Origin of the sequence: Dyella tabacisoli, from assembly GCF_003350925.1 — a bacterium.
Classification (GTDB): Bacteria; Pseudomonadota; Gammaproteobacteria; order Xanthomonadales; family Rhodanobacteraceae; genus Dyella_C; species Dyella_C tabacisoli.
The window spans coordinates 576,377-633,550 of record NZ_KZ857173.1; the positions used below are offsets into that span (position 1 = coordinate 576,377).

Below are 57,174 nucleotides of genomic sequence, written 5' to 3' on the forward strand. Positions count from 1 at the left end.
GACCTGGGCCAGAACCCGGTCGCGGCGCCGGTTGAGGCGCCTCTGCGGGCGGGATTCCACTACGAACCTGAGATGGCGCCGCTGACTGCGCCTGAGCATATGCGGCCAGCGGCGATGCCAAAGCCAGCGCCAGCAACAACACCGACCGCTGTACCGTGGTCAATCGCGAAGAAGGTAAAGGATTGGATTGCATCATGGGCTCCGAAGTTTGCGAATCGAGACGTGCCAGCAAAGTAGCGACATATCACCACATTCGGTTCATCCATGACAAAGTTTTGTGAAGGCGCTTAATCGCATTTTCATAAACCCGGTATGCCCCAGGGCGCCATGCCCGCATGAATCACCGTCAAGCGTCGATCAAGCCAGGCGGCGGATAACGCCGCCCCTCGCGCAAAGGTTGATAACAAGCCGTCTCACGATGAAACGCTTCGTCATCGTTATTGGCATGCCAACCGGGAATGCCGGCCAAGGGCAGTGGCCGTAGGTCCAGCGGATCGCGCAGCATGCGCCAATCGGTAATCGCCTCGGCGCATAGATCAAGCACCCGCTGCGGGTCTTCGCCGGCGATTGCCACGAATACCAGCGCCTTGCCTACCAGCAGCTTGCTCGGGGTCAACGCATGCTCCAACAGCGCATGGCCGAACAAAGCCAGTTCGATCGAACCGTTGCGCCATGCTTCGCGCCGACGCCAAAACAGGCCGTACCAATCATGCGCATCCCATAAGGGCAACAAGGTTGGATCGCGCAAGGTAACGACCACGCCGGCCTCGTCGAAATGAGTCTGGGCATATTGCGGACGCGAACGAAGCTTTGGCCCCATACGCGCAACTTCGGCGATTTGCCGTGCGTTCAACGCACGCTTGAGCGCCGGGTAGCGCAGCCAGATCAGCGCATTGAACAAGTCATGCCAGTTCGCTTCACGCGTGGCGATCTCGCCGCGCATGGCAATGCGCTGCTCGTAATGCAAACCGTCGGCAAGCAAGGCCGGGCTCTGCACGACAAAACGCTCAGGTGCGTCATCGGGCAACAAGGCATTGAGCGCCTCGATAGATGGCCAATCGGAGCCGCTCAACAAACCAGCGTATTCACTCCATGCCGCCAGCGGCTGTTGCTCGAACACCGCCGGCGCAACGTCTTCACGCGATGGTGCGACATAACGCATCGCGCCACCGTGCCTTTAGCTCACCAGGCGCGCATGCAGATCGTGCTCGTCGGCATCATCGACCACGACATCAACGAACTGACCTGGTTTCAGTGACTGGCCGTTGGCAATGTGCACCACGCCGTCGATTTCCGGCGCATCGGCAGCCGAACGCGCCACCGCACCATCGGCGCTGGCGTGATCGACCAGCACTTTGATAGTGCGACCGATCTTGCGCTGCAATTTGGCCGCGGAGATTTCCGCCTGCACCGCCATGAACTGCTCGAGACGGTCTTCTTTCAGTTCTTCGGAAACCGGGTTCGGCAGCTCGTTGGCCTTGGCGCCATCCACCGGCGAATAGGTGAATGCACCGACGCGATCCAGTTCAGCCTCGCGCAGGAAATCGAGCAGTTCTTCGAACTCCGCATCGGTCTCGCCGGGAAAGCCGACGATAAAGGTGCTGCGGATGGTCAGGTCCGGTACGGCCTTGCGCCAGTTGCGAATGCGCTCCAGCGTCTTGTCGATATTGCCTGGGCGCTTCATCAACTTGAGGATGCGCGGGCTGGCATGCTGAAACGGAATGTCGAGGTAGGGAAGAATTTTCCCCTCCGCCATCAACGGCATCACTTCGTCCACATGCGGATACGGGTAGACGTAATGCAAGCGTGTCCATGCGCCGAGTTCAGACAGGCCCTGGCATAGCTCGGTCATGCGCGTGCGATAGCTCTTCTCGCGCCAGGTGCGCTCGGCATACTTCATGTCTACGCCATAGGCGCTGGTGTCTTGCGAGATCACCAGCAACTCCTTGACCCCACCCTTCACCAGCTTTTCCGCCTCGATCAGCACCTCGTCCACCGGGCGCGATACCAGGTCGCCACGCATCGACGGAATGATGCAGAAGCTGCAGCGATGATTGCAGCCTTCAGAAATTTTCAAGTAAGCGTAGTGCTTGGGGGTGAGCTTGACCCCGGTATCAGGCACCAGATCCAGCAATCGATTGCGCTGCGGCGGTATCGCGGTATGCACAGCGCTCATCACGCTGGCGTAATCCTGCGGGCCGCTGATCGCCAGCACATCCGGGTAGGCCTCGCGAATCAGCTCCGCGCGCTTGCCCAGACAACCGGTGACGATCACCTTGCCGTTCTCGTGCAATGCCTCGCCAATAGCATCCAACGACTCCTGCACGGCCGCATCGATAAAACCGCAGGTGTTCACCACCACCGCATCGGCAGCGTCATAACGGGGCACGATCTCGTAACCCTCGACTTTCAACTGGGTCAGGATGCGCTCGGAATCGACCAACGCCTTGGGGCAGCCGAGGCTGACGAAACCGATCTTGGGTGAAGCCTGCGACATGGCGCGATACCGTGGGGGTGTTAGGGCAAACCCGGGATTATACGTTAGTGGGGGGATTGGGGCCGGAACGGGGAACGGGGAACGGGGAACGGGGAACGGGGAACGGGGAACGGGGAACGGGGAACGGGGAACGGGGAAAAGCCTAAAAAGCAGAGGCTGAAAAGCAAGAGCAAAAACAAAAAAGATCAAAAAAGAACACGGAGCTGCAATGCCCCCTCAAATTTCACGTTCCCCGTTCCCCATTCCCCGTTCCCCACTCCTAAAATCCCCTATCACCGCCAGGAGCAACCCCACGATGAGCCAGACGATCCACCTCAATACCACCCGCATGCAGTGCATCGGGGCCTATCTCGCCCAGCCGGCAGGCAAGCCCAAGGGCGGCATCGTGGTGATTCAGGAGATCTTTGGCGTCAATGCGCATATCCGCGAGGTTGTCGATGGTTTTGCCGCCGCCGGCTATACCGCGATCGCGCCGGCCTTCTTCGATCACCTGGAAACCGGCGTGGAGCTGGATTACAGCGATGCCGGCTACGCCAGCGGCAAGCTGTTGGCCACCGAACTGGGCCTGGAGCTTGCAGTGGAAGATGTCGCCAGCGCAGCCGAAGCCATCGCCTCGGCCGGCAAGATCGGCACCGTCGGTTATTGCTGGGGCGGCACGGTGGCCCTGCTTAGCGCGCTGCGACTCGGCCTGCCTTCGGTGAGCTATTACGGCTCACGCAACCTGCCCTTTCTGGGCGAAACGCCAAAAGCGCCGGTGATGTTCCATTTCGGCGAACGCGATAAGAGCATTTCAGCCGAGATGGTCGCCAGGCATCGCGAACAACTGCCGCAGATGCCGCTTTACACCTACCCGGCCGATCACGCGTTCAATCGCAATATCGATCACCACTACGACGAAGCCAGCGCCAAACTCGCGCTACAACGTACGTTGGCGTTCTTCGAGACAAACTTGTGCGCACCGCACCTTTGAACGATTCGCCGTCATCGCAGCATGTCTCGACCCGCAGGGCTGTTCACCCATGAAACGAGCTGACTTTATCCTCGACCCGCGATTGCAGGCGGATACCCGGCTGATTACCTCGCTGGCGCTGTGCGACATCTTGCTGATGAACGACACGCGCTTTCCCTGGCTGATCCTGGTGCCGCGCCGCGGCGGACTGGTCGAGGTCGATGACCTGGGCACGGATGGACAAGCCTTGCTATGGCACGAAGTTCATCGCGCCGCCGCCGCGCTGCGCAATATCGCGCCTTGCGACAAGCTTAATATCGGTGCGCTGGGCAATATCGTGCGCCAGTTGCACGTGCATGTCGTTGCTCGCCGCGACGGCGATGCCGCCTGGCCGGCCCCGGTATGGGGCAGCGGTGCGGCTACGCCTTATCCAGATGACGTCTTGGCCGAGCGCGTCGAACAACTACGCACCCGCATTCTCAATTGACATGCACAAAAAAGCCCGCGGAATCATCCGCGGGCTCGTATAGGCGAAATCGCTCTTAACGCTGCGAAGGGCTGTAACCGCCACTGCTGGCGTCTTTACCCTTCATTTCGTCGTTGGTCTTGACCGGTGCGTGGTAATCCTCAAGATCGCGTGCCTTGGTATCTACCGCGTTGATCTTCTTCAGCGTGCCGCCGTCGTCGTAGTACACGGTAAAGCCGTAGTCGAGCTGCATGCGTGCCATGAACTCAAGATGCTGCTTGCGGATCTTCGACTCGTCGCTGCGTACCAGCAGCACGGTCTTGGGCAGCTTGTGCTGGTCTTTGAGGTAGGCGAAATGGCTACCGGTATCGAGCGCTGAAAGCACGGCGCCATCGACCATGAACTGGCCGCTCTTATAGGCCTGAATGGTGGTGTCGAACTGCCCCTTCACCTGATCGGTGTTGACGGTATCCTTTTTGGAACCGATGACATGGCAACCACTAAGCACCAGCATGCTGCCCAGCAGCAGCGCAGCAGCGGCGCGGGTCAGTAGCGTGGAAAAACGGATCATGCGGATCTCCTGCAATCAATCAGTACGAATAAATTCGAGGCAACGGAATAAACCATGGAAGTGTAGCGCCGTGCCGGGGGATCGCACGCGGTCCGCACAACCACCGTTCAGCTCAAGGGTTCAGGTACGCGGCAAGGTCACGCCCTGCTGCCCCTGATACTTGCCGCCACGGTCCTTGTAACTGGTTTCGCACTCTTCGTCCGACTCCAGAAACAGCATCTGCGCCACACCCTCGTTGGCGTAAATTTTTGCGGGCAGCGGCGTGGTATTGGAGAACTCCAGCGTCACGTGGCCCTCCCACTCCGGCTCCAGCGGCGTCACGTTGACGATGATGCCGCAGCGCGCGTAGGTACTCTTGCCCAGACAAATCGTCAGCACTTTGCGCGGAATACGAAAGTACTCGACCGTGCGGGCCAGGGCGAAGGAATTGGGCGGAATGATGCATACGTCCGCCTCGACATCGACGAAGCTGTTCGGGTCGAAGGCCTTGGGGTCGACGATGGTCGAGTTGATATTGGTAAAGATCTTGAACTCGCGTGCGCAACGCACGTCGTAGCCGTAGCTGGATGTGCCATAGGACACCAGTTTCTGGCCATCGCGCAGCTTCACCTGGCCGGCCTCATACGGCTCGATCATGCCGTGCTGCTCGGCCATACGGCGGATCCACTTATCGGATTTGATGCTCACACGATCTCCAGAATGGGGCGTTTACAAGGATAGTCAGGCCTGCCTCAGCGCAAGCGCGTGGCAGAAGATGCGGAAAAATAGCGGAAATGGCCGATAACCTGCCAGCTAAACAGCACATCTTCTTCGCGAGCACCCCAGCCTTTGTTGTGAATCACTAGCGGGCGCAGGCCATCGCGGCTGCGTCGCTCGGTCACGATACCAATATGCGGCGCCCCCTGCTCCAGCCGCCAGGAGACGATGTCGCCAGGCTGGTAATCGTCCGCTTGCTTGCTCGCTTTAAGTGCCATGCCGTGCCGGCGGAAGTAGGTTTCGAGGTTGGGCACGCGCCGATGGTCGATATTGGAATCGGGGCCGCGCATGCCCCACATATTCGGATAAGCGGCGAAATGGGCGCCCATATCGCGGTTCAACTGCAATTGCAGGTCAATGCCAGCCCCGCGCAAGGCACGCACGACCACATCGGCGCAAACGCCACGCCATAACGGCAAATCGCCGCCTGGAAACGCCAGTGGTTGATAGCGGGAGTCGTAAATCAGCGTACGGCCGACCTGATGATGCGTCGCCTTCAGTATGCGTGCCGTATCCGCAGCGGGGGTGCTTGCCGCCAGCGGCGCGGCCCAACCCACAGCCCAGACCACTCCCATCAGCCATCCATAGATTTTCATCGCGCTCCAGCGTGGGTCCACTCAATCCGTCCGGGTCATGGTCATCGAGATAGCACCTGCAGCTCGGTGGCCAGGGTATTCAGGATATTTCGCAAAGGCGCAGTCAACGTGGCCTCCGCCGAGATCCGTGCCATATCGCAAGGCCCACCGGGCAACGGGATGCCCACATCCAGCCATATCTGTGCCGACATGGTCGTCAGAATTTCACGCAATGCGGCATGCGCCATGGTGGCCCGCCCGGAGGCATTGATGAGGACCACCGGCTTGCCGGGAAACTCGGTGCTACCGACCAGCCAATCCAGCAAATTCTTGAACGCACCCGGCACACCGTGAGCATATTCCGGGCAGGCGATCAGCAGCGCATCGCTGCCGTCCACGGCCTGGCGCAACGCAAGCACCGGCGCAGGCAGCGGCTCGATCTCGTCATCGGGATTGAATAACGGCAAGCTGGCGAGATCGGCATAAACCGTCAGCTCCAGCGTTGCCGGCGCTAACGACCGAGCGACCTGCAGCAAGGCCGTATTGGAAGACGCGCGGCGCAGGCTGCCGGACAAACACAACACGCGCCGAGGCACTGCGCTCAGTTCGCTCAAGGCGCGCCCTGCACCACGATCTTGCCCAGCCCCAGCGATTTGTTGCGCGGCTGCCGCGACAACCGGCCGGCGGCGTTGCGGGCGATCTCGCGGTAGCGCGCGGCAAGATCGGAATCAGGCATCGCCACCACGGTCGGCGTGCCGCCATCGGCTTGCTCGCGAATGCGGATATCCAGCGGCAACGAACCCAGATAGGCCACGTCGTACTGCGCCGCCATCCGTTCTCCGCCACCTTCGCCGAAGATATGTTCTTCATGGCCGCAGTTGGAGCACACATGCGTGGCCATGTTCTCCACTACGCCAAGCACCGGCACCTCGACCTTCTCAAACATCTTCAAGGCCTTGCGTGCATCGAGCAAGGCGATGTCCTGCGGCGTGGTGACGATCACCGCGCCGGCTACCGGCACTTTCTGCGACAAGGTCAGTTGAATATCGCCGGTGCCCGGCGGCAGATCCACAATCAGATAATCGAGCTGCTCCCAGCGCGAATCGGTGAGCATTTGCATCATGGCCTGGGTCACCATGGGCCCGCGCCAGATCATCGGCGTTTCCTCGTCCACCAGAAAACCGATCGACATGGCCTGCAGGCCGTGCGCCTGCATCGGCACAATGGTCTTGCCGTCCGGCGAATGCGGTTTGCCGCTGATGCCGAGCATGCGTGGCTGGCTGGGGCCGTAGATGTCCGCATCGAGCACGCCCACCTTGGCGCCCTCAGCGACCAGTGCCAGAGCCAAGTTCACCGATACCGTGGATTTGCCCACGCCACCCTTGCCCGACGCGACCACGATGATGTTTTTCACGTTGGGCAACGGCGCCAAGCTACCCTGCACCTTGTGCGCATAAATGCGACTGCCGATCGACACCGCGGCCGAGTCGATCGCCGGATCGGCCTCCAGCACCTGCCGGGCACGCGCCATCAAGGCATCGATGGCGCCGCTAGCTGGATAGCCTAGCTGGATATCTACCGAAACCCTGGCGCCATCCACGCCGATCGCCCGCACGGCCTCAGCCAGTGGCGCGCCAGTGTGGGGGTCGGTCAAATCGCCCAGATGGCGCCGGACCAGGGCTTCACTCGCCTGTGTCATGTTGTGTCGGTATGAAAGGGGGGAGCGCACATTATGCCAGCGCCATGGCATAACCACCGGTTGCGCGTTGCAGCTTGACGCCCTCGCCAGGCCTCGTCAGGCTCGAACCATACTGTTCCGTACAGAGGGAGGGCACCATGAAGTCATTGTTTCGCTTTGCTATCGCTACCGGCCTGCTACTGGGCGCAAGCGCGGTGTATGCCGCCAACAACACGCCCGTCGGCACCTGGAAAACCATCGACGACACCACGCACAAGCCCAAGTCGATCGTGCAGATCACCGAAAGCCATGGCGAACTGCAAGCCAAGGTGCTGCAAGTGCTGCAATCGGACGAAGGCCCGCACCCGATCTGCAAAGAATGCGACGGCGAACGCAAGAACCAGCCCATCGAGGGCATGACCATCATGTGGGGCGTGACCCAAGACGACGACGTCTGGGACGGCGGCAAAATCCTCGACCCGAAGAACGGCAAGGTCTACAAGGTAAAACTGAGCACCGTCGACGGCGGCGCCAAGCTCAACGTGCGCGGCTATATCGGCTTCTCGCTGCTCGGCCGCAGCCAGGTCTGGGAACGGCAGGATTAATCACGGCATTTTTCCTATTCGCTTGCAGGCGCGCGCCACACGCGCGCCTGCGCAAGCATGATTCACGCCGGTGCATCGGCCCGATGCACCGTCACACTCCGCGCAGTAAATGCAGCCCGAGCAGCGCGATCGACATCATGCTCGACGACCAGATGCTGCACATCGGCGATACCGGCCACCCGATGCGTCGCCGTTGCGCCAAGCTTGTCATGGGTGACCGCGATAATCGTCTCGCCGCTGGCCTCGATCATCGCGCGCTTGAGCAGCACCTCTTCACTATCGAAACCCCATAGCCCACTGCCGGCATCGATCGCACAGGCGCCGGGAAAACACAGATCGGCACGCACGCGCTGAATTTCCTGCAACGCCTGGGCGCCGACCGCGGCGCCGATACGCGGATTGATCCGGCCACCGATCAGCAGAATCTCGAAGCCTTCGCGCTCCAATAGAATCTGCGCGATCTCCGGTGCGTTGGTGACCACGGTAAGACCGAAATGCTCGGGTAATGCCGAGGCAATCGCGGCATTGGTCGAGCCCGCATCGATGAGCAGCACCTGACCTTGCCGCACCAGCGTCACCGCCTTACGCGCCAAGGCCAACTTGCGGCCGGCATGCTCATGGCGGCGTTGTTTAAGCGGCGTCGCTATCGCAGGCGGCGGCAAGGCGCCGCCGTAAACGCGTTTGCATAACCCCTGTGCGGCCAGCTCACGCAGATCGCGGCGAATCGAGTCCTCCGATACCTCGAACTCGACCGAGAGCTCGGCCGCCACCACGCGACCATGGCTGCGCAGGCGATCGAGAATCCACTGCTGACGCTCCTGCGGCAACGCTTCAGCGGCATTCACCTTGGCAGGACTCGGTTTAGCCATCACAGCACTCCCTCGGGCACATCCTCATTGAGACCCAACAAACCCAGCCCGACCAGCTCTCGCCGCAGGCTCGTGGCATCGCGAAACCATAACGCGTGCATACCTAGCCGCGCAGCGGCCTCGACATTACGCGGCGCATCGTCGATATAAACCGTACGCGTAGCGTCGACCCGATAGCGCGTCAACAAACGCTGAAAAATCGCCGGGTCCGGCTTCGCCATGCCCTCTTGCCCGGAGACCACAATGCCCTCAAAGGCATGCAGAAACGGGTAAAGCTCCCATGCCACCGGAAAGGTTTCCTGCGACCAGTTGGTCAATGCATACAAGCGCACGCCTCGCGCGCGCAACTCATCGAAGATCGCCACGCTGTCGTGCATCGGGCCACCCAGCATCTCGACCCAACGCGCCCGGTACGCCTCGATCAACGCGGCATGCTGCGGAAACTGCGCACTGAGCTGCGCAATCGCCTCACGCCACGGACGCCCGGCATCTTGCTGCTCGTTCCAGTGCTGATTGCACACCTCGTGCAGAAAACGCTCCATCGCGTTTTCATCGTCGAACAACTGGCGATACAGATGTCGCGGATTCCAGTCAATCAACACGCCACCGAGATCGAAGATGACCGTGTCCGGCGTGGTGATCGTTGCTCCATTGGTAGCTTGCATTAGCGCCTCACTATGTTTGCTGCCATGGCCACCAGCAAAAGCAAGCCGGCGACCACGACCAAGGCCGTCGGCAAACTGCTGGCATGAGCCAGCAGGCCGATAAATGCCGGGCCACTGAGCAAACCGGCGTAGCCCAGCGTGGTCACGGTGGCAATGGCGATCGCCGGCGACGTGCCAGGCAAACGACCCGCCGCACTGAACATCACCGGCACGATATTGGATGCGCCCAAACCGACCAGCACGAAACCGAGCAGCGATAACACCGGCCACGGTGCCATCGTCGCCAACACAAAGCCTACGGCCGCGGTACTCGCCCCTGCGCGCACCGCCCATACCGAACCCAACCGCTGGATCACCCGATCACCGACGAACCGCCCCGCCGCCATCGCCACCGAAAAACAGGCGTACCCCATGCCCGCCGAGGCCGCGGCAAAGCCATGCACCTCGCGCAACAGCACGGCGCCCCAATCCAGCATCGAGCCTTCGGCCAGAAAACTGATAAAGCACAGCAGCCCCAGCAACAGCACCAGCCCTTGCGGCATACGCAAGACAGCCGCGTGTTCGCCAGCATCGACGACCTCACTGAGGAAACGCTCGCGCTGTGAGATCACTACCAACACCTGCACTACCGAAATCGCCATGGCGCAGGCCAGCAGCGGCAGCCCCAGCGCCAGCAGCACACTCATGCTCGCCGCCCCGACCAAACCACCGATGCTGAACAATGCATGGAAGCCCGACATCAATGCCCGGCCATCGCGTCGCTCCACTTCCACCGCGTGAGCATTCATCGAGACATTCAGCGCGCCCAGCGCCACGCCGAAGTACAGCAGCGCCGCGACCAGCATCGGGGTGTTCGGCACAATCGCCAACATCGGCAAGGCCAGACTGAGCAACAAGCCGGCCACAACGATCACCCGGCGATTGCCATAGCGATGGCTCAGCCAACCCATCAATGGCATCGACACCATCGAGCCGCCGCCTAAAGCCAATAGCACCAAGCCCAGCCCGGCATCATCCAGCCCGAGCCGAGCCTTGGCATACGGCACCATCGGCGCCCAGCCAGCCATGCCGATGCCGGAGATAAAGAAGATCAGACGAGTGGCGCGGGTGGCCGCCGCCAGCGGCGGGCTCCCGGGAAAACAGGCTTCGTTGACGGCATTCACGAGTACGTCTCACGGATAGAACGTGCACAAATGTAAACAATTACGTACAAACATGCAACACAATGCATTATCCAGCGCATCACCTAACCGCAGCGCCATACCTCCGACATGAATTCGGCCGTCCGATCACGCATGCTGCGTCATGCCCACGATCATCACCCACGCCGCCGTCCCTCTTTTGCTCGGCGCCGCCGCAGGCAGCCGCCGAATCAGTCACCGCTTGCTGGCAGCCGGCGCCATCGCGGCGATGTTGCCCGATGCGGATGTACTGGGCTTTAAATTCGGCATCGGCTACGCCACCGCGTTCGGCCATCGCGGCGCCAGCCACTCCATCGCCTTCGCGCTGTTGCTGGGATTACTTGCGGCAGCCTTGCATCGGCCCCTGCGCAGCAGTGCATGGTGCGCGTTCGGCTTCGTCGGCCTGGCTGCGCTATCGCACCCGTTACTGGATGCCTTGACCAATGGCGGTCTCGGGGTGGCGCTGGCGTGGCCATGGGATCTGCACCGCTACTTTTTCCCGTTCCGACCGATTGAGGTCTCGCCGATCGGTGCCCGCTTCTTCAGCGCACGCGGTTGGGTGGTTATCCAATCCGAGCTGCTATGGGTCTGGCTACCGGCCGCCTTGCTCGCTCTAACACTATGGCGATGGAGGCTTCGTCACGATAGGCACGGCTCGACAGTACCGCGCATGCAATAATCCCCGCCCCCGCAACCATCGTCGAAACCATGTCCCGCCGACTCCTCGTTACCAATGCCCTGCCCTACGCCAATGGCCCCCTGCACATGGGGCATATGCTGGGTTACATCCAGGCTGATATCTGGGTGCGCGCGCAACGGATGCAGGGTAACGAGGTGGTCTACGTCTGCGCCGACGATGCGCACGGCACGCCGATCATGCTCGCCGCGGAAAAAGCCGGCCTCTCGCCGGAGGCGTTTATCGAGGGCATTCGCATCGGCCACGAAGCCGACTTCGCCGCCTTCGGCGTGGCCTTCGATCACTATCACACGACCCACTCGAACGAGAACCGCGAGTTGGCGTCGACGATTTACACCCGTCTGCGCGATGGCGGCTACATCGCTCAGCGCCATATCCAGCAGTTGTTCGATCCCGAAAAACTGATGTTTCTGCCGGACCGCTACATCAAGGGCACCTGCCCCAAGTGCGGCACCCCGGATCAATACGGCGACAACTGCGAAAACTGCGGCGCCACCTATGCGCCTACCGACCTCATCAACCCGTACTCGGTGATGTCCGGTGCTACCCCGGTGCTGCGCGACTCGGAGCACTACTTCTTTGAGCTGAGCAAGTTCGAGTCGCTGTTGCGCGACTGGTTCGCCGGCAAGCTCACCGATGGCGCGCCGGTGGCGAACAGCGGCGTCGTGGCGAAACTGAAGGAATGGCTCGACGGTGGCCTGAAAGACTGGGACATCTCGCGCGACGCGCCTTACTTCGGCTTTCCGATCCCCGATGCGCCGGGCAAGTTTTTCTATGTGTGGCTGGATGCGCCGATCGGCTACCTCGCCAGCTTCAAGGCACTGTGCGATCGCACCGGGCTGAAGTTCGACGACTTCCTCGCCGCTGACAGCAGCGCCGAACTGCATCACTTTATCGGCAAGGACATCATCAATTTCCACGGCCTGTTCTGGCCGGCGATGCTGCATGGCGCGGGCTTGCGCACGCCGACCGCACTGCACGTCAACGGCTATCTGATGGTGAACGGCGCGAAGATGTCCAAATCGCGCGGCACCTTCATCATGGCGCGTACTTATCTGGATGTAGGGCTGCATCCCGAATTTCTGCGCTACTACTTCGCCAGCATGCTGGGCGATGCGCCGACCGACGTCGATCTCGACCTCAAGGCCTTCGAGGATCGTGTCAACTCGCACCTGATCGGCAAGTGGGTGAATATCGCCAGCCGCACCGCCGGCTTCGTGCACAAGTTTTTCGATGGCCGGCTCGCGCCGAACTTCGAGCGCGAAGAAGCCGCGTTATGGCAAACCCTGCAGACCCACTACGACGACGTCGATGTGCTGTATCGCGATGGCGACTTCGCCGAAGTCACGCGGCGTTTCGTACTGATCGCCGACCTGGTGAATGGTCACATTGCCGCCAAGGCGCCATGGGTGCTGGCCAAAGACGAAACTCGTCTCGCCGAACTGCATCAGGTCTGTTCGTTCGCGCTGGCCGCCTTCCGCCTGCTCGCCGGTTTGCTTAAGCCGATTCTGCCGGCCACGGTCGCTGCCGCCGAACACTTTCTCGCCGCCCCTATCGTCAACTTCGACGATGCCCGCGCCGAGCTGCATAGCCACACCATCAATGCATTCGAGCCCTTGCTCGGCCGCATCGATCCGAAATTGATCGAGGCGATGGTCGAGGCCTCCAAAGAATCACTGGGCACCCCACCCACCCCCGTCAAGAAAGCCAAGGAATCCAGCAAGACCATGAGTGAAGTCAGCACCCCGAGCGCCCCCAATGAAACCGCCGTCATCGGCATCGACGATTTTGCCAAGCTCGATCTGCGCATCGGCAAAGTATTGGCCTGCGAATTCGTCGACGGCTCGGACAAGCTGCTGCGCTTTGAACTGGACGCCGGCGCGCTGGGCAAGCGGCAGATTTTCTCCGGCATCCGCGCTGCCTACGGCGAGCCTGAAAAACTGATCGGTCGCAACGTAGTGTTTATCGCCAACCTGGCGCCGCGCAAAATGCGCTTCGGCTTGTCCGAGGGCATGATTCTTTCCGCGGGTAACGGTGGTAGCGATTTGTTCTTGCTCGATGCCGATCAGGGCGCCACACCGGGCGCCACCGTTCGCTGATCGCGTGAATACCGTCGAGCCCAGCTTCGTCCTGATGCCAGGGCTCGACGGTAGCGGGCGATTGTTCGAAGCATTTGAAGCACGGCTTCCAAAGGACATCGCTCGACAGCGCATTACGTATGCAGCATCACTGCCTGCGACGATCGATGCCTATGTGGGGCATGTACAAGCCCAGCTCCCCGCGCACGGTCGGCATATCGTTCTCGCAGAGTCGTTCTCCGGCCCTATCGCGATACATCTGGCCCATCGACTGGGCGACCGGCTAAGCGGCTTGATCCTATGCGCGTCCTTTGCGACACCGCCGCACCCTCTGGCCGGCGTAGCTAGCCGACTACCCAGCTCGGTACTGGCACCGCTAAAGAAAAATCGCCGGCTGTTGCGGCACTCCTGCATTGGCACCAAGACTGCCGATGCCGCCGTTGAGAGTCTGTCGAAAACGCTGCGGCAGCTTGAAAGCCACACCATCCGGCAACGATTGGGACTGCTGACATCCATCGACCTGACGGCATCATTGCGCGCGCTGCACGCGCCGATCCTGCTGTTGCAGGCAACCGGCGATTGGCTGGTCACCCGACACGCTCAGCGCCAGCTTGAAGCGGCCGCGCCGCAAGCGCAGATTAGGCGAGTCGTCGGACCGCATTTTTTGCTCCAGGCGCTGCCAGACAATTGCTGGCGGCACATACAGGAATGGATGACACTGCACGCCCTTCTACCAGCCCCCACTCGCAAGGCACACGTCACGCCTCATGCCTGAATCAGGTCTTTCGCTTATCGATCGCATCGACGCGTTGCTGCCGCAAACGCAATGCGAGCAATGCGGTTACCACGGCTGCCGCCCTTATGCGGAGGCGATAGCGCGTGGCGAGGCCGAGATCAATCAATGCCCACCTGGCGGGCTTGCCGGCATCGCCAAACTCGCTGAGCTACTGCAGCGCACGCCACTGCCATTGAATCCCGAGCATGGGGTCGAGAAGCCGCGCACCCTGGCACGCATCGTGGAGGCCGATTGCATTGGCTGCACCAAGTGCATCCAGGTTTGCCCGGTCGATGCCATCGTCGGTGCCGCCAAGCTTATGCATACGGTGATCGTTGACGACTGCACCGGCTGCGAATTGTGCGTACCAGCCTGCCCTGTGGATTGCATCGTGCTGCAACCGATGCCGATAGCGCAGATAGATCAAAGCCATGCCGACGCAGCGCGCCAGCACTTTCAGCGCCGCGAGGCGCGCCTGGCGCAGGAGCGCGCGCTGCGCGATGCCGAGTTAGCTGCGCGCAAAGCCGAGGTGGGCGTACAGGTCAACCCCGTGCTTGCCGCACTGGCTCGCGCCAAAGCCAAACAACAGGAGCCCAAACCGTGAAGAAAGCCGACGTCGTCGAGCTGTTCACCCGTCTGCGCGAAATCGACCCGCACCCGACCACCGAGCTGGACTACCGCACGCCGTTCGAATTGCTGGTCGCGGTGGTGTTGTCGGCCCAGGCCACCGACGTCGGGGTCAACAAAGCGACGCGCAAGCTCTACCCGGTTGCCAACACGCCGCAAGCGATCCTCGATCTGGGCGAAGACGAGTTGAAGCGCTATATCAGCACCATCGGCTTGTTCAACGGCAAGGCCAAGAACGTGATCGCGCTATGCCGCATCCTGGTCGATGAATACGACAGTGAAGTGCCGCGCACGCGCGAAGCGCTGGAGGCGCTGCCCGGCGTGGGCCGCAAGACCGCGAACGTCGTACTCAACACGGCCTTCGGCGTGCCGACTATCGCGGTCGACACGCATATTTTTCGCGTATCCAATCGCACCGGCCTGGCACCCGGTAAAGATGTGCGCGCCGTGGAAGACAAGCTGGAGAAAATCGTGCCGGCCGAGTTCAAGCAGGACGCCCATCACTGGCTGATCCTGCATGGCCGCTACGTATGCAAGGCGCGCAAGCCCGATTGCCCGCAATGTGTCATTCGCGATCTGTGCCGTTACAAAGACAAGACCGCTGCCGCCTGATCTGCGCTGCCGAGAAAAGCAAACGGCGGGCAATGCCCGCCGTTTTCCGTCCCTGGGTCGAACTCCTTTCCGATAACCGTTGCCTCAGTAGCTCAACACGCCCCAGAAGCCGACTTCGTTGGTCTTGTACTGGAATGCCTTGTTCGGGCCTTCCAATTTGTCGTACTTCCAAGCCAAGGCGAGACGCAGGTTCTTGAGAATGTCGTAAGACACACCGGCGTTGTAGTAGGTGTCTTTCAGCTTGCTCTGCGCGCCGGCAAAGCTCCAATACTTGTAGTCCACCCGGTCGTAGCGAGCGAACAAAGCCCACTGCGGCATGAAGGTCCAGTCGCCGAACACCGAGTAGCCGTCGGCCTTGTCTTTGACGACAGCCGGAACCGGCAAACCGCCCGTGTACTTGATTACGTCGTCCCAGTTGTTCGCGGTGAAGTACTCGACACCGACGCCAAAGGTCTTGTCGCGGTAGGCCACCAAGGCATCGCCACGCGTCGCATCGCGGGTCGGTGCGCCCAACTGCACGTCTTTGGCGCGCTTACCCTGATAGCCGCCAATCGCCAGGACCATTTCTTCGATCGGCTGATAGCCGAAGCGGCCTTCTACGTCGACGCCCTTCGAGCGCGTCGGATTCTTGTAACCGCCACCCGTGACAACCGACAACTGGTAGTTGATCGAATTGTCGCCGGTGGTGGCGCCCAAGGCGTGAATACCCCAGTCGGACGAGTTGCCGAACGAGCCCATGCCCGTAGGCGCAGTGCCGGCCGTACCGCGGCCACCGTCGATCGAGCGATCGGTGATGGTGTTTTCGAGGAAGCGGTAGCCGTACCACTTCTCGGCATACGGAATCCACGGTGTATCGGCGGCACCGAAGCGCACGGCAAAGAGCGGATCGAACTTGCCCTGCACGTAGGCTTTCTTCACGAACAGGCTGGTTTGGCTCAGCGTGGACTGGTAGTTGAAATCGGTGGTGAGGTTGGCCGACCAGACATCGTCGAACTGGTGATCGATCGTGAGGTAGAAACGCTTCACGTCGAAACCGGTACCGTTGGTCGAGCCGTGGCCGTCTTTCTTGATGGAACCGGCAGTGCCGACCTGTTCCTTGTGATTTACGTCGGTCATGTCGAAGAACATGGTGCCGCCGATCTTGGTGTTGTTCACGAACTTGTCGATCGTGCCCATCTTCTTGTCGCTGACAACCTGTGCCTTCTGCACGGTCTCCACGGCCTGGCCGGTGGACACATTGATATCGGACTGCGCGTCAGTGCGCTGTTCCAACTCGGCCACCTTGGACTGCAAGGCCGAAAGCTGGGCTTTCAACTCTTCCAATTCCGCATCCCGCGACGTTGCCTGGGTGCTGACCTTCTGGGTGCTGGCCTTTTTCTGGTGCGACTTGCTATGGACCGGGGCCGCATCCTGGGCCTGAACCGCAAAGCTGGTTACGCCCAATCCGGCAGCAATGGCTACCGCGAGCATCGTGGAACGCATGGAGTTTCTCCGCATGATGGTAAGAATCATCTCGACCGCCCCCTAACAATCGATATGGCGGGTCAAGCAGGAACGGCGGCAGGATGCGTCCGCGCCTTTACGATTCGATGCCATTTTTGTTACAAAAAAAAGACACCGCGCCGTGTTCTCACAAAATTTGTACAAATTAAGATCCAAAAATCAGCCACCCTCCCCCTTTCAGACCTGCCACTGGTAAAGAACACGATCGATAAGCGGCTACCTCAGCGCCAAGTCATGCTTCACGCCCTGCAAACATCGTTCATGATTGGCTGGTCCGGCTGATATGCTTTGCCGATGGAGAACTCGAGTAATAGCACCGCAACCCGCATGGCTGAACGCTTTCGCGGTTTTTTGCCCGTTGTCGTAGATGTCGAAACAGGTGGCTTCGATGCCGAGCGCGACGCTCTGCTGGAGATCGCCGTCGTCACCATAAAAATGGATGCCGAGGGCTATCTATCGCCCGAGCCGGCCGTGTCGGCCCATGTCGAACCTTTTCCCGGCGCCAACCTCGATCCGCGCGCGCTGGAAATTACCGGCATCGACCCGGACAACCCTTTGCGCGGTGCCTTGAACGAGCGCATGGCGCTTGAGCATATATTTAAGGCCGTGCGTCAATCGATGCGCGACAACGACTGTCAACGGGCCATCCTGGTCGGCCATAACGCCGCCTTCGACCTGGGCTTCGTCAATGAAGCAGTGCGCCGCTGCGGGCACAAACGCAATCCATTCCATCCCTTCAGTTGCTTCGATACCGCAACCCTGGGCGGGCTGGCCTATGGCCAAACCGTATTAAGCAAGACGGTGCTTGCCGCCGGTCACTGCTTTGACACCCGCGAGGCTCACTCGGCCATCTACGATGCCGAGCGCACCGCCGAGCTGTTCTGCACCATCGTCAATCGCTGGCGCAAGCTGGAAATGCTGGAGCGCTAGGGCACGACTAGGCCTGAAACCGGCTTCGCAACGTGGAACCGAAATAAAACACGCGTTTAGCGCTCTCATCGGTTTTTACTAAACGCTTGTTTGCACAAGAAAAGATCACCTTCACGCAAGCACTGTCATACAGATGAAACATTCAACTCATTTCATTGCAACACGACGCGCATGAAATAGAGGGCTGGGAATCCCCCGTAACCCTCCCACTTAAGGAGCGACCGTGTTGATCACTACTTCATCTCTGTCCCGCATCGGCGTAACCGCCGCGATCACCGCGGCCTCGCTGTTCGGCATGACGGCTCACGCCACTGACATCACGGGTGCTGGTTCCAGCTTTGTCTACCCTGTGCTCTCGAAGTGGTCCGCAGCATATGCCGAGAAGACCGGCAACAAGCTCAACTATCAGTCGGTCGGCTCGGGCGCTGGCGTAGCGCAGATCAAGGAAGGCACGATCGACTTCGGCGCTACCGACGCGCCGCTCAAGGCCGAAGACCTGCAGAAGTTCGGCCTGGGCCAGTTCCCGGTCGTCGTCGGCGGTATCGTGCCGGTCGTCAATATCGCTGGCGTTGAAGCGGGCAAGATCAAGCTCGACGGCGCCACCCTCGCCGACATCTTCCTGGGCAAGATCAACACCTGGAACGATCCGAAGATCGCCGCGCTGAACGCCGGCCTGGCCCTGCCTGCCGGCAAGATCACCGTGGTGCATCGCTCGGATGGTTCGGGCACCTCGTTCAACTTCACCAACTACCTGTCCAAAGTCAGCCCCGAGTGGGCCGATAAGGTGAAGTTCGGTACCGCCGTGGAATGGCCGACCGGCGTGGGCGGCAAAGGCAACGAAGGCGTGTCGCAGTACGTCAAGCAGATCAAGGGCTCGATCGGCTATGTCGAGTACGCCTATGCGGTGAAAAACAAAATCACCTGGGTTGACCTGAAGAACGCCGCCGGTCAGTTCGTGTCCCCCACGGCCGATGCTTTTGCCGCCGCCGCTGCGACCGCAGACTGGGCCAGCGCCAAGGACTTCAACCTCATCATGACCAACGCCCCCGGCGCGAAGGCGTGGCCGATTACCGCCACCACCTGGGTCGTGATGTACAAGAAACCGAAGAACGCCGAGCACACCAAGGTGTCGTTCGAGTTCTTCAAGTGGGCGCTTGAGAACGGTCAGAAAGAGGCCGTGGCGCTTGACTACGTCGCCCTGCCTGATCCGCTGGTGCAGAAAATCCAGGCTTACTGGACTGCGGAATACAAGCACTAATCACCGCTTCAAGTATGGAAGCCTGATAGCAGCGAACTTGGCCGCCCCTTCTTCGGATCGGGCGGCCTGTTGTTGAATAGGACTGTTGTCGATAGGCCTGCCATGGAAAGACGCCACCGGCACGTGGCACGACCGATTAAGCTGGCTTGCACGCCAGTCGGATTTATCCAGGTTTTGAGGGATCGTCATCTCATGCAAGCGGACCAGGGCGTGATCGCCTCAACCATCGCCCAAGAGCAGCGCTCCACGCGCGACGCCCGCCATGACCGGTTATTCGGCTGGCTGCTCAAAGGTTGCGCCTTACTGGTACTGGCCTGCTTGCTGGGCGCGGCCGGCTCCACCCTGTGGGGCGGGCGCGAAGCCTTCGGCACCTTCGGCTGGGGCTTTCTCACCAGCGCCGAATGGAACCCCACCGACGACGTCTACGGCGCCCTGGTTCCCGTCGCAGGCACTATTTCCACCTCGCTGATCGCCCTGCTGATCGCCGTACCGGTGAGCTTTGGCATCGCGCTTTATCTATCCGAAGTAGCCCCGCCCTGGCTGCGCACGCCGGTGTCTTCGGCGATTGAGCTGCTGGCCGGCATCCCGTCGATCATCTACGGCATGTGGGGCCTGTTTATTTTCGTGCCGTTTTTTTCCGACCATATCAAGCCCTGGTTAATCAGCGCGCTTGGCCGGGAGTCGTGCGATGTGCACGAGGCCGGCAACGTGTCCTGGGTCGCCCAGCACGTACCGTTCATGGGCAAGATGTTCTGCAACGAAAACTCGTTCGGCGGCAGCGTGCTCACTGCCGGCATCGTGCTGGCCATCATGATTATTCCGTTCATCTCCTCGGTGATGCGCGAAGTGTTTCAAACCGTGCCGACCCGCCTGAAAGAGTCGGCCTACGCGCTGGGTTCGAGCACCTGGGAAGTGTCCTGGGACATCGTGCTGCCCTATACGCGCTCAGCGGTTATCGGCGGCATTTTCCTGGGTCTGGGCCGTGCGCTGGGCGAGACCATGGCGGTGACTTTCATCATCGGCAACAAGATGAAGCTGTCGCCGTCCCTGCTCGATCCGGGCGCCTCGATCGCCTCGACCATCGCCAATCAGTTCGGCGAGGCCGCCGGCCTGCAGAAATCCGCGCTGATGGCGTTGGCCTTCTTACTGTTCGTGGTGACCTTCATCGTGCTGCTGATCGCGCGCCTGATGCTGCGCCGACTGGCCCATAAGGAGGGTCGCTGATGAGCAACACGCTCTATCTACGCCGCCGCGTCGCCAACGTGGCCGCGCTTGGCATGAGTATGTTCGCCACGCTCATCGGCCTGGCCTTTCTAGCCTGGATTCTGTGGGAGACCCTGCGCCAGGGCATCAGCGCAATCAATTGGAATCTATTCACCAAGATCTCGGTGTATCGCGAAGAAGGTGGCCTGGCCAACGCCATGGTCGGCAGCTTGATTATCAATTTCATCGGCATCGCCATCGCCACGCCGATCGGTGTGCTGGCCGGTGCCTGGCTGGCCGAGTACGCCAATCGCACCAAGCTCGGCGAATCGATCCGCTTTCTCAACGATATCCTGCTATCGGCGCCGTCGATCGTGCTGGGCTTGTTCGTGTACACCATCGTGGTGCTGCCAACGACGGTGTTGAGCGATCATACGACCTCGTTTACCGGCCTTGCCGGCGGCATTGCATTGGCGCTTATCGCCTTGCCGGTGATCGTGCGCACTACCGACGAAATGCTTCGCCTGGTGCCATCCACGCTGCGCGAAGCGGCGTTGTCGCTGGGCGTACCGCAGTGGAAACTCACCACGCAGATCCTGATGCGCGCCGCGCGTTCGGGCATTGTTACCGGCGTACTGTTGGCGCTGGCACGAATCAGCGGCGAAACGGCGCCCTTGCTGTTCACCGCCTTCGGCAACAATTTCATGACGCTGAACCCGCTGGAAAAAATGCCCAGCCTGCCGCAAGCCATTTACGAATACACCAAGGATCCAGACCCGGCCATCAATGCCATCGCCTGGGCCGGTGCGTTCGTGATTACCATGTTTGTACTCATTCTGAGCCTGCTTTCCCGCCTTATTCTTTCTCGTAACAAGGTGTCCCATGATTGAGCCAGCCGCCGGCATTCACCCGCAATCCACGGCCACGGCAGCCATGGCGCCGACCAAACTGCAAGTGCGCGACCTGCAGTTCTACTACGGCGGATTCCAGGCGCTGAAAGGCATCAGCATGGATATTCCCGAGAAAAAGGTCACCGCGATCATCGGCCCTTCGGGCTGCGGCAAGTCCACCCTGCTGCGCATTTTCAATCGCATTTATGCGATCTATCCCAAGCTCGAAGCCAGGGGCGAAATCGTGCTGGACGGCGAGAATATTCTCGATCCCGGCTATTCGATGAACCGCCTGCGCAGCAAGGTCGGCATGGTGTTCCAGAAGCCCGTACCGTTCCCGATGACGATTTTCGAGAACGTCGCCTACGGCATCCGTCATCACGAAAAATTGTCTCGCGCCGACATGGAAATCCGTGTCGAGCAAGCGCTGCGCAGCGCCGCGTTATGGGACGAGGTGAAAGACAAACTCAAGCAAAACGCACTCGGGCTCTCCGGCGGTCAGCAGCAACGTTTGTGCATCGCGCGCGCCATTGCGCTGCGACCGGAGGTTCTGCTGCTCGACGAACCGACCTCCGCTCTCGATCCGATTGCCACCGGCCGTATCGAACAACTGGTGGAAGAGCTGAAGAACGAGTACACCATCGTCATCGTCACCCACAATATGCAGCAGGCCGCGCGCTGTTCCGACCTCACGGCCTTCATGTACCTGGGCGAGTTGATCGAGTTCGATCAGACGGAAAAGATTTTCACCAAGCCGAGTAAGAAACAGACCGAGGACTACATCACCGGTCGCTTCGGCTAAACAGCACGTTCCATCTCCTACGATTATTTATTCATCGAGGAGAGCGCAGGGCGAGGCAGTACAGATGCCCTGCCCTATCTGAACTCAAGCGAGACCACACCATGAGCGGCAGCGGCAAGGAACACATCATCAAGAGTTACGACGACGAGCTGGCTCGCCTCACCGGCGAGATCGTGCGTATGGGCGAGTTGTCGATAACCCAGTTGGAGGCGGCCATCGACGTCGTCGAACGTCGCGACGAACGCGCCGCCCAGCATGTGGTGATAAACGACGACGCCATCGACCAGTTGGAGCAGGAAATCAGCCACGACGTCGTGCGTCTGCTCGCCTTGCGCGCACCGATCGCCGGTGATCTGCGCAACGTATTCGCCGCCCTGCGCATCGCCGCCGATATCGAGCGTATCGGCGACTACGCCGCCAACGTAGCCAAGCGTTCGATTCCGTTGTCGATGGTTGCGCCGATCGCCCCGACCAACGGCCTGGGTCACCTCGCCGAACTGGCCGCCGCCGAAGTCCGCGACGTATTGATCGCCTACCGCGACCGCGACGCCGAGCGCGCCTACCAGGTATGGAAGGACGACGCCGACCTGGACGAAGCCTATACCGGCTACTTCCGCCAGCTACTCACCTACATGATGGAAGACCCGCGCAACATTACGCCGTGCACGCACTTGTTGTTCATGGCGAAGAACATCGAGCGCATCGGCGACCACGCAACCAACATCGCCGAGAATGTCTGGTTTCAGGTCAACGGCGAGCCGCTTACCGCACAACGCAGCAAGCGCGACTACACCTCCAGCCCCGAAATGCCCACGCTGGGCGACAAGTCCGAGTAAGCGCTTGCTCCTCCCCCTACGTTTAGGGGGAGGCCGGAAGGGGGTAGCGCACTAGCCGCGCACCTACAAAAGATCCACCTTATGTCCCGCCTCACGCGCTTCGCGCCGCACCTTCACGCCGCGAACGATGCCGTAGATGCCGATCAACAGCCACGCCACCTGCATCACGAAGGCTGGCGTATTGAAGGTGCCGGCCAACAACGAAATCATGACGCCAAGAGCGCCGAGCACGTTCATCAACTGATAGATCAAACCGTTGCCGTGCAGCTTGCGTGCCTGCAACAACAGAAAGGCAAGCAGCACCAGGACAACACCGATATAGCCGGCCCAGTCATGCCATTCAAAGGTCATCACTTACCTCCTCGTTGACCACCGCTTCGCTGACGTATGGCTTCGAACAACGCAATACCCGTGGCCACGGAAACATTGAGGCTTTCCATGGTGCCGGGCATGGGAATTTTGGCGACAAAGTCGCACGTATCCCGCGTCAATCGACGCATGCCCTCGCCTTCGCTGCCGAGTACCAGCGCCACCGGCCCCTTGAAGTCGATGGCGTAAATCGAGGTGTCCGTATCGCCGGCCAGGCCAGTGATCCACACGCCGGCATCTTTTAACTGCCGCAACGCACGAGCCAGATTGGTCGCCGCGATCAGCGGCACGCGATCGGCGCCACCGGCCGAGGCGCGCCGCGCCACCGGCGTAAGCCCTACCGCCCTGTCCTTGGGCACGATCACCGCCGTGACCCCGGCCGCTGCGGCACTGCGCAGACAGGCGCCAAGGTTGTGCGGATCGGTGACACCATCCAAGACCAGCACCAGCGCATCGCTACCTGCCTGCTCCAACAGCTCAGCCAGGTCGTTTTCGGTAGCCAGCGGCGGCGCTTCGTAACGCGCGACGATGCCCTGATGCCTGGCCGCGCCGGCGAGTTTGTCCAATTGCTCGCGCGGCCGATGCTGCACGGGAATCTTCAATTCACGCGCACGCTCGATCAGCTCCTGCAGACGCGGGTTGCGCTGGCCGTTTTCGATCAACAGTTCACGTACACGTTCGGCGTCGTTGCTCAATGCGCCTTCGACGGGATTGATTCCGGCGATCCAACTCTCACTCATGACTTGCCTTTAGGTTTCTTTGGAGTGCCGCCGCCCTTCCCAGGCTTATGTGAATCGGGCCTATGTGAATCGGGCTTAGGTAAGCCTGATTTACGTGAATCGGCTTTACGCGAAGCTGCCGCCGGCGTTTTCTTGCCGACGCGACCGCCTGCGGGCGTACGGCTCGATGGGCCACTGTCATCACGTTTACGCGAGGAAGGACGCGAACGGGGCGGCGGATTATCGCTTGTTCTGTCGTTCGCCGGGGGCACTACCGGTGCGGCAACTTCGTCGCGGCGCCCAAACACCCGGCCAATCGCCTTGGCGGCGCGACCGATGGCGGCCACCGCACCGGTCTTGGCCGCTGGCTTGCGTGCGCCGGGCAACGAATAACGCTCACCCGCGGCAGCGTAGTCATACGCACGCCCAGCACTGGCCGGCGGCGGCGCGGCGATGCGCGACGGCACCAGACGGAAGTCGATCTTGCGATCTTCCAGACTTGCCCGCAGCACCTGCACCCGCACGTGATCGCCAAGCCGGAACTGCGCACCCGTGCGCTCACCCTTCAACAAGTGGCGGGCCGGGTCGAAATGGTAGTAATCATTGGATAGCTGGCTGATATGCACCAGACCCGACACCTTCGATTCGTCCAGCTCCACAAACAGGCCGAACGAAGTAACCCCGGTCACTACGCCATCGAATTCGCTGCCGATGTGCTTGGACATCCAGGCGCACTTGAATCGTTCATCCACATCACGCTCGGCCTCTTCCGCACGACGCTCGCGCTGCGAGCAATGCAGCGCCATCGCAGCCATCTCGCCAGGGGTATAGCTGTAATCGCTTGGCTTGCCGCCCGTCAGCGCATAGCGAATCGCGCGATGCACCAGCAGGTCGGGATATCGGCGAATCGGCGAGGTGAAGTGCGCGTACGCCTGCAAGGCCAGGCCGAAATGACCGCGATTATCGGGCTGATAGGCGGCCATGCTTTGCGCACGCAGCAACACCGACTGGATCAACTGGCGCTCGGGGCGATCCTTCACCATGCGCAGCACATCGGAGAAATCGCACGGCGTCACCTCTTCCACCGAAGGCATGCGCAATTTGAATTCGCGCAGAAACTGTTGCAGGTCTTCGTACTTCTCCGCCGGCGGTGGCTCGTGTGCGCGGAACAACGCCGGAATCTTCTTCTTTTCCAGAAACAAAGCCGCCTGCACATTCGCGGCGATCATGCACTCTTCGATCAGTTTGTGCGCATCGTTACGCTCGGTCGCGCCCATGGCGACGACGCTGCCGGTTTGATCGAGACGGAATTTCACCTCCGGCGTTTCGAAATCGATCGCGCCACGGCGACGGCGCTGCTCCGCCATGCTCTGGTACAGCGCATGCAGGTTTTCTATCTGCGGCAACACATCGGCAATTTCATGGCGTGCGTCTGCCTGCTTCAGGCCCACCGCCTCCCACACTTTGTCGTAAGTAAGCCGCGCATGCGAAAGCATTACCGCATCGTAGAACTTCGACTTCACCACTTCGCCGTCGGCACTGACCTGCATATCGCAAACCATGCACAAACGCTCGACTTTGGGATTCAGCGAGCAAATGCCGTTGGACAAGGCCTCTGGCAACATCGGCACGACGAAGCCGGGGAAATACGTCGAGGTACTGCGCTCATAGGCTTCGCGATCCAGCGCATTGCCGAGGCGCACATAATGCGAAACATCGGCAATCGCCACGATCAGGCGATAACCGCCGCCACGCTTGGGCTCGGCATACACGGCATCATCGAAATCGCGCGCATCGGAGCCGTCAATGGTCACCAGCGGCAGGTGCCGGATATCCACGCGCCCTTCGCGCTCGGCAGCGGTGACTTGCGGCTCGACCTCGGAGGCATCGCGGAGAACTTCCGCCGGCCACTCGTGCGGCAGGTCATGGCTGGCGATAGCCATCTCCACCAGCAAGGAAGGCTGCAGGCGATCGCCAAGCACCGCGCGGATCGCGCCCAACGGGCCGCGATGCGGGGTGGGCGGGTCGGTAATTTCGACCACCACGATCTGCCCCGAGCGAGCACCCTGCTCCTGCCCCGGCGGAATCATCACGTCTTGATGCAGGCGACGGTCATCCGGCGCCACCACAGTCACGCCGTTTTCGATGACTACACGGCCGACCAGGCGCGGCGAACGGCGTTGCAATACCTCGACGATCGCGCCCTGCCTGCGGCCGCGTCGATCGATACCGACCACGCTGGCCAAGACCCGATCGCCATGCAGCACGGTGCGCATCTGCTGCGGCGACAGGTACAAATCGTCGCCGCCCTCGTCCGGCCGCAGAAAGCCATAGCCTTCCGCATTGGCCAGCACCACACCGGGAATCAGATCAAGCTTGCGCGCCGGCGCATAGCCGTCACGCCGGCCCAGCAGCAATTGGCCATCGCGCACCATCGCCGCAAGGCGTTTGCGCAAGGCGTTGAGATCTTGCTCGTCTTCCAATTGCAGCGCTTCGGCGATACGCGCCTCGGTCAGCAGCTCGCCCCGCTCATCGAGCAGGGCAAGAATGGCTTCACGACTGGGAATGGGGCGCTCGTACCGCTGAGCCTCCCGCTCGGAATGGGGGTCATGGCCGCCACGCGAGTCTTTACGGGGGGGCTTGGCGGCGCCGGCATTGCGTGCGCGGCCTTCCGCGGCCGGCGGCCGGGCGGCCGGTTGACGCGGCGGCGTGCCTGAACGCTTGTCTTTGTTTTTTTGAGTCACTTAGTTGCCTTGGCATGTGCAACGCGGTCAATACGACGCGTATGCGATATATGGGACGGCATGAAATCCAGCTTGGATGCCATCTCGTGAAAGAATAGTTGACAACCACCCATCAGATACCTAGTCTACGCGGCTCACGCAGCCCAAACAGGTTGTGTGAGACACCTGCCCAGATGGCGGAATTGGTAGACGCACTAGCTTCAGGTGCTAGCGGGGGCAACTCCGTGGAGGTTCGAGTCCTCTTCTGGGCACCAATTGTAGACGAAGCCCGCAGCGATGCGGGCTTCGTTTTTTTGTGCCTGTCGCAAACGCCTTTCATGCCGACGGCAACCCGGCCATCAGATGGCGGCCCGCTTCGTCGGTGCGGCCTTTTTCGCTGTCTTCTTGGCAGCGGGTTTGGCACCTTTGCCAACCAGGCGTCGCCGATCCAGGCGATGCTCTTCGCGAAAAGCATCCGCGTACTCCTTCAACTCGGCCTTGAGCTTGCTCGCCCCGCCCGGCCCGCGCGTCACATCCTTATCGATGCTCTCGATCATCCGCTGCATCAGTTCATAGTCGTGATAGTCGCGATACGGTTTGAGGTCGAGATCCGCCGGCACCTTGCTCAAGCGCTCATCCCCAATCGACTTCACATACTTCTGCATAAAGCGGTCATAGGCGGCCCACGTAACCCGCTCGGCATTGACCGCCGCCTCTTCGGCGCGGGTCGCGATCTGGTGGGCGTGCAGATAGTGCAGACCTAGCTGATCGATCAGGGTCTTCTCCACCTCTTCGTGCAAGATCAAAAAACGATCCACCTCGACCGTGCGACCACGAAACGTAAAGCTTTTCGGCAAATGCCGGTCGATGTAGATGGTTTTGCCGTCTTTGCTGTAGCCGGCGAGATAGGGGATATCGTGATCGCGATCGAAATTCTTTACCCGGCGCAGAATCGCGTCGAGGGCGCGATCCAGCATCAATGCGGAAACGTACCAATCGGGAACCTTCAGCTTCTTATGCGGTGCGTTTGGATGACAGGTATTCAACGGCATGAGCGTCCTCTCCTGACAGTAGAAACACCATAAGGCGCCCCGAGCAGAAAAACTCAAATCGCCGGCGGCCCCTTCAACTCGATCATGTTGCCCTGCGGATCGTACAGGTAGATCGACGGCCCTTCGCCTTGCGCGCCGTAGCGCGAGCCCAATTCGCCCAGGCGCACGCCGTGCGCCTTGAGATGGCCCAGGATGGCCGCCTCGTCATACCCCGCCACACTCAGGCACAGATGATCCATGTTATGCCCCTCCGCACCCGGCGCCGCGCCGCCCATGCGCCCCAGCTTGCCGTCGACAGGGACCAGATCGATCAACGATGTGCCGGCGCGCAATTGCACCAAGCCAATCGCATCCTGACGACGCTCCTCACTGCAACCGAGCACCTCGCAATAAAAACGCTGCATGGCATCCATATCGAGGACGCGCAGCACAATGTGATCGAGTTGCTGCAGTTGAAACGGCGGTTTGCTCATAGATCGCTTCTGATAAAAAATAGGCCCCAAATAATAAACCCAAGCCCGCACCCAAGCCTCTGCTTTTGCCTCCACGGCAAGCAGGGATGGGCAAAAAAGCTCGCCTCAGTTAGCTCCCTCCCCTGCTTGTAGGGGAGGGCCGGGGTGCGGTCCAACCTGGCCATGAACTTCACCCTCGCCCGGCATAACTTGCCGCACATCGGCGACCGGGCATGAAAACCCGAACCCCAACGCCGCAAGACCCACCTCCCTCATCGGCGGACTACCGAATGTTGGGGTTCGCTTTGCTCACCCCAACCTACGCGTGGTAACCCGCAGCCCCATCGCAACGGACCTGAACAAGGGCACAGAAAAAGCGGGAAAACACCCAGCCGACCTCTGTATAATCCCCGCCGATTAGCTCGCGGTGGGAGAAGCGGGGGTAACCCGCTGCCGAAGACGCAACGCCCGTAATCGCTCAGGCTCCCATACCACCGCGCGCCAACACACTCTGGAGAGACCGGTTGAATCCGGCGCCGAAGGGGCACGAAGCGCATAGCGCTTCCAAACTCTCAGGCAAAAGGACAGAGGGGCGCCCCGCGTGCGGCACGGCACGTTATTTTCGGACGCCCCAGTCATGAGCCACAACTCCACACCTTCCCTGCGTGAGCTGGAACATCACAACGCTTTTATCGAGCGTCATATCGGCCCCAACGATGCCGAGATCGCGCAGATGCTGCGCGTGGTCGGCCACGATTCGCTGGAAGCGATGACCGGCGCCATCGTGCCAAGCTCGATCAAATCCGCCGCACCGCTGGCCATGCCCGAGGCCATCACCGAAGTCGCCGCGCTGGCCAAGATCCGTGCCATCGCCGACAAAAACCAAGTCTTCAAGAATTTCATCGGCCAGGGCTATTACGGCACCCTCACGCCAAACGTCATCCTGCGCAACATCCTGGAAAACCCAGCCTGGTACACCGCCTATACGCCTTACCAGGCCGAGATTTCGCAAGGCCGCATGGAAGCGCTGATCAATTTCCAGACCATGGTCGCCGACCTCACTGGCATGGATATCTGCAACGCCTCGCTGCTCGACGAAGCCACCGCCGCCGGTGAAGCGATGACGCTGGCCAAGCGCTCGGCCAAATCCAAGTCCAACGTGTTTTTCGTCTCCAACGGCGTGCACCCGCAAACGCTGGAAGTGCTGCACACCCGCGCCGACGGCGTAGGCATCGAGCTGCATATCGGCGAAGACAGCGAAGCGGCCAAGGTCGACAGCTTTGGCGTGCTGCTGCAATACCCCAACACTTTCGGCCAGATCAACGATTACAAGGCATTGGCCGAGGCCGTGCATGCACGCGGCGGCCTGGTTGCCGTAGCAACCGATCTGCTCGCGCTCACCTTGATCGCCGCCCCCGGCGAATGGGGTGCGGATATGGTTATCGGCAACAGCCAGCGCTTTGGTGTGCCGTTTGGCTTCGGTGGCCCCCACGCGGCTTACCTCGCCTGCCGCGATGCCTATAAGCGCTCCATGCCGGGCCGCCTGATCGGCGTATCCGTGGACGAGGAAGGCAAACCCGCCTACCGCCTCACCCTGCAAACCCGCGAGCAACACATCCGCCGCGAAAAGGCCACCTCCAACATCTGTACCGCGCAGGTGCTGCTGGCGGTCATGGCCAGCATGTACGTGGTCTACCACGGCCCCGAAGGCCTTACCCGCATTGCGCACCGCGTGCATCGTCTTGCGGCGATTCTTGCCGGCGCGCTGCGCCAGGCTGGCGCTGCCGTAGGTAGCGACTTCTTCGATACCTTGCATGTCACCAACGTGGATGCTGCCGCCCTGCACGCCAAGGCGCGTGCGGCCCGCATCAACCTGCGCGAGATCGACGCTCGCACGCTTGGCATCAGCCTGGACGAAACCAGCACGCGCGATGAAGTGATCCAGATCGCCGCCTTGTTCGGCGCCAAGATCGCCGACATCGACGCGCTCGACGCCACTACCGCCAACGCCCTGCCCGCCGGCCTGCTTCGCCACAGCGAGTTCCTGCAGCATCCGGTGTTCAACACGCATCACAGCGAACACGAGCTGCTGCGCTATATGCGCTCGCTGGCCGACAAAGATCTAGCCATGGATCGCACCATGATCCCGCTCGGCTCCTGCACCATGAAGCTCAACGCCACCGCCGAGATGATCCCGGTGACCTGGCCGGAGTTCGCCAACATCCATCCGCTGGCCCCGGCCGATCAGGCCCAGGGTTACAAACAGCTAATCGACGAATTGGAAGCGATGCTGGTGGAATGCACCGGCTACGACGCCGTAAGCCTGCAGCCCAACTCCGGCGCGCAAGGCGAATACGCCGGCCTGCTGGCGATCCGCGCGTATCACCGCTCGCGCAATGAAGGCCATCGCGACATCTGCCTGATCCCCGAATCCGCCCACGGCACCAACCCGGCATCCGCGCAAATGTGCGGCATGACCGTGGTGGTGACCAAGTGCGACAGCAACGGCAACGTCGATGTGGAAGACATCCGCGTTCGCGCCGAGCAGTACAAAGATCGCCTTGCCGCGCTGATGATTACCTACCCGTCCACGCACGGCGTGTTCGAGGAAGACATCGTCGCCATCTGCGACATCGTCCACGCCAATGGCGGCCAGGTGTACACCGACGGCGCCAACATGAACGCGCTGGTCGGCGTAGCCAAGCCCGGCAAGTGGGGCTCGGACGTCTCGCACCTCAATTTGCATAAAACCTTCTGCATTCCGCACGGCGGCGGCGGCCCAGGTGTCGGCCCGTGCGCGGTGAAATCGCATCTCGCGCCGTTCCTGCCACGCCAGTTGGGCGGTGACGGCAAGGTCGGCATGGTCAGTGCCGCCAGCTTCGGCTCGGCGTCGATCCTGCCGATCTCGTGGATGTACATCACCCTGATGGGCACCAACGGCCTGCGCAAAGCCACCCAGGTCGCCTTGCTCAACGCCAACTACATCGCCAAGCGCCTCGCCCCGCATTACGAGACGTTGTACACCGGCCGTAACGGCCTGGTCGCGCACGAGTGCATCCTCGACCTGCGTCCGCTCAAAGACAGCACCGGCATCAGTGCCGAAGACGTGGCCAAGCGCCTGATCGACTTCGGCTTCCATGCGCCGACGCTGAGCTTCCCTGTCCCCGGTACGCTGATGGTGGAACCGACAGAGAGCGAATCGCAGCACGAACTGGATCGCTTTATCGACGCGATGATCCAGATCCGCGACGAAATCCGCGCCATCGAAGACGGCCGCCTCGACCGCGAAGACAACCCGCTCAAGCACGCACCGCACACCGCCACCATGGTCACCGCCAGCGAGTGGACCCACGCCTACCCACGCGAACTCGCCGCCTTCCCGCTGCCCAGCCTGAGGCTGCAGAAGTACTGGTCCCCGGTAGCGCGCGTGGACAACGTCTACGGCGACAAGAACATCATGTGCGCGTGCATTCCGATCGATGCTTATAAGGAAGAAGCCGAGGCGTAAGTCGGCTTCGTTTGTCTCACTAACATGGAAACCCGAAGGCCCTGCATTGCAGGGCCTTCTCATTTGTATAACCGCGCAGCACTCGCATCGATTCGCTACTGCTTGTGCAGCCGCGTAAACCCATCCGTACTCCACGCCTCACTGCCCACGCCATGGTGCACGAAGAACAGACCCGATGGATCATACTTCCGCTTCACTGCCGCCAGCCGCGGATAATTCGATCCCCAGAACGACGTCTGCCAGGCCGGCTCGAAATAATCGCTCTCCGAAACATACGAGCCCGCGCCGGGAGCTGCTTTCAACAGTGCATCCATCGCCCTGCCGATGCCGGCAGCTTCTTCACGCGCATGGGGCAGGTCAGGATCGGGCATGCCGGGAAAAGCCGGCGGCCCTTCGCCGGCGCAAATCGCCAGTGCGAATGCATCGAGTACCGCCGGATTAGTCGCAGTGTTGCGCGCGGCGGCTATTTCAGCGGCGGGCGCACCGGCCAGGCCTTTATTGAAATGCAGCGACATTTCCCAATGGCGCGTGCTGGCAAACAAGGCGTCGACGAGGCGTGACTGTGCATCTTTGTGCAGCAGCGAGGCCGGTAGCCAGGCCGAGCGGTAGCCGTGCAGAAACCAGCCTACTTGCCCCTGATCCCCAGCCCATAGCACGTGATGCGCTGGAGCATCGGGCCGATCGTCCGCGACGACCACGCCCGGCGCGTGCTGCTGGAGAAATTCGGCGTCCCAGAAATGCCGGGCTGGCAGGCTTAGTATTTTTACTTCGCTCGCAAAGCTGTACTCCTTGCGCGAACGCACCCAGTCTAGAAACGGTGCCCAGATTTTCTCCACCTGCGACTGGTCCAGCCCTTGGAACACCAGCGAAAGGCGCAAGACGTTGCCGGTCTTAAACACCATCTGTTCGCCCCAGTGACGATTGAACAAGTCACTCTGGTAGAAACTGATCGCCTTTGCGATCAACTCGCGGTAAGTGGCGTCCGAGGATGCCTTGATCGCACCGAACACCGCGCCGAACGTGTCGGGCAGTTCACGCGTGCGCAAGGTCAGCCGAGTAATCACGCCCAAACTGCCACCGCCGCCACCCTTGATCGCCCAGAACAGCTCCGGGTTGGTGCAGGCGTTGGCGATGCGTATGACACCGTCGGCGGTAACGATCTCCGCCTCCAGCAAACCGGCCGCCGCCGTACCGTAATTTTTCGAGAAGCTGCCGAAACCGCCGCTCTGCACTAAGCCGGCGACGCCCACCGTGGTGCAGCCGCCGCCTTGCACATAGCGTCCGCCCTGCGTCGTCACCGCATGGTAGGCATCGATCCACATCGCCCCTGCCCCCACCGTCACTGCGGGTTGCGGTGCCTGCGTGGCTGCACAACCGTGACCGACAAAAGCATCGTGCACGGTCACCGCGTTCATCTTGCGTGTCCACACCAGCAAGGAATCGGGTGCGTCGGAGGTACCTTGGTAGCTGTGGCCGCCGCCCTTTACTACCAGACGCAGATGATGCTCGCGCGCAAAATTGACCGCGGCAGCAACATCCGCCGCATCACTGGCCGCGACGGCATAGACGCTAGGTTGCGAGGTCCAGGCATCGACCCAGCCGCTGGTCTGAGTCAGCGCCGGCTGGTCACCGATGTAATAAGGATTCTGCAAATGCTTGAGCGCTTCGCTGCACGCCGCATCGACTGGCGTCGCACCGCAATGGGTAAACGGCGACTCCAGCTTAATCAGGCGGCCGCCTACACGTTGGCTCAACTCCTCCCAGCGGGCCGCCGATGGCCAGGCCGGATCGCCGGGCCGCACGCGAGAATGCCAAAGCATGGTCGGTATCTGCGCGGCCCAGGCCGGCGCCAGCATCCGTGGGAGCACAGCGGGCAAAAACGGAATCGCCAGCGCGGCCTTCAGCAAATCTCTTCGGTTCATGGAACCCTCTCCTCAGTCACCTATCGCCACTGTCCGCCGTGCGGACTCACGACACCAGCGCCCAGGGACGAGCCGCCGTCGATTTGTGACTAATGGAGGCGATTAAGGGACCAACAGGTAACGCTCTTGCTCACCCTACGGCCGGTTGCCGCCATTGCGCCGTGGCAACGATGCCGACAGCCACGATGACCAGCGCCAATCCCACCATCTGCGGTGGATTGATCGACTCGCCCAGCACCACGGCGGACAGGATCACCGCCGCGATGGGAGCTATCGCTGTGAACGCGGACGCCTCCATCGCACCAGCCCGCGCCGTGCCTGCATACCAGAGCCAGAAGCCGCCTACGGTCGGAATCAGCGCGTAATAAATCACCGCCTCATAGGCTGAGGCCGGAACCGTCGTCAGCGTCGGATGTTGCTCCAGCAGCGCAGGAACTATCGATACCGCAAGACCCAGCCCGGTCATCGTGGTCGCCAAGGCAAGCGGAGGCAGGGGTTGGCGCAAGCGCTTGTTGAGCAGAATAAACACGCTCTCGCAGACCACCGCCAGGAGGATAAGCAGGTTGCCTAGTAGCGATCGCTGCACGCCACCGCCGGCCTGCGGCGACGCCATCGTCACCACCAGCACTCCGATGGTCGCCAGCGCAATCGCCAGCAGCAACCTTGGGGTGGGCCGCTCGCGCAACAGTATGACAATCAGCAAGGCAGCCACGGCCGGAAGCGTGCCGAGGAGAATGCCCGCATCGGCACCGGTGGTTAGTTGTGTGCCTGTCACCAGCAAGACGGTATAACCCACACTGCCGGCGCCGGCCTGAGCGAGCAACAGCAGGCCGTCGCCAAGGCTGGGACGCGGCCAGGGCGTGCGGGTCAACATCATCAGCGGCACAAAGGCACACAGTGCGATCGCGAAGCGCAGCGCGGTTGCAGTGAATGGGGCAAGTTCCGCCCCGATCGCCTTGCTCGCGACCACCGTGCTTCCCACGGTAACCATGGCCGCGGCCATGCATAGGTATCCGAAAAGTCTGGGGTGCATCGTCAGAGCCTGTTATGGACAGGCGCACACAGTGCTCCGCCCGGCACGGCTGGTCTTGGACGAAATTGCAGGCGTTCAACCGGTAGCGTAACGCCCCGGCGACACACCCATCTGACGACTGAAATGCCGCGTCAAATGGCTTTGATCGACAAAGCCGACAGCGGCGGCCACCTCGGCCAGCGGCAGGCCACGCAGAATCATCCGTCTTGCCATGGCAATACGCTGCTGTAGTAAATAGGCGTGCGGAGGCAGGCCAAGCTCACGCGAGAAATGGCGCAGCAATTGAAACCGGCTCAAGCCCGCATCGCTGGCTAGCTGAGCTAGCGAGAGCGAGGCGGCGAGATCGGCGTGAATGCGCTCCTTTGCGCGACGGACTACGCCACTCTCCCGTATTGGCACACGGGCGGAAGCATGCGGCGCCTTTATCCCAGGCAGATAAGCCGCAAGCTGAAACAGCGCTGCCTCCGATGCCAGCGTGGAGCCTCCCGTGATGGCATCGGCAAATGCAGCGTCGAAAAGTGAACGCAAGCGATGATCCGTCGCCACCGCCGCGGCGAAACTGAAAGGCAGTGATTGACCCTCGCCTATATCAGCCAACACATCCAACAGCAGCGCGGGATCGAAATAAAGCATGCGCCATGTGCGCGGCGCGCCACCCACCGCCCAGCCGTCATGGACCTCACCCGGATTGACGAAGATAAGACTGCCCGGCCCCGCCTCCACCGGCCCCGCATCGCCCGCAGACGCATGGCCGCCGGCATCGACGACGCCGATGCCGTATTGATCGTGCGTGTGGCGCGGAAATGCGCGCGCGCTGCTCGCCAGCATGGCCATTTGGCCATCCAACTGTGTCTGGCGATAGCGCACCTGGTGATGCATGTAAGGCTTCCAAGCTCCGATGGCGGCCATCATCACAAATCTGCTGGCCGATTGAACGTATCCCAACGTGAAATCCCGACGGTAGTCTGCCACATGACTGTCATATGGGTTGCCTAGGGTGACCCGATGACATGCGTATATCGTTGCCACCGTTTATGACGCTCTCGCGTCGTCGCTTCCTGCGTGGCGCCGGCAGCCTTGTTGCGGCATATACCCTTGCCGATGCGCTGCGTCTGGCGCGCGCTGACACCATGTCGATGACCATGCCCGCCCGCATGACCGCACCGACGCTGGCGGCACCCAAAGAGCCGCTGCTCAATCCGACGTCGCTGACCCGCTTTGTCGATCGGTTGCCGATACCGCCGACCGCCCACGCCGCCGGCAAACGTGCGCATCCTGCTTATCCCGATCGAATGCTGCCTTACTACCGCATGGAGATGCGCGCCTTCAAAGCACGCCTGCACCGTGATCTGCCGGCCACACCCCTATGGGGCTATAGCGGCCTGTCGCCGGGACCGACGATCGACACCATGCGCGGCGAGCCGCTGTTGATCGATTGGGTCAATGCACTGCCGACACAGCACTTTTTGCCGATCGATCACAATCTCCATGGCGCCGAACGCTCGCAGCCGGAAGTGCGTGTAGTGACCCATGTGCATGGCGCACGAGTGCCGGCAGCCAGCGATGGTTACCCCGAAGACGGGTACGCACCCGGTCACTCGGCGCTGTATCACTATCCCAGCGCGCAGGATGCGGCCACGCTCTGGTATCACGACCACGCCATGGGCATAACCCGGCTCAATATCTACGCTGGGTTGTTCGGTACATTTATCGTTCGCGATGCCGAGGAGCAGGCGCTCGGCCTGCCATCGGGCGACTTCGACCTGCCGCTGATCTTGTGCGATCGGCTGATTGCGAAAGACGGCCAGCTTTACTACCCGGTATCGGACGATCCATCGGCACCGTGGGTCACCGAGTGCCACGGGAATGCCGTGCTATGCAACGGCAAGCTATATCCCTATCTCGACGTCGAGCCACGGCGTTATCGGCTACGCCTAATCAATGTGGCAAATACGAGCTTCTTCGACCTGTCGTTATCGCATGAGGTGCCGTTCAAGCAGATCGGTAGCGATCAAGGGCTGTTGCCAGTGCCGTTGACGCGATCACGTATCGAGCTCTATCCGGCCGAACGCGCTGACGTGGTGGTGGATTTCAGCGATATGGCAGGGCAGTCGGTGCAATTGCATCATCGATCCGAAGCCATCATGGAATTTCGCGTGCACGACCATGAGAGACGCGATACCTCCGCGCTACCGGCAACGCTGCGCAGCATAAAGCGTATCGATCCGGCCAGCGCCGTGCGCGATCGCGTACTGACGCTTGGCGAGCTCGATGATGCCAACGGCAATGCGATGGCGATGCTGCTCGGCGGCAAACGCTGGTCGGACCCGGTTACTGAAGACCCGCGGCAAAACAGCATCGAGACATGGAGTTTCGTCAACCTCACCGGCGATGCGCATCCGATCCATTTGCACCTGGTGCGTTTTCAGGTGATCGATCGACGCCCCTTCGATCTGTTCGCCTGGAACGCCGACCGCACCCTCAAATTCACCGGCCCCGCTCAGCTACCACCGCCCCATGAAGCAGGCTGGAAAGACACCGTGCGCGCCGACCCTGGCATGGTCACGCGTATCGCGATGCACTTCGAGGGCGAGCCCGGCCGCTACGTGTGGCACTGCCATTTTCTCGAACACGAAGACAACGACATGATGCGGCCCTATCAATTGCTGCCGGAGCAGACCGGGTAACGCGACCGCACCAGTCGGCCCCCTCACCCCCTCCCAACCTCCCCCTGCAAGCAGGGGGAGGGGCAAAAGCCAAAGCCCATCACGTCAACCTCAGCCAGCCCCCTCCCCTGCGTGCAGGGGAGGGTTGGGGAGGGGTACGGGCTTGCGGCAAAACTCACCCCCTCCCAGCCTCCCCCTGCGAGCAGGGGAGGAGCAACAGCAACTGCGCTCTGTGCACAGGTTCTTACGCTGTCGCGACACTGTCATCACACCTACCCGCACTGTCGCGTCCTTGCCAACGCACCGTCATCTACGCGGGCCAGACTGCCGATGGTTTGCAAGCCCACACCGCTTGTAAACCAAGAATCAGGGGGAACACTCGATTGCAGTCTTCACAGGATTCCTGCAGGAGATCCAGTCATGCCCATGTTTTCAGTTGGTACTCGGTTTAAACCTTTCGCCATTGGCGTACTCGCAGCCAGCCTTGCTGGTGTGGTGAGCGCGCAAAGCACGTCACCCGATAAAGACGCCAGCTTCCGCCAGAACGTACCGGCGGCCACCCAAAACCATCGCATCGCTTTACCCGGTGGCGTTGTCACATTGCATCGCCCCGATGACGGCGACGATCGCAGCAATCGCACACGTACTCCGATCAAACACGTGATTCTGCTGATCGGTGAGAACCGCACCTTCGACCATGTTTTTGCCACCTACACACCACCATCGGGGCAACACGTGCATAACCTGTTGTCGCAGGGCATCGTCAACGCCGATGGCACACCGGGCCCGAATGTTGCCGCCGCACGTCAGTGGCAGGCATCCAACACCGGTGCATATGCAAGCGCGCCCACACATACTTCGCCGTACACGCTACTGCCAAAGATGAATACCGGCGGTGCGCCGACTCAGCCTTATTTCGCCTCGGCCGCACAGGCTGCGGCTATCGAACCAGGCTTGCCCGCGGCTGCCTATAGCGAACTGGCCGAGGGTGGCACCGGCCTGCCTAACCACGTTATCGATACGCGTTTCCCGGCGAATTTGCCGAATGCGCCAGTCGATATGCATGCCTCGATCAGCTACAACGACTACGCCAACAGTCCGGTGCACCGCTTCTTTCAGATGTGGCAACAACTGGATTGCAGCATCGAGGCGGCGACGCCGAAAAATCCCAGCGGTTGCCGCAACGATCTTTTCCCGTGGGTCGAAACCAGCATCGGCGCCGGCAACAACGGTGCAAAGCAACCAGCCAACTTCACCGAGCAAAGCACCGGCGAAGGCTCTACCGCGATGCAGTTTCTCAATATGGCCAAAGGCGATGCACCCTACTTCGCCGAGCTGGCCCGTACCTACGCATTGAGCGACAACTTTCACCAATCGGTGATGGGCGGCACCGGCGCCAATCACATCATGCTCGGCTTCGGTAATTTGATTTATTACGCCGATGCGCAGGGCAACCCGATTACGCCACCGAGCAATCAGATCGAAAATCCAGACATCCAGCCAGGCACCAATAATTGGTATGTGCAGGATGGTTACGGCGGCGGCTCCTACGTCAACTGCGCCGATGACAAGCAGCCGGGCGTAGCCTCGGTAAAGGGCTATCTGCGCTCGCTGCCGTACCGCACCTTCCGCGGCACCGATTGCAAACCCAGCGCCTATTATCTGGTCAATAACTACAACCCTGGCTATCTCGGCGATGGCACGCCGGCCCCGCTGGGTGCGGACCAGTTCACCATCCCGCCCTCCAGGCAAGACAACCTTGCGCTGCTGCTGCATCGCCATCACGTGAGCTGGAAGTACTACGGCGAAGGCTGGGGCAACGGCAAGGAAGATGGCGAGGCCGGCACCTTCTGCAATATCTGCAATCCGTTTCTTTATTCGACGCAGGTGATGACCAACCCAGAGCTGCGCAAGAACAACCAGGACATCAACGACCTCTACAACGACATCCAGAACGATACGCTGCCGGCGGTATCCATCGCCAAGCCCGATGGCATTCTGGACGGCCATCCGGCATCGTCCAAGCTCGGATTGTTCGAAGGCTATGTGCAGAAGATCGTCGAAATGGCTAAAGCCAACCCGAAGGTATGGAACGACACCGTCATTATGGTGACCTTCGACGAGGGCGGCGGTTACTGGGACTCGGGCTATGTGCAACCGATCGACTTCTTCGGCGACGGCTCACGCATCCCGTTGCTGGTGGTCTCGCGTTACTCCGAAGGCGGCCGTGTCGTGCACACTTACTACGACCATGTCTCCTTCGACAAATTCGTCGAGGCCAACTGGGGCCTGCACGAAACGATCTCGGCACGCAGCCGCGACAACCTGCCCAACCCGATCGCGCGTCGCGAAAATCCCTACGTGCCAGTCAATGCGCCGGCCATCGGCAATTTGATGAACATGTTCGATTTCGGCGACTTCCACGCTTCGAATGAAGCGAACGACGAAACGCAAGACTGAGCATCAACAAGACCGCGCCCTGCCCGCTTCCTGCGGGCAGGGTTTTCGTGTCAACGCTACGCACCTACAACGGCTCGCGGATAACGCTCCAATCATGCATCGCCTTACCCAGGATCACCGTGTGAATATCAGCAGCGCTGCGCTTGCCCTGCTTATCGCCTTCGGCCTGAGCTGCTCGCCGGGTCATGCCGACCCCGGCGATTTCAAGGCCATGCCCGGCTTATGGAAAACCGTCACCCACATCGTCAAGCAAGGTCAACCCGGGCAGCCAACGATACGTTGGCACTGTGAGGCCGAAGACATGGATCCCTGGATTGCCTTCGCAGATATCTCCGTTCCGAATATGTCATGTCAACGCAGCGACCAGCATCGCAGCAGCACCGCTCTCGCATGGATAGTGACTTGCCCCGGAGCCACGCCGATCAACGGCAAGGGCCGCGTCGATTTCGACTCCCCCGAGCATTACACCGCCAGCGTCACACTGCAGGATCGTGGTGAAGTGCTGCACATCGAAGGCAGCCGGCACGCGGCCTGCACCAGTCCAAGCGATTGATGGCAGACACCGCCATCGCTAAGGCGCATTGGCGGCCATGGTGTCTTTCGCATCCTGGCACTGCTTGAGCGTAGCGGCGATCAAATACGACTTGTCGCCGCTGGCATCGCATTGAAATTTTATCGTGCCGGTTTGGCTGTCGCCTTGCTCCCTACGGATGCAAGACTTGAAGCTCGCCACGAGCGCAGGAGTCATCTTGATGCACTTCACCGTATCGGGATCGGCATGCCAGTTGAAACCATAACCGGTCACCTCGGCCCGATCCTTGATCTCCATATCCGCAGCCTGGGCGGCAACACCCCATAAGCACAGGCTTATACCCCACAGCACTCGATTGAATTTGCGCGAGATAACCATGACCCACCCCTTCGCACCATTGGCGCGCCATCATATCGCTTGTGAATCGCCAACCATCGACGAGATCCAGATGTGATCCTTCGGCAACAGCAAGAACGATCAAGCGCCACGGTGCCGGCGCGATTAAGCTGATTCGGCCTAATCCAATCGCTCACTTTCACTTATGGCTGCTGCCGAAAAAGCGCTCTGGTACATCGAGAGTCACTTCCGCGAAGATTTGTCGCTCGCCGATATCGCGCGCATTGCCTGCGTGTCGCCCTACCACCTCGCTCGCCTGTTCCAGGCCACGACCGGGTGGTCAGTCGTGCGGTACATGCGTGCCAGGCGTCTTACCGAAGCCGCTTACCTGCTGGCCGCGGGCGCCTCGGACATTCTCGATGTGGCACTGACATCGGGCTACGGCTCGCACGAAGCCTTTACCCGAGCGTTTCGCGACCAGTTCGGCATCACGCCCGACGAACTCCGGCAGCGGGGCCATGTGTCAGGCCTCGTACTGGTAGATCCCCTGCGGGCCGCCGACATGCCTACCATCGCTCTAGAAACGCCACGGATCGAACTCGGCCCTACGCAGCTCGTTGCCGGCCTGGGTTGCCGCTACAGCGACGCCACCACGCAAGGCATTCCCGCGCAATGGCAACGGCTCATGCTGTCACTACAGGGCTTCTCGATCGCGGGAAAAACCGCCTTCGGGGTGTTCTGCAACAGCGACGACGAAGGCAGTTACGAATACATCGCCGGTTACGACGTATCGAGCTTCTCTGGCTTGAATCCCGCCTGGAGCACGATCCGGCTGCCTGCGCGCCACTACGTCGTGGCGACACATCGCGGCCATATCTCGGCGATCCGCCGCACCTGGCAGACATTCACCGGTAGCTGGCTACCCGAATCCGGGCTGGACGTTGCCGACGCACCTGACTTTGAGCGCTATGCCGCGGACTTCAATGCCGACACCGGCACTGGCACGGTCGAGATCTGGGTACCGCTGAAATCTTGATGAGAACCTTGATGAAAAGGATGGGGGAGTGAATATGTTTAAGCGCAATGGTTTTTCATGCGTCGCGTTACTCGCACTGGCATGCAGCTCGTTGCACGCTACATCGGTGGGCGAACTGCACCGTACGACAACCACGCCAACAGCAGCGATTCGCGATGCAGAACACCGCGACCAGCTTCGCGTCACGGTCTGGTATCCCGCTGTCGATGGTGCGGTCGAAAGTCCGCTGGATATCGGCGCACCAGGGCACCCGTCATTTCGCTCCGGCAGTGCCGCGGTCGATGCCGCCATCGCCGATGGAAAACACCCGGTCGTGTTGCTGTCGCATGGCTTCGGCGGTAGCGCACGCATGATGGGCTGGTTCGGCACTGCAATGGCCCGCGCAGGTTACGTCGTCGTCGCCGTCGATCATCCCGGCAACAACGGTCGCGACCCGATGACGATGGCCGGTGGCACCTTGATCTGGGAGCGCCCGGAAGATTTGCGCGCCGCCATCAACGCTGTGCAGAAGGATCCGCTCATCGCGCCGCATCTTGATATGCATCGCTTGGGCGTCGCCGGCTTTTCGGCGGGCGGATTCACCGCACTGGTATCAGCTGGCGCACGATTCAATCTCGACCGATTCAAAACGTTTTGCCATACGCATGCCAGCGACCCGACCTGCCTGCCGCAAAAAGAAGCGCCCGATGTAACTTTTGCCGCACGAGAGCAGGCCCTGAATTCAGCGCCCCTGGCTGCACTTACTGCGCACGCGGGTGACGATCACTCCATCACCGGGGTCAAAGCCGTATTCGTCATGGCGCCGGGACCGATCCAGGGGCTGGAACCGGACACGCTGAAGGCATTGAAAACGCCGGTGGCCATTATTCTCGGCAATGCCGACAAAGTGGCACTACCGGGTACGAACGGCGATACCGCGGCCAGGTTATTACCGCATGCGACGCTGAAGACGCTGCCTGATGTAGGTCACTATGACTTTCTTGGCAACTGCACCGAGACCGGTTTGAAAGAAGAGCCTTTATGCGCACTTAAGCTGCCGCAAGACGGCACACACGATGCAGCGATAGCAATGGCCAAAGCGCTATTCGCCAAGAACCTCTAGCGGCTCGCAGTACCTCGCCCACAATCCACATAAGTCACGTCGACAGCTACAAGGTGCGCTCTTCTACTGGCGATTCGAGCAAACAAAAAGGCCCTGCACATGCAGGGCCTTTTTTGTTCATGCCGAGAGCGTCTTACCTCCTGCGCACCAGCCCCGATACATAGAACGAGGCGTGGCGGAAGTCTTCGAGAAGCGCTTTCTCAGTGGCCGTTTTTCTTCAACCAGGCGTCGACCACCGGCAAGCGCTCGTTGCGAACCTGCACACGATACTTAATGCTGGCCATGACCGTCTCGGCATCGCGCCGCGAACCTGCCGCGACATGGGCATCGGCGTAAGCCTTGACCTTGCCGATCATCGCCGGATCCAGCGAAGTTGCGGCCAGCATCGGGTAGTAGCGACTGCTTGCTGACGAATCGACTTTCTTGTTGACCTGATCGATGTGCGCAGTAGCAAAGTCGAAAGCCAGCTCTGGATGCGAACGTGAAACGCCGGAAATCATGCCTGAACTGTTGGTGGCGCCTGGCTCATCGGTCAGCGCCAGATCGAGTGCCCGCTGAGCCAATGCCTTGTCTTCGGCAATGGAGAGCAATCCATACAGCTCGTCCTTGACCAGCGGAGTCTTTTCGACCTTCGCCTCAGCATGCAACTGATCCCAGGTCGCGGCATCCGCATGACGCGCGACCACCGCAAGAATGGATTTACGCAGCGCGGCAGGCAACGCTTTGGGATCGCTAGCCTGAGCCTTATAGCGGCGCAACGATTCCTGCACTACGGCCGGATCACCCAGCTTGCTGAGTGCCCCGATTAGCTCGATGCGCAGAATCTTTACCGACGTAGCTTCATCCGGGCGCTCCTGCCAGCCAATGCGAATGAACACCGGCCCCAGTCGCGCAATGGCGAACTTGCGAAATGCCGTCTGTCGCGTGGCATCGCCATCGTAGTAACTGTCAAGGCTTGCCAGTTTTCCGGCAATGTCGCCCCAGATCTGCGGGTCAGCATCGATCGAGGTCGCCTTGACCAGATCCAGGTAATCCGACACCGGCTGCAATCCGGCCATGCCCAGCGCCCAGGTATCGCCCGACAAGCCAAGCTGGTCGATCGGTGCGATCTTGGCGTAGCTGTCCTTGATCGCCGCGAACTGAGCCGGCGCATACAGCGTGCGGTAATAACCGCTTTGACCGGCATTGACGATGACCGGACCACAGCCGGGCACATCGAGCGTGGCATGCCCGCCACTCACTAGCGTGCTTACCGGTGAGGTCGCGCCAACAGCTTGTGCAATCACCGGCACCCGCCACGACAACGGCTTTTTGTTCGGGCGATCTTTGGTGAACTCGCCCTGCGCCAGCGTCAGCGTCGTCTTGCCGGCCGTGCAAGCCGCCGCTTCGACACGAATCATCGGCACGCCCGGCTGCAAAGTGAAGTCGTGGGCAATGGCGGTAACCGGCTTGCCCGCAGTAGCCTCCACTTCGCGCCACAAATCGTCGGATACCGTATTGCTGTAGGCGTGCGCCTTCATATAACGGCGCACGCCCTCGCGCCATGTATCGGCACCTACATAACCCTCAAGCATGCGGATGACCGCCTCACCCTTGGAATAGGTGATGGCATCAAAAGCCTGACTGGCCTGCTCTACTGTCTCTACGTGCTGCACCACCGGATGCGTGGTGGCAATGGCATCGCGCTCCATGGCGCCTTCACGCACATCCACCGCCGACAACGCGGTGTTCCATTCCGGGTGTAGCTTCTCGGTGGTGCGCGCAGCCATCCACGACGCAAAGCCTTCGTTGAGCCACAGATCATCCCACCAACGCATGGTCACCAAGTCGCCAAACCACTGGTGCGCCATCTCATGTGCGGCAATGGAGAACACCTCCTCTTTGTCGGCCTGGGTCGAGATCGAGGGGTCCAGCAGCAGGGCATATTCAAAAGTGTAGATGGCGCCCCAGTTCTCCATCGCGCCGAAGAACTGGCTGCGTCCGGGCGAGGCGATATTGTCGAGCTTGGGCAACGGGTATGGCGTACCAAAGTATTCGTTGTATTCGTGCAGTACCGCCTTGGCCGAATCCAGCGCAAAGGTCGCCTGCGACACCGCCCCCTTCTGCGTAATGACGCCGATTTCGGTGCCATCGGATTGCGTGGTGGCCCGCTCGAATTCGCCAAGCCCGAAGAACAGCAGATAAGTGGACATCTTCGGCGACGGCGCAAAGCGCACCCGCGCCAAACCGCCGCCCAGATCCGTCTTCTGCGCCACCGGCATATTGCTTACAGCCATCTGCTCGGCCGGTACCGTGGCCTCCAGCGTGAAGGTTGCCTTATACGCAGGCTCGTCCCATGACGGAATGAAACGGCGCGCATCGGAATTCTCAAACTGCGTATACAGCGCGCGCTTGTTGCCGGCCTTGGTGTCGTAATCGATCACAAACAAGCCATTGGCCTGGGTGCCGATCTTGCCGGTGTAAGTCATCGAAAGCTGATAGCTGCCTGGGGCAATCGGCTGCGCCCAGGTAAATGTCGCCGTCTGCGCGGCCGCATCCACCGTCACTTTCGGCGCGGAGTACATGACCTTCTTGCCGCCCACGGGCATCAGGCTCACCCCCGAAAACTTCATGTCGATGGCGTTGAGGGTGATGCTGGTCGTGGGTTGCAATACCTCGATATTGACCCCCACCTTGCCGTCAAAGCTCAGCGACTCGGCATGCGGCGTCACTGATACGTCGTAATGCGTAGGCCGTACGCTGCGCGGCAACTGGGTGGTGGTGAGCACGGCGGTGGACGCTTTGGGCGCATCGGCCACAGCCGCCATAGACACGCCGGCAAGTGCCAAGGCAATTGCGGTAACCAGATAACGACGCATGACATCCCCTCATAACAAGTAGCGGCCCAACAGGCCAGAAACTGACGCGCAAGCGCGGACAGCAAAAGAACGAACGTTGACCCGCGGATGGTGACTGCCAACGGCACTGCCGAAACACCGCCGAAAGTCATGGCAGAGGCAACTGATGTACCTCACCGGCCTCGGGGTCGACCGGGGTCAGATAGAACCACCGCAAGTTTTCGCCCTTTCATTGGGTAAAGAGCCATAGAGCGACCGTACTTTGCGCAGATCGCTTACGCGCTGGCGCATCAATAGTTCAGGTGCGGGCTCAGCAAATGCAATGAAAAGGCAACCCAGATAGCCGCAAAGCAGGCAAGCAGCAATGCCGCGCTGTTGAGCTTGCGCCATAGATGCCCAGGCTCGCGCCACGCATGGCGTGCACTGGCCGCTACCGCGAAAGTACCGACAACCGCCAGGATGTCAAAAAACGGCACCACGCGAACCTTGCCGTCGAAATGATTGCCGATGTTGGCTCTGCTGCTTCGGGCTCGCGGCGCACAGATTCTTGGCGGTCTCTTCAAAGTCTGCCGTATGCGTCACCAACTCGTGCAGGGTAATCGGTTTGCCTTCGCACGGCGGGATGGTCACGTCTTGATCGAGGTCCAGCTTGCCTTGCTCGACCCATTGCATCACCCCGGTCCACATAAACGTCTTGGAGATCGAGCCAGGGCGAAACAGCGTCGGTGCCGGGTCACATCAAGAGCGCACGCGAAGCGCGCGTTCTCTACAATGCTGCCCTTTTTGCAGCTCGCTGGATTGCACTATGGATATTGTCGTCAACGAAGAACTCAAGGCCTATATCGACCCGCTGACCGCCGATGAGCATGAGGCGCTGGAGCGCAGCATCCTTACCGAAGGCTGCCGCGACGCCCTGGTGCTATGGGACAACATCCTCGTGGATGGCCACAACCGCTACGGCATCTGCCGCAAGCACGATCTGCCGTTCCAGACCGTGCAGCACACCCACTTCAGCTCTATCGAAGACGTGCATCTGTGGATGATTAACCAACATCTGGGGCGGCGCAGCGTGTCCGATTTTCAACGCGGCGTGCTGGCGCTGCGCAAGCGCGAGATTCTCGCCGAACGGCAAGCCCGCGCACCGGAGCCAGAGGCCGCCGCGCAAATGGCACCAACAGCATCCGACGATCAAGTGGAAAGCACGGCCGCTGATGCACCGCCACCCACGCCACTGAAAAACCGCGAAGCGATCGCCCGCGAAGCACGCTTAAGCAGCAACCAGGTTGTGTTGATCGAGAAGATTCAAAAGCAGGCAGCCCCCGAAGTTGTCGCGGCCGTGAAGTCCGGCACCATATCGATCAATGCCGCCGCAGCCGTGGCGACGCTACCTGCCGAAGAACAGCGCGCTGCCGCGATGGCAGGCGGCGACGAACTCAAGCAAGCCGCCAAGCGTGTGCGCGAGTCCAAGCGCAAGCCACGCAAAGAACCGGCATCCGAGGGTATGGCCGAAGACGACGAGCTGCACATGCTACGTGCGCGCGTCGCCGAACTGACTGCGGAGAATGAAGCACTACGCCTTCAAGTGGCAGCGCTGCAAGAACAGTAAAGACGATTGCCGCTGCGGTAATCGCGTATGGGCTGCGTCAAGCCGTGGTGGCGACGCGCCTAGCGAATGGCATGCCCAATCATGTCGATTTCGATAGGGATCGCCTGACTCAATCCTGATAAGGGAAATGAGGTCGACATCAGGCTCGCTTAAATAAAATTTTCCCGATCGGGAAAATTACACCAGGGTATTCGTGTTTCCTCTGACCCGAAAACAAAAAGCCCCGCGATGCGGGGCTTTTTGCTTGACCATTGATCGCTATCAGGCGAATGGATCGTCCAGCACAATCGTGTCCTCACGATCGGCACCGGTAGCCACCAGCGCCAGACGGCAACCCGACAACTCCTCTACCGCACGCAGATACGCGCGCGCAGCGGCCGGCAGCTTGTTCCAGTCGCGGATACCGGCGGTGGATTCTTCCCAGCCGGGGAAATCCAGATAAACCGGCTTGCACTCGGCCCAGCCGTCAGCGTCCAGCGGCGCCAGTTCGCGACGTTTGCCGCGGTATTCATAGGCGATGCAGACCTTGATGGTGGGCAGGCCGTCGAGTACGTCGAGCTTGGTGATGGCCAGGCCGCTGATGCCGTTGATTTGCACGGCGCGCTTGAGCGCGACCAGGTCGATCCAGCCGCAACGACGCGGACGGCCGGTGCTGGCGCCGTACTCGTTGCCTTTCTTGCGTAGCAGCTCACCCATCTCGTCGTTGAGTTCGGTGGGGAACGGACCGCCGCCGACGCGGGTTGCATAGGCTTTGCAGATGCCGAGCACGTAGTCGATATCGCCTGCGCCTACGCCGGTGCCGGCCAGTGCGCCACCGACGGTCGTGTTGGACGAGGTGACGTAGGGATAGGTGCCGTGGTCGATATCGAGCAGCGCGCCTTGCGCACCTTCGAACAGGATGTTGCCGCCCTCTTTGCGGATGTCGTGCAGGATGGTGGCGACGTCGTCGACCATCGGGCGCAGGTACTCGCCCCAGGTCAGCGCTTCATCGAGTACCTGCTGGTAGTCGACCGGCGCAGCCTTGAGCCACTGGGTGAGTACGAAGTTGTGGTACTCGACCACTTCTTTCAGTTGGGCGGGCAGCTCGTGCGGGTACATCAGGTCGGCGACGCGAATACCGCGACGAGCGACTTTGTCTTCGTAGGCCGGGCCAATACCGCGACCGGTGGTGCCGATGGCCTTGCCGCCGGCGGCGATCTCGCGCGCCTTATCGACAGCGATGTGGTACGGCATGATAAGCGGTGTGGCCGGGCTGATTTTGAGACGCGAACGCACGTCGACGCCGTTGCCTTCCAGCTCGGCGATTTCCTGCATCAGCGCCGCGGGGGACAGCACCACGCCGTTGCCGATCAGGCACAGCGCGTCGTCGCGCAGAATGCCCGAGGGAATCAGGTGCAATACGGTCTTTTTGCCCTTGATGACCAAGGTGTGGCCGGCGTTATGGCCGCCCTGGAAGCGGGCTACCGCGCCGACGCGCTCGGTCAGCAGATCGACGATCTTGCCCTTGCCTTCGTCGCCCCATTGCGCGCCGAGAATTACGACTGACTTGCCCATGATGTTGTCTCGTGTTTTGAATTCGTCTTGATGGACACCCTCCCCTGCTTGCCGGGAGGGTTGGACAGAGGCAAGGGTATTTCCCCCTCCCAACCTCCCCTGCAAGCAGTGGGAGGAGCCCATCGGTTTTACCTCTCCCGCACGCAGGAGAGGGGTCAATCTGGTTTATCGCTTGCCGGCGCTGTCGTTGAAGTAGCGCAGGAACTCGGAATCCGGCTTGAGTACGAGTACGCCCTTGCCGTCTTCAAACGATTTTTTGTAAGCGGACTGGCTGCGATAGAAGGCGAAGAACTCGGGATCTTGTCCGTAAGCTTGCGCGTAAATCGCTGCGGCCTGCGCATCGCCCGAACCGCGTACGGAGGCGGCGTCGCGCTCGGCATCGGCGATCAGCACGGTGCGTTGACGGTCGGCATCGGCCTGGATCGTCTCGGCGGCTTGCTGGCCGGTGGAGCGCAACTCGTTAGCGAGTTGCAAACGCTCGGAGCGCATGCGCTTATAAACCGACTCGCTGACCTCCTTGGGTAGATCGATACGCTTGATGCGCACGTCGACCACGGTAATGCCCAGGCTCTTGCGTGCAGCCGCATCGGTTTGTTTGCGCACGCGCTCGGTAATGTCTTTGCGGCCACCGGCGATCAGCTCTTGCAGCGTGCGCGCATTGAATTCGAAACGCAGGGCGTCTTTGACGATGGGGGTCAGCCGATTCGCCGCTTGCAACTCGGCGCCGGCCGTGGCGCGGTAGTAGGCCGCGTTGTCGGCAATGCGCCATTTCACGTAGAAGTCGACGTCGACGCTCTTTTTCTCGGAGCTGAAGTAACGCTCCGGCTGGGCTTCGAGGGTCAGGATGCGATTGTCGAACAACTGGCTTTGCTGGATCAGCGGTACTTTGAAATGCAGGCCGGGTTTGTCACCCGTGCGCACGATTTTGCCGAACTGCATCACCAAGGCAGTTTCGCCTTCGTGAACGATGAACATGCTGTTGAAGCCGAGCAATACGGCCAGCACGACGAGAATACCGGAGATGTATTTCATGGCTGTTTATCCTTGCCGGTCGAGGCATCCGTGGCAGGCGCGCCCTGCATGGTGACGCCGGGCAGATCCTTCACTGCACCTGCCCCCTGGCGATCGAGCGGCAGGTAGATCATGTTGCGGCCACCGCTGCCGTCCAGCACTTTGGGGTTGTTCGACATCACGTCTTCGACGGTTTCCAGCCACAGGCGGCGGCGGGTAACCTCCGGCGCGGCGCGGTATTCCTTGAGGATGAGATTGAAGCGTGAAGCGTCGCCGGTGGCGCGGGCCACGCGCTCGGCGCTATAGCCTTGTGCCTGGGCCGAGATGCGTGCGGCCTCACCCCGTGCCACTGGCACGACCTGGCTGGCATAGGCGCGAGCCTTGTTCTCGGTACCCTGCTTGTCTTCGCGCGCGGAGTTGACGTCGTCGAAGGCGTCTTTGACGTCCTGCGGCGGCGCGACGTTCTGGAAGCTGACGTCGGTAATCATCAAGCCCGAGTCGTAGCCGTCCAGCGTGGTTTGCAGAATTTCGCGGGTTTGCTGCTGCAAGGTGTCGCGCGTCTGTGCCGGCACGGGGGCAGGCACGTGCGCGGTGGCTCCGCCTGATGCCGCAACGGCCGGCATCGCCACAACCGGCTGCTCGCCAGGGCTGGTGAGGATGTTATCCATCACGTTGGCGCCGACCACCGAGCGCACGGCGGCTTCGGCGGCCTGCTTGAGGGTGTCCTCGGGGTCACGGGTGGAGAACAGAAATTTGCGTGCGTCGGAAACCTGGTACTGCACGTTGAAATCGACCGCAATGATGTTTTCATCGCTGGTCAGCATGCTCACCTTGTCGTTGACCGAGCGAATCTCGGTGGTGCCGATCTTGGTCACCGTCTCGATGGGCCGGGGCAGCTTGAAGTGGAAGCCAGGCCCCAAAGTGCGCGCGTATTGACCAAAGCGCAGCACCACGCCCGACTGGCGGGCATCGACGATGGTGTAGCTGCTAAGCAGCAGCCAGGCCAGCAACAAAGCCAGCACGATGGTGAAAATGCCGCCGGAACCACCGCCAAACTTGCCCAAACGTGCCTTGAGCTGCTTGAGCAGATCCTCAAAGTTCGGCTTGCTGCCATTCTGGCGCTGCTTGTTCCAGGGGTCGCGCTGCCCGTTATTACCGGGTTCGTTCCAGGCCATGGTCAGTCTCCTTGAGGCCGCAGGGAGGCCGGCAACATCGGCCGGGGATGCGTTGAACGGGATAACACATGGTGTCATGTCGCGTATCTGGCAAGAGCGCCCCGCTGACGCAATTGCCCGCACAAACATCGGGGATTCTAGCAGAGCTCGCCGAAAGCGTCCGAGCCTATTCAGCCTATTCGACAGGACCGAGCAATTCGCGCAGCAGCTCGGCCTCGGTCGCATTGCCGCCGCTCAGTGGGGCAAGCACGCTGCGCGGGGCGTCGATATCCAGTTGCCAACCGTGCTCGTCTACCGCTTCGCCGACAATCGCACCGGCCGCCTTAAGCCGTGAATGCAGGCGACCGGCCGACAACGGCAGGTGCAACGGGGACTGCACCCGGTCACCGCCGAGCAATTCGCCCAGCGCCTGCCGCAGCAGGTCGATACCGAGGCCACGTGCGGCCGATAGCCACACCCGCTGCGGCCGCCCCTCGGCATCGCGGTCGATGCGCGGCTCGGTACCGGCCAGGTCGATCTTGTTCATGATTTGCAACTGCGGCAGGTCGCCGGCGTCGATCTCCTCCAGCACCTTGTCGACGACGCGGTGCAGGCGCTCGCGCTCGTCATCGGCGGCGTCGCAGACATGCAGCAGCAAGTCGGCATCGCGCGCCTCGATCAAGGTGCCGCGGAAGGCGGCAACCAGGTCGTGCGGCAGCTCGCGGATAAAACCGACGGTATCGGCCAGCACCGCCGGGCCGCAACTGAGATCCTCCAGCTTGCGCACGGTGGGATCGAGCGTGGCGAACAATTGATCGGCGGCGTAGACGTCGCCGGTGGTCAACGCATTGAATAAGGTCGACTTACCGGCGTTGGTGTAGCCCACCAAGGCCACCCGCGGCACCGTATTGCGCATGCGCGAGCGTCGTTGCTGACCGCGCTGGGTCTGCACTTTTTCCAGCCGTTTGGTCAGCATCTTGACCCGCTCGGCGAGCAGGCGGCGGTCCAATTCAAGCTGGGTCTCACCTGGGCCACGGTTGCCGATGGCACCGCCGCGCTGGGTATCGAGATGGGTCCAGCCGCGCACCAGCCGTGTGGCGATGTGCTTGAGCTGGGCCAACTCCACCTCCAGCTTGCCCTCGTGCGAACGCGCACGCTGGGCAAAGATATCCAGGATGAGCCCCGCGCGATCGACCACGCGGATGTTGAGCAGCTTCTCGAGATTGCGCTCTTGCACCGGCGTGAGCAGGTGGTCGACCAGCACCACGTCAGCCTCTAGCGCCCGCGCGGCCTCGGCCACCTCGTCGGCCTTGCCGGTGCCGATGTAATAGCGGGGGTTGGGGTCTTCGACGCGAGCGGCGATGCTGCCCAGTATCTCGGCGCCAGCGGACTTGGCTAGCTCGGCGAATTCTTCGGCTCGGCGCACCGCATCGCCCTCTCCGCGCGAATGCGGGAGGACGAGTACGGCACGTTCGCCTTTCTTTTGTCTATCAAACAGAGTGGATCAACCTCAAGAAAATCAGACCTCTGCCTCGGCCGGTGCGACCGTGGCTTCAGTGTGGCCATCATGGCCATTGCCGACGCGTACGTTGCGGCTGGGTACCACGGTGGAAATAGCGTGCTTGTAAACCATCTGGCTTACCTGGTTGCGCAATAGCACTACAAACTGGTCGAACGACTCGATCGTCCCCTGCAGCTTGATGCCGTTGACCAGGTAAATGGCCACTGGGACGCGCTCGCGACGCAATGCGTTAAGAAATGGATCTTGCAAAGTCTGCCCTTTGGACATTTGTTTTTCTCCCCTCGCAGCGAACGGGTCGGATAAAAGACGCGCAACGCGCCCCGACCCAAGGCGAAGGAATATTAACCGCTTTTAAATTCTTGATGAAAGAGCACTTTCACTCTTTCGAAACTCCGCAACCGCCTTCACCTCAACTAGACACGAGATGCTTGCCGTTATTTCAGGTGGGGGTGCCTGCGAGCCGGTTCAATGGCCCACCCGATCCATTGGCAGCGGAAACGGCGACTCAACGCTGTCGAACAGGCTGCAGGAACCCTTGCAAGGCATCCTCGGCCTGCTCTCGCAAATTCACTCGATCGGGATCGAACACCCGCGCGTCGAGTTCGCTACGCAGCCAGGTGATCTGCCGCTTGGCCAACTGCCTCGTGGCGAACACGCCTTTGTCGCGAAAAGTCGCGGCATCGATCTGCCCTTCCAGATGCTCCCAGGCCTGGCGATAGCCCACTGCCCGGATCGCCGGCAAGTCGGCATGTAAATCCCCGCGCTCACGCAAGGCACGCACCTCGTCGAGAAAACCATCCGCCAACATGGTGTCGAATCGCTGGGCGATACGCTCGTGCAAGGGAGCACGGTCGCCGGGCAACAACGCCAGTTTCAGCACGCGCCAGGGAAACCGCTCGCCACTGCCCCCTTGCTGCTGCTCGCTCAGCGGGCGCCCCGTCAGCTCGATCACCTCTAAGGCGCGTTGTAAGCGCTGTACGTCGCCTGGCTTGATACGTTCGGCTGCCACAGGGTCCAGGGCGGCCAATCGCTGGTGCATCGCCCCCCATCCCACCTGCCCCGCCTCAGCGGCTAGCCGGGCGCGCAGTGCCGGGTCGGCTTCAGGCAATCGCGACAGACCGCGTTGCAGCGCACGAAAGTACAGGCCGGTGCCGCCAACCAGTAAAGGCACCTGCCCTGCGTTATGGACGCGCTCCATGGCGGCAAGGGCGTCGGCACGAAAATCAGCCGCCGAGTACGGCTGGGCCGGATCGCGGATGTCGATCAGCGCGTGCGGATAACGCGCCAGCGTCGCCGCATCGGGCTTGGCCGTGCCGATGTCCATGCCGCGATAGACCAGGGCCGAGTCGACACTAATCAAACCCATTGGAAAACGATCGGCCAAAGCACACGCAAGCGCCGTCTTGCCCGATGCCGTCGGCCCCATCAAGAAGACCGCTAGCGGGCGGACGTCGACACTCATGCTCAAGCCTGCGGCGGATAAGCGCGAATGACACGCTCTAGCAGTTCGTTATCGATCGAGCCGTCGAAAACGAGATTGCACTCGGTCGCTTCCTTGGTAGCTGCGAATCCATCGAGCTGTGCCGCAAGCACCCAGGCATTGCCCTGCTTTTTCAGAATACGGCGAGACAGATCGAGCGCCTCGTCGGTGCGCAAGTACTGGCTGTTCTTATCCTGTATCAGGTAACAAGCATAGACGTAGCGGTCCGATACCCACATGGACCTGTACACATACTTGCCAACGTCGCGCGGATCCAATGCATGCAGCGTGGTGTTGATCTGCTGACGCAACGCAGAGCCTGCCGCAACCTCGACACCGTCTTTGGCGGGAGCCATCGCACCGGCGTGAGCCATGCCAACCATAAGCAGCGAGCACGATATAACGACAAGCATCCAACGCACGGCATCTCTCCATAAAAGGTGGCGGGCAAGGTTACTCCCTTGCCCGCCACCATCAAAGATCAGCGGCCTCGGCTTGCGACGGCTGAATCAGCCTCAATGCCCACGCAAAACACAAGCAGCAAATACCTCAATCGGACACTTCAAATAGCCAGAAAGGCCGAAACGCATGCGCAGCCTTTGTGGCCATAGAAGGGCCGCCTGCGCGCCTGAAACATGGATAGAGAGCAGGTGACACCTTCACATCACCTTCATGTGGTAGGGATCCGATATCTAGTAACGTTGGCGCTGGGGAGTAAGCAGTGACGTGGTAATCAAGTTCTAAGGGGTAGCAGTGATATGCAAAAGGGACCAGGCGGAGGATTCTTGCTGCGCTTTCTTGCTGTCGTTGCTGGCTATGCGCTGAGCTATTCACTTTTTCGCAGCGTTTCTTTTTCTCATTGGATTCCCTTGGCTGGGTTGCGTCTGGTTTGGCTGATGTTTCTGCCTTACCGCTACTGGCCCGCCGTCGTGTTAGGCGAAGTCCTTCCGCTGGCCTATACGAGCATTCAATGCCTTGAGTTGTACGGCACCGCGTGGGCTGCCTTCAACATGCTTCCGCCTGTCATGGTCGTGATGCCGGTGGTTCACTGGTTCCGCCAGCGTCAGCCCTTTTTGGACAGGAAGCAGATCGATGGAAAGCAGTCGGTGGATATCGGAGCTTTTCTTCAATGCTCGCTGATCGTGTCGATCATCTGGAGCGGCGTTTTCCTGTTGTCTGTGGGCCTCATGCATGCACCACCGGGAGAGACACCGAGTGTCACCAGCAATTTAGCCAGCCGCTACCTGCTAGGTAACTTCCTCGGCATTCTCGCAATCGCTCCGCTGGCGCTGATGGCTTGGGAAACGCTAGGCACGGCACGACCGCATACGTTGCTACAGCAGCTCTCCACGAGCCGTCTGGCGATGGAATTCGTCTTCCTCACTGTGCCGGTGATTGCACTATTGACGTGGCTGGGTGCAGATGCGGCAGGTGACGCACGACAGGTGGCGCGTATTGCCATGTTCATCCCCGTCGCAGCGCTTGCGTTACGGCACGGCTGGCATGGGGCCGCACTCGGCGGTTTTGTCGCCAGCGTCGGCATCATTCTTACGATGGTGGCGAAGCGCGACCCTTCGGTTATCCAAGCACAAGCGCTCATGGCGCTGGCCATCACGTCTTTCCTGTTACTGGGCTCGCGCATCGCCGCGCAGAATAAGCGCGAACAGGCCTCGCAAATCGATAGCAAGCGCGCCTTGGAGATCGCCCAACAAGGTTTCTTTCTGAGTGAAATGCGGCTGCGGCAGGCATCGTTTGCGCTCGATCATATCGGCGCATCCGTCCAAGAGGCGCACAACCAACTGTTGGGACAACTGCGTTACCTGCTGCCAGCAGTGGACTCTCGCAATCACTATCGACAGGCCACTGCCAACCAACAACGGATATATCGCCTCGCTGACAGCATGTATCCACTTGCCTGGCGAGATCGCGGCCTGCCAGCGGCTCTACGTGCGGGGAGCATCGCTCGAACGCTGGACGAAATTGGAATCAGCTACCAGTGCGAAATCCTCGGGCGCGGCCTTAGCAGCATGTCGCCGAGGTTGCATGCGGCGCTTTATCGCGCTGCTTGCGAGGCTGTTGTGTACCTGGTTACGCAAGCCCATCCAAACAAAGTACGCATGACCATCAGGGGCTGCGAGTCACAAAACAGGCGCTGGGTTGTGCTGCAGGTTGACGGTGTCGACGCTCACTACGCCGCCACCAACCCGGCAACGAGCATTGAGTGGGAATGGCTGGCGCCGAGACTCGGTGCAAGCGGCCTGGGGCTCGACACCATCCGGGATATCGCTCTCATCTATGCGGGAACGTTACGCGTACGCAGCACCGAGAAACGGGTGAAAATCTCCCTCTTTCTGCAAGATGCCGACTCGGCGGACTAAGCCGGGAACCTAAGCTCGAAACCTGAGCATGGACCGGCCCCCATTCGGGCGGCCCTGCCTTCATTCAACATGAACGCCACAATCGTCCCGATCCTGACACGTAGCACTGGCTGCCTTAAGCAGCACGTGTCCATTGAACTGCGGCGTCAACTGTATTTGCACCGAGTTGTCTTGATAGACCGTCTCACTGGGTGCTGACGCCGTAGCCGTTGCGGTACGTGGCTGTTGCGGAGTGCTGACGTTCTGTGAATCGGCGCCTATAGGCAACACCAGGAACTGGTCGTTAGCGGCAGCAAAAGCACCGCGCACCGTGCCATTGAGATCGTTGACCTGAATAAACCGGATACCGTCACGCTCGAACACATAGACATGCCAACGCGGGCTTGAGCTGACATCGGGAACGTTGGGCCAGGCTTGACCGAGGCCGCTATGAGCAGCGGCTGTTTGCTGTGCCCAGACCGAACCACAAACGCTCGCAAGGACAAAAGCAGCCATCGGCAGTAGTCGCTTCACTATGGTGTGCATTTCAGTCCCCCGGACGTGTCTTATTTAGGGCGCAGCATAACGCGAAGCATTGTTAAGACCATGTCTTTCTTAACATTCATCGGCCACCCAAGGGGAGTCTTTGCCTTTTGGAACTACCTACTCAAGAGCGCCAACTGCCTCTCGCACTCTGTCCCAATTCTTCTCATTTCTCAG

Annotated in this window: 54 protein-coding genes, 1 tRNA gene and 1 riboswitch (1 of these 56 running past the window's edge); of the genes, 23 read left to right on the plus strand and 32 right to left on the minus strand. The window is 60.9% G+C overall.

Annotation, left to right across the window (positions count from 1 at the left end; all coding sequences use genetic code 11):
* From DVJ77_RS02325 to rimO, 3 genes are all read right to left on the minus strand, one after another.
* Nucleotides 1-193 carry the 5' portion of a hypothetical protein gene (locus DVJ77_RS02325; protein WP_114843830.1) on the minus strand. The gene continues 410 nt to the left of window position 1, outside the view, so 193 of the gene's 603 nt are visible here — the first part of the coding sequence; the start codon lies at nt 191-193; its stop codon lies off the left edge, out of view.
* Nucleotides 194-346: 153 nt separating this feature from the next.
* Entirely contained in the window at nt 347-1,162 is an 816-nt protein-coding gene (locus DVJ77_RS02330; protein ID WP_114843831.1) for a DUF3025 domain-containing protein, read from the minus strand.
* 15 nt (nt 1,163-1,177) lie between these two features.
* A complete protein-coding gene (gene rimO, locus DVJ77_RS02335) occupies nt 1,178-2,497 on the minus strand; it encodes a 30S ribosomal protein S12 methylthiotransferase RimO (RefSeq protein WP_114843832.1) in 1,320 nt (439 codons plus the stop codon).
* A 295-nt stretch (nt 2,498-2,792) separates the two neighbouring features.
* Here rimO and DVJ77_RS02340 point away from each other — a divergent pair, with 295 nt between their 5' ends.
* Together DVJ77_RS02340 and DVJ77_RS02345 are read left to right on the plus strand one after the other, a co-directional pair.
* Nucleotides 2,793-3,467, plus strand: coding sequence for a dienelactone hydrolase family protein (locus tag DVJ77_RS02340; RefSeq protein WP_114843833.1), 675 nt, complete (start codon nt 2,793-2,795; stop codon nt 3,465-3,467).
* A gap of 49 nt (nt 3,468-3,516) precedes the next feature.
* Complete coding sequence (locus tag DVJ77_RS02345) at nt 3,517-3,933, plus strand: HIT domain-containing protein (protein WP_114843834.1); 417 nt, start codon at nt 3,517-3,519, stop codon at nt 3,931-3,933.
* 55 nt (nt 3,934-3,988) lie between these two features.
* On the opposite strand, the gene DVJ77_RS02350 is transcribed toward DVJ77_RS02345, so the two are convergent.
* The 5 genes from DVJ77_RS02350 to apbC form a co-directional block, all read right to left on the minus strand.
* A complete protein-coding gene (locus tag DVJ77_RS02350) occupies nt 3,989-4,483 on the minus strand; it encodes a hypothetical protein (protein WP_114843835.1) in 495 nt (164 codons plus the stop codon).
* Between the two features lie 120 nt (nt 4,484-4,603).
* Nucleotides 4,604-5,170 (minus strand): dCTP deaminase, encoded by a 567-nt coding sequence (dcd, locus tag DVJ77_RS02355; protein WP_114843836.1) that lies wholly within the window; start codon nt 5,168-5,170, stop codon nt 4,604-4,606.
* A 44-nt stretch (nt 5,171-5,214) separates the two neighbouring features.
* Nucleotides 5,215-5,835: a DUF1287 domain-containing protein gene (locus DVJ77_RS02360; protein WP_114843837.1), complete on the minus strand. Its 621-nt coding sequence runs from the start codon at nt 5,833-5,835 to the stop codon at nt 5,215-5,217.
* 41 nt (nt 5,836-5,876) lie between these two features.
* Complete coding sequence (locus DVJ77_RS02365) at nt 5,877-6,428, minus strand: NADPH-dependent FMN reductase (RefSeq protein WP_225427731.1); 552 nt, start codon at nt 6,426-6,428, stop codon at nt 5,877-5,879.
* A complete protein-coding gene (gene apbC / locus DVJ77_RS02370; RefSeq protein WP_114843838.1) occupies nt 6,425-7,513 on the minus strand; it encodes an iron-sulfur cluster carrier protein ApbC in 1,089 nt (362 codons plus the stop codon). Before apbC ends, DVJ77_RS02365 begins: the two co-directional genes overlap by 4 nt.
* 137 nt (nt 7,514-7,650) lie before the next feature.
* On the opposite strand from apbC, the gene DVJ77_RS02375 reads away from it, so the two are divergent.
* Complete coding sequence (locus tag DVJ77_RS02375; RefSeq protein ID WP_114843839.1) at nt 7,651-8,097, plus strand: DUF2147 domain-containing protein; 447 nt, start codon at nt 7,651-7,653, stop codon at nt 8,095-8,097.
* A 62-nt stretch (nt 8,098-8,159) separates the two neighbouring features.
* Here the strand turns inward: DVJ77_RS02375 and DVJ77_RS02380 are convergent, their stop codons facing one another.
* The 3 genes from DVJ77_RS02380 to DVJ77_RS02390 are packed head-to-tail and all read right to left on the minus strand — an operon-like array spanning nt 8,160 to nt 10,698.
* Complete coding sequence (locus DVJ77_RS02380) at nt 8,160-8,966, minus strand: DeoR/GlpR family DNA-binding transcription regulator (protein ID WP_114843840.1); 807 nt, start codon at nt 8,964-8,966, stop codon at nt 8,160-8,162.
* A complete protein-coding gene (locus DVJ77_RS02385) occupies nt 8,966-9,631 on the minus strand; it encodes an HAD family hydrolase (RefSeq protein WP_191983653.1) in 666 nt (221 codons plus the stop codon). The genes DVJ77_RS02380 and DVJ77_RS02385 overlap by 1 nt, the downstream gene beginning before the upstream one ends.
* Nucleotides 9,631-10,698, minus strand: a complete 1,068-nt coding sequence (locus tag DVJ77_RS02390) for an MFS transporter (protein WP_380037956.1) — start codon at nt 10,696-10,698, stop codon at nt 9,631-9,633. The genes DVJ77_RS02385 and DVJ77_RS02390 overlap by 1 nt, the downstream gene beginning before the upstream one ends.
* A 238-nt stretch (nt 10,699-10,936) precedes the next feature.
* Between DVJ77_RS02390 and DVJ77_RS02395 the strand changes: the two genes are divergently transcribed.
* Genes DVJ77_RS02395 through nth form a run of 5 tightly spaced genes read left to right on the plus strand, consistent with a single transcriptional unit; the run spans nt 10,937 to nt 15,601 of the window.
* On the plus strand, nt 10,937-11,491 hold the full coding sequence (locus tag DVJ77_RS02395) for a metal-dependent hydrolase (protein ID WP_114843841.1): 555 nt from the start codon (nt 10,937-10,939) through the stop codon (nt 11,489-11,491).
* A 29-nt stretch (nt 11,492-11,520) separates the two neighbouring features.
* Nucleotides 11,521-13,608, plus strand: a complete 2,088-nt coding sequence (gene metG / locus DVJ77_RS02400; protein ID WP_114843842.1) for a methionine--tRNA ligase — start codon at nt 11,521-11,523, stop codon at nt 13,606-13,608.
* 4 nt (nt 13,609-13,612) lie between these two features.
* A complete protein-coding gene (locus DVJ77_RS02405) occupies nt 13,613-14,362 on the plus strand; it encodes an alpha/beta fold hydrolase (protein ID WP_162791334.1) in 750 nt (249 codons plus the stop codon).
* Entirely contained in the window at nt 14,355-14,966 is a 612-nt protein-coding gene (locus DVJ77_RS02410; RefSeq protein ID WP_114843844.1) for an RnfABCDGE type electron transport complex subunit B, read from the plus strand. The genes DVJ77_RS02405 and DVJ77_RS02410 overlap by 8 nt, the downstream gene beginning before the upstream one ends.
* Complete coding sequence (nth, locus tag DVJ77_RS02415) at nt 14,963-15,601, plus strand: endonuclease III (RefSeq protein WP_114843845.1); 639 nt, start codon at nt 14,963-14,965, stop codon at nt 15,599-15,601. Before DVJ77_RS02410 ends, nth begins: the two co-directional genes overlap by 4 nt.
* Nucleotides 15,602-15,685: 84 nt before the next feature.
* On the opposite strand, the gene DVJ77_RS02420 is transcribed toward nth, so the two are convergent.
* Complete coding sequence (locus DVJ77_RS02420) at nt 15,686-17,083, minus strand: carbohydrate porin (protein ID WP_114843846.1); 1,398 nt, start codon at nt 17,081-17,083, stop codon at nt 15,686-15,688.
* 348 nt (nt 17,084-17,431) lie between these two features.
* On the opposite strand from DVJ77_RS02420, the gene rnt reads away from it, so the two are divergent.
* From rnt to phoU, 6 genes are all read left to right on the plus strand, one after another.
* Nucleotides 17,432-18,034: a ribonuclease T gene (rnt, locus tag DVJ77_RS02425; RefSeq protein WP_380037634.1), complete on the plus strand. Its 603-nt coding sequence runs from the start codon at nt 17,432-17,434 to the stop codon at nt 18,032-18,034.
* A 253-nt stretch (nt 18,035-18,287) separates the two neighbouring features.
* Nucleotides 18,288-19,292, plus strand: a complete 1,005-nt coding sequence (pstS, locus tag DVJ77_RS02430) for a phosphate ABC transporter substrate-binding protein PstS (protein WP_263853807.1) — start codon at nt 18,288-18,290, stop codon at nt 19,290-19,292.
* A 192-nt stretch (nt 19,293-19,484) separates the two neighbouring features.
* Nucleotides 19,485-20,516: a phosphate ABC transporter permease subunit PstC gene (gene pstC / locus DVJ77_RS02435; protein WP_114843848.1), complete on the plus strand. Its 1,032-nt coding sequence runs from the start codon at nt 19,485-19,487 to the stop codon at nt 20,514-20,516.
* Nucleotides 20,516-21,385, plus strand: a complete 870-nt coding sequence (pstA, locus tag DVJ77_RS02440) for a phosphate ABC transporter permease PstA (RefSeq protein WP_114843849.1) — start codon at nt 20,516-20,518, stop codon at nt 21,383-21,385. The genes pstC and pstA overlap by 1 nt, the downstream gene beginning before the upstream one ends.
* Nucleotides 21,378-22,187: a phosphate ABC transporter ATP-binding protein PstB gene (gene pstB / locus DVJ77_RS02445; protein ID WP_114843850.1), complete on the plus strand. Its 810-nt coding sequence runs from the start codon at nt 21,378-21,380 to the stop codon at nt 22,185-22,187. Before pstA ends, pstB begins: the two co-directional genes overlap by 8 nt.
* Before the next feature lie 101 nt (nt 22,188-22,288).
* Nucleotides 22,289-23,023: a phosphate signaling complex protein PhoU gene (gene phoU, locus DVJ77_RS02450; protein ID WP_114843851.1), complete on the plus strand. Its 735-nt coding sequence runs from the start codon at nt 22,289-22,291 to the stop codon at nt 23,021-23,023.
* A gap of 63 nt (nt 23,024-23,086) precedes the next feature.
* On the opposite strand, the gene DVJ77_RS02455 is transcribed toward phoU, so the two are convergent.
* From DVJ77_RS02455 to rnr, 3 genes are read right to left on the minus strand one after another with little or no spacing between them, the layout of a single operon-like run.
* Nucleotides 23,087-23,374: a CBU_0592 family membrane protein gene (locus DVJ77_RS02455; RefSeq protein WP_114843852.1), complete on the minus strand. Its 288-nt coding sequence runs from the start codon at nt 23,372-23,374 to the stop codon at nt 23,087-23,089.
* A complete protein-coding gene (gene rlmB / locus DVJ77_RS02460; RefSeq protein WP_114843853.1) occupies nt 23,374-24,132 on the minus strand; it encodes a 23S rRNA (guanosine(2251)-2'-O)-methyltransferase RlmB in 759 nt (252 codons plus the stop codon). Before rlmB ends, DVJ77_RS02455 begins: the two co-directional genes overlap by 1 nt.
* Nucleotides 24,129-26,855 carry a ribonuclease R gene (rnr, locus tag DVJ77_RS02465; protein ID WP_114843854.1) on the minus strand — a complete coding sequence of 909 codons (2,727 nt, stop codon included), beginning with the start codon at nt 26,853-26,855 and terminating at the stop codon, nt 24,129-24,131. The genes rlmB and rnr overlap by 4 nt, the downstream gene beginning before the upstream one ends.
* 167 nt (nt 26,856-27,022) lie before the next feature.
* Here rnr and DVJ77_RS02470 point away from each other — a divergent pair.
* Nucleotides 27,023-27,109, plus strand: a tRNA-Leu gene (locus DVJ77_RS02470).
* Between the two features lie 84 nt (nt 27,110-27,193).
* Here the strand turns inward: DVJ77_RS02470 and DVJ77_RS02475 are convergent.
* The gene (locus DVJ77_RS02475; protein ID WP_114843855.1) at nt 27,194-27,886 is read right to left on the minus strand and encodes a hypothetical protein; all 693 of its coding nucleotides are present in this window, start codon (nt 27,884-27,886) and stop codon (nt 27,194-27,196) included.
* A 53-nt stretch (nt 27,887-27,939) separates the two neighbouring features.
* Nucleotides 27,940-28,359, minus strand: a complete 420-nt coding sequence (locus tag DVJ77_RS02480) for a VOC family protein (RefSeq protein ID WP_114843856.1) — start codon at nt 28,357-28,359, stop codon at nt 27,940-27,942.
* 480 nt (nt 28,360-28,839) lie between these two features.
* Nucleotides 28,840-28,936: riboswitch (glycine riboswitch) on the plus strand.
* Between the two features lie 39 nt (nt 28,937-28,975).
* On the opposite strand from DVJ77_RS02480, the gene gcvP reads away from it, so the two are divergent.
* Nucleotides 28,976-31,846: an aminomethyl-transferring glycine dehydrogenase gene (gene gcvP / locus DVJ77_RS02490; protein ID WP_114843858.1), complete on the plus strand. Its 2,871-nt coding sequence runs from the start codon at nt 28,976-28,978 to the stop codon at nt 31,844-31,846.
* A 95-nt stretch (nt 31,847-31,941) separates the two neighbouring features.
* Here gcvP and DVJ77_RS02495 read toward each other — a convergent pair whose 3' ends face one another.
* The 3 genes from DVJ77_RS02495 to DVJ77_RS02505 form a co-directional block, all read right to left on the minus strand.
* Nucleotides 31,942-33,768 carry an FAD-binding oxidoreductase gene (locus DVJ77_RS02495; RefSeq protein ID WP_114843859.1) on the minus strand — a complete coding sequence of 609 codons (1,827 nt, stop codon included), beginning with the start codon at nt 33,766-33,768 and terminating at the stop codon, nt 31,942-31,944.
* 130 nt (nt 33,769-33,898) lie between these two features.
* Nucleotides 33,899-34,801 (minus strand): DMT family transporter, encoded by a 903-nt coding sequence (locus DVJ77_RS02500; protein WP_114843860.1) that lies wholly within the window; start codon nt 34,799-34,801, stop codon nt 33,899-33,901.
* A gap of 75 nt (nt 34,802-34,876) precedes the next feature.
* Nucleotides 34,877-35,680: an AraC family transcriptional regulator gene (locus DVJ77_RS02505; protein WP_114844208.1), complete on the minus strand. Its 804-nt coding sequence runs from the start codon at nt 35,678-35,680 to the stop codon at nt 34,877-34,879.
* A 131-nt stretch (nt 35,681-35,811) separates the two neighbouring features.
* On the opposite strand from DVJ77_RS02505, the gene DVJ77_RS02510 reads away from it, so the two are divergent.
* The 3 genes from DVJ77_RS02510 to DVJ77_RS02520 all read left to right on the plus strand — a co-directional run bounded on the left by DVJ77_RS02510 (nt 35,812) and on the right by DVJ77_RS02520 (nt 40,480).
* Nucleotides 35,812-37,488 (plus strand): multicopper oxidase family protein, encoded by a 1,677-nt coding sequence (locus DVJ77_RS02510; protein WP_225427735.1) that lies wholly within the window; start codon nt 35,812-35,814, stop codon nt 37,486-37,488.
* Nucleotides 37,489-37,887: 399 nt separating this feature from the next.
* Entirely contained in the window at nt 37,888-39,927 is a 2,040-nt protein-coding gene (locus tag DVJ77_RS02515) for an alkaline phosphatase family protein (RefSeq protein ID WP_225427736.1), read from the plus strand.
* Between the two features lie 121 nt (nt 39,928-40,048).
* Nucleotides 40,049-40,480, plus strand: a complete 432-nt coding sequence (locus tag DVJ77_RS02520) for a DUF3617 domain-containing protein (protein WP_162791335.1) — start codon at nt 40,049-40,051, stop codon at nt 40,478-40,480.
* 18 nt (nt 40,481-40,498) lie between these two features.
* Here DVJ77_RS02520 and DVJ77_RS02525 read toward each other — a convergent pair whose 3' ends face one another.
* Nucleotides 40,499-40,837, minus strand: a complete 339-nt coding sequence (locus DVJ77_RS02525; protein ID WP_162791336.1) for a hypothetical protein — start codon at nt 40,835-40,837, stop codon at nt 40,499-40,501.
* Nucleotides 40,838-41,000: 163 nt separating this feature from the next.
* Here DVJ77_RS02525 and DVJ77_RS02530 point away from each other — a divergent pair, with 163 nt between their 5' ends.
* Nucleotides 41,001-41,831 (plus strand): AraC family transcriptional regulator, encoded by an 831-nt coding sequence (locus DVJ77_RS02530; RefSeq protein ID WP_114843864.1) that lies wholly within the window; start codon nt 41,001-41,003, stop codon nt 41,829-41,831.
* Between the two features lie 34 nt (nt 41,832-41,865).
* Nucleotides 41,866-42,933 carry an alpha/beta hydrolase family protein gene (locus DVJ77_RS02535; RefSeq protein ID WP_114843865.1) on the plus strand — a complete coding sequence of 356 codons (1,068 nt, stop codon included), beginning with the start codon at nt 41,866-41,868 and terminating at the stop codon, nt 42,931-42,933.
* A 200-nt stretch (nt 42,934-43,133) separates the two neighbouring features.
* Here DVJ77_RS02535 and DVJ77_RS02540 read toward each other — a convergent pair whose 3' ends face one another.
* The 3 genes from DVJ77_RS02540 to DVJ77_RS02550 form a co-directional block, all read right to left on the minus strand.
* Entirely contained in the window at nt 43,134-45,791 is a 2,658-nt protein-coding gene (locus tag DVJ77_RS02540; RefSeq protein ID WP_114843866.1) for a M1 family metallopeptidase, read from the minus strand.
* A 269-nt stretch (nt 45,792-46,060) separates the two neighbouring features.
* Entirely contained in the window at nt 46,061-46,246 is a 186-nt protein-coding gene (locus tag DVJ77_RS02545) for a hypothetical protein (protein WP_162791337.1), read from the minus strand.
* Complete coding sequence (locus tag DVJ77_RS02550; protein WP_380037619.1) at nt 46,233-46,442, minus strand: hypothetical protein; 210 nt, start codon at nt 46,440-46,442, stop codon at nt 46,233-46,235. The genes DVJ77_RS02545 and DVJ77_RS02550 overlap by 14 nt, the downstream gene beginning before the upstream one ends.
* 133 nt (nt 46,443-46,575) lie before the next feature.
* Here DVJ77_RS02550 and DVJ77_RS02555 point away from each other — a divergent pair, with 133 nt between their 5' ends.
* The gene (locus DVJ77_RS02555; RefSeq protein ID WP_114843869.1) at nt 46,576-47,376 is read left to right on the plus strand and encodes a ParB N-terminal domain-containing protein; all 801 of its coding nucleotides are present in this window, start codon (nt 46,576-46,578) and stop codon (nt 47,374-47,376) included.
* Nucleotides 47,377-47,637: 261 nt separating this feature from the next.
* Here the strand turns inward: DVJ77_RS02555 and DVJ77_RS02560 are convergent, their stop codons facing one another.
* The 7 genes from DVJ77_RS02560 to DVJ77_RS02590 form a co-directional block, all read right to left on the minus strand.
* Entirely contained in the window at nt 47,638-48,930 is a 1,293-nt protein-coding gene (locus DVJ77_RS02560; RefSeq protein WP_114843870.1) for an adenylosuccinate synthase, read from the minus strand.
* A 165-nt stretch (nt 48,931-49,095) separates the two neighbouring features.
* Nucleotides 49,096-49,962, minus strand: coding sequence for a protease modulator HflC (hflC, locus tag DVJ77_RS02565; protein WP_114843871.1), 867 nt, complete (start codon nt 49,960-49,962; stop codon nt 49,096-49,098).
* Entirely contained in the window at nt 49,959-51,116 is a 1,158-nt protein-coding gene (gene hflK, locus DVJ77_RS02570) for an FtsH protease activity modulator HflK (protein ID WP_114843872.1), read from the minus strand. The genes hflC and hflK overlap by 4 nt, the downstream gene beginning before the upstream one ends.
* Nucleotides 51,117-51,291: 175 nt before the next feature.
* Nucleotides 51,292-52,593 carry a ribosome rescue GTPase HflX gene (gene hflX, locus DVJ77_RS02575; RefSeq protein WP_114843873.1) on the minus strand — a complete coding sequence of 434 codons (1,302 nt, stop codon included), beginning with the start codon at nt 52,591-52,593 and terminating at the stop codon, nt 51,292-51,294.
* Nucleotides 52,594-52,614: 21 nt separating this feature from the next.
* Nucleotides 52,615-52,884, minus strand: coding sequence for an RNA chaperone Hfq (gene hfq / locus DVJ77_RS02580; protein ID WP_114843874.1), 270 nt, complete (start codon nt 52,882-52,884; stop codon nt 52,615-52,617).
* 238 nt (nt 52,885-53,122) lie between these two features.
* Nucleotides 53,123-54,079, minus strand: coding sequence for a tRNA (adenosine(37)-N6)-dimethylallyltransferase MiaA (gene miaA, locus DVJ77_RS02585; protein ID WP_114843875.1), 957 nt, complete (start codon nt 54,077-54,079; stop codon nt 53,123-53,125).
* Between the two features lie 2 nt (nt 54,080-54,081).
* A complete protein-coding gene (locus DVJ77_RS02590) occupies nt 54,082-54,519 on the minus strand; it encodes a hypothetical protein (RefSeq protein WP_162791338.1) in 438 nt (145 codons plus the stop codon).
* 363 nt (nt 54,520-54,882) lie between these two features.
* Here DVJ77_RS02590 and DVJ77_RS02595 point away from each other — a divergent pair, with 363 nt between their 5' ends.
* Nucleotides 54,883-56,475 (plus strand): MASE1 domain-containing protein, encoded by a 1,593-nt coding sequence (locus DVJ77_RS02595; RefSeq protein WP_162791339.1) that lies wholly within the window; start codon nt 54,883-54,885, stop codon nt 56,473-56,475.
* A 60-nt stretch (nt 56,476-56,535) separates the two neighbouring features.
* On the opposite strand, the gene DVJ77_RS02600 is transcribed toward DVJ77_RS02595, so the two are convergent.
* Complete coding sequence (locus DVJ77_RS02600; protein ID WP_225427738.1) at nt 56,536-57,000, minus strand: hypothetical protein; 465 nt, start codon at nt 56,998-57,000, stop codon at nt 56,536-56,538.
* Nucleotides 57,001-57,174: the final 174 nt, after the last annotated feature.

What these genes read in the sequence shown, in the direction of transcription:
- DVJ77_RS02330 (WP_114843831.1), bottom strand. Translation starts at nt 1,162, where the DNA reads ATGCGTTATGTCGCACCATCGCGTGAAGACGTTGCGCCGGCGGTGTTC.
- rimO (WP_114843832.1), bottom strand. Translation starts at nt 2,497, where the DNA reads ATGTCGCAGGCTTCACCCAAGATCGGTTTCGTCAGCCTCGGCTGCCCC.
- DVJ77_RS02340 (WP_114843833.1), top strand. Translation starts at nt 2,793, where the DNA reads ATGAGCCAGACGATCCACCTCAATACCACCCGCATGCAGTGCATCGGG.
- DVJ77_RS02345 (WP_114843834.1), top strand. Translation starts at nt 3,517, where the DNA reads ATGAAACGAGCTGACTTTATCCTCGACCCGCGATTGCAGGCGGATACC.
- DVJ77_RS02350 (WP_114843835.1), bottom strand. Translation starts at nt 4,483, where the DNA reads ATGATCCGTTTTTCCACGCTACTGACCCGCGCCGCTGCTGCGCTGCTG.
- DVJ77_RS02360 (WP_114843837.1), bottom strand. Translation starts at nt 5,835, where the DNA reads ATGAAAATCTATGGATGGCTGATGGGAGTGGTCTGGGCTGTGGGTTGG.
- apbC (WP_114843838.1), bottom strand. Translation starts at nt 7,513, where the DNA reads ATGACACAGGCGAGTGAAGCCCTGGTCCGGCGCCATCTGGGCGATTTG.
- DVJ77_RS02375 (WP_114843839.1), top strand. Translation starts at nt 7,651, where the DNA reads ATGAAGTCATTGTTTCGCTTTGCTATCGCTACCGGCCTGCTACTGGGC.
- DVJ77_RS02380 (WP_114843840.1), bottom strand. Translation starts at nt 8,966, where the DNA reads ATGGCTAAACCGAGTCCTGCCAAGGTGAATGCCGCTGAAGCGTTGCCG.
- DVJ77_RS02385 (WP_191983653.1), bottom strand. Translation starts at nt 9,631, where the DNA reads ATGCAAGCTACCAATGGAGCAACGATCACCACGCCGGACACGGTCATC.
- DVJ77_RS02390 (WP_380037956.1), bottom strand. Translation starts at nt 10,698, where the DNA reads ATGGCTGGCTGGGCGCCGATGGTGCCGTATGCCAAGGCTCGGCTCGGG.
- DVJ77_RS02395 (WP_114843841.1), top strand. Translation starts at nt 10,937, where the DNA reads ATGCCCACGATCATCACCCACGCCGCCGTCCCTCTTTTGCTCGGCGCC.
- metG (WP_114843842.1), top strand. Translation starts at nt 11,521, where the DNA reads ATGTCCCGCCGACTCCTCGTTACCAATGCCCTGCCCTACGCCAATGGC.
- DVJ77_RS02410 (WP_114843844.1), top strand. Translation starts at nt 14,355, where the DNA reads ATGCCTGAATCAGGTCTTTCGCTTATCGATCGCATCGACGCGTTGCTG.
- DVJ77_RS02420 (WP_114843846.1), bottom strand. Translation starts at nt 17,083, where the DNA reads ATGCGTTCCACGATGCTCGCGGTAGCCATTGCTGCCGGATTGGGCGTA.
- rnt (WP_380037634.1), top strand. Translation starts at nt 17,432, where the DNA reads ATGGCTGAACGCTTTCGCGGTTTTTTGCCCGTTGTCGTAGATGTCGAA.
- pstC (WP_114843848.1), top strand. Translation starts at nt 19,485, where the DNA reads ATGCAAGCGGACCAGGGCGTGATCGCCTCAACCATCGCCCAAGAGCAG.
- pstA (WP_114843849.1), top strand. Translation starts at nt 20,516, where the DNA reads ATGAGCAACACGCTCTATCTACGCCGCCGCGTCGCCAACGTGGCCGCG.
- pstB (WP_114843850.1), top strand. Translation starts at nt 21,378, where the DNA reads ATGATTGAGCCAGCCGCCGGCATTCACCCGCAATCCACGGCCACGGCA.
- phoU (WP_114843851.1), top strand. Translation starts at nt 22,289, where the DNA reads ATGAGCGGCAGCGGCAAGGAACACATCATCAAGAGTTACGACGACGAG.
- DVJ77_RS02455 (WP_114843852.1), bottom strand. Translation starts at nt 23,374, where the DNA reads ATGACCTTTGAATGGCATGACTGGGCCGGCTATATCGGTGTTGTCCTG.
- rlmB (WP_114843853.1), bottom strand. Translation starts at nt 24,132, where the DNA reads ATGAGTGAGAGTTGGATCGCCGGAATCAATCCCGTCGAAGGCGCATTG.
- DVJ77_RS02475 (WP_114843855.1), bottom strand. Translation starts at nt 27,886, where the DNA reads ATGCCGTTGAATACCTGTCATCCAAACGCACCGCATAAGAAGCTGAAG.
- DVJ77_RS02480 (WP_114843856.1), bottom strand. Translation starts at nt 28,359, where the DNA reads ATGAGCAAACCGCCGTTTCAACTGCAGCAACTCGATCACATTGTGCTG.
- gcvP (WP_114843858.1), top strand. Translation starts at nt 28,976, where the DNA reads ATGAGCCACAACTCCACACCTTCCCTGCGTGAGCTGGAACATCACAAC.
- DVJ77_RS02495 (WP_114843859.1), bottom strand. Translation starts at nt 33,768, where the DNA reads ATGAACCGAAGAGATTTGCTGAAGGCCGCGCTGGCGATTCCGTTTTTG.
- DVJ77_RS02500 (WP_114843860.1), bottom strand. Translation starts at nt 34,801, where the DNA reads ATGCACCCCAGACTTTTCGGATACCTATGCATGGCCGCGGCCATGGTT.
- DVJ77_RS02505 (WP_114844208.1), bottom strand. Translation starts at nt 35,680, where the DNA reads ATGCATCACCAGGTGCGCTATCGCCAGACACAGTTGGATGGCCAAATG.
- DVJ77_RS02510 (WP_225427735.1), top strand. Translation starts at nt 35,812, where the DNA reads ATGCGTATATCGTTGCCACCGTTTATGACGCTCTCGCGTCGTCGCTTC.
- DVJ77_RS02515 (WP_225427736.1), top strand. Translation starts at nt 37,888, where the DNA reads ATGCCCATGTTTTCAGTTGGTACTCGGTTTAAACCTTTCGCCATTGGC.
- DVJ77_RS02525 (WP_162791336.1), bottom strand. Translation starts at nt 40,837, where the DNA reads ATGGTTATCTCGCGCAAATTCAATCGAGTGCTGTGGGGTATAAGCCTG.
- DVJ77_RS02530 (WP_114843864.1), top strand. Translation starts at nt 41,001, where the DNA reads ATGGCTGCTGCCGAAAAAGCGCTCTGGTACATCGAGAGTCACTTCCGC.
- DVJ77_RS02535 (WP_114843865.1), top strand. Translation starts at nt 41,866, where the DNA reads ATGTTTAAGCGCAATGGTTTTTCATGCGTCGCGTTACTCGCACTGGCA.
- DVJ77_RS02540 (WP_114843866.1), bottom strand. Translation starts at nt 45,791, where the DNA reads ATGCGTCGTTATCTGGTTACCGCAATTGCCTTGGCACTTGCCGGCGTG.
- DVJ77_RS02550 (WP_380037619.1), bottom strand. Translation starts at nt 46,442, where the DNA reads ATGCAATGGGTCGAGCAAGGCAAGCTGGACCTCGATCAAGACGTGACC.
- DVJ77_RS02555 (WP_114843869.1), top strand. Translation starts at nt 46,576, where the DNA reads ATGGATATTGTCGTCAACGAAGAACTCAAGGCCTATATCGACCCGCTG.
- DVJ77_RS02560 (WP_114843870.1), bottom strand. Translation starts at nt 48,930, where the DNA reads ATGGGCAAGTCAGTCGTAATTCTCGGCGCGCAATGGGGCGACGAAGGC.
- hflC (WP_114843871.1), bottom strand. Translation starts at nt 49,962, where the DNA reads ATGAAATACATCTCCGGTATTCTCGTCGTGCTGGCCGTATTGCTCGGC.
- hflK (WP_114843872.1), bottom strand. Translation starts at nt 51,116, where the DNA reads ATGGCCTGGAACGAACCCGGTAATAACGGGCAGCGCGACCCCTGGAAC.
- hfq (WP_114843874.1), bottom strand. Translation starts at nt 52,884, where the DNA reads ATGTCCAAAGGGCAGACTTTGCAAGATCCATTTCTTAACGCATTGCGT.
- miaA (WP_114843875.1), bottom strand. Translation starts at nt 54,079, where the DNA reads ATGAGTGTCGACGTCCGCCCGCTAGCGGTCTTCTTGATGGGGCCGACG.
- DVJ77_RS02600 (WP_225427738.1), bottom strand. Translation starts at nt 57,000, where the DNA reads ATGCACACCATAGTGAAGCGACTACTGCCGATGGCTGCTTTTGTCCTT.